Origin of the sequence: Natranaeroarchaeum aerophilus (assembly GCF_023638055.1) — an archaeon.
Taxonomy (GTDB): domain Archaea; phylum Halobacteriota; class Halobacteria; order Halobacteriales; family Natronoarchaeaceae; genus Natranaeroarchaeum; species Natranaeroarchaeum aerophilum.
In genome coordinates, this window is record NZ_JAKRVY010000005.1 from 1 (window position 1) to 57,240 (window position 57,240).

The 57,240-nt window shown below is 59.2% G+C and carries 53 protein-coding genes, 1 tRNA gene and 1 other RNA gene (1 of these 55 only partly in view); 31 read left to right on the top strand and 24 right to left on the bottom strand.

Features of this window, described 5'->3' with window-relative positions; translation table 11 throughout:
• Positions 1-71: 71 nt before the first annotated feature.
• The 3 genes from AArcSt11_RS09905 to AArcSt11_RS09915 all read left to right on the top strand — a co-directional run bounded on the left by AArcSt11_RS09905 (position 72) and on the right by AArcSt11_RS09915 (position 3,307).
• On the top strand, positions 72-992 hold the full coding sequence (locus AArcSt11_RS09905) for a hypothetical protein (RefSeq protein ID WP_250596730.1): 921 nt from the start codon (positions 72-74) through the stop codon (positions 990-992).
• 282 nt (positions 993-1,274) lie between these two features.
• Positions 1,275-2,471, top strand: a complete 1,197-nt coding sequence (locus AArcSt11_RS09910) for a DUF8743 domain-containing protein (RefSeq protein WP_250596731.1) — start codon at positions 1,275-1,277, stop codon at positions 2,469-2,471.
• A 77-nt stretch (positions 2,472-2,548) separates the two neighbouring features.
• The gene (locus AArcSt11_RS09915; protein ID WP_250596733.1) at positions 2,549-3,307 is read left to right on the top strand and encodes an endonuclease NucS domain-containing protein; all 759 of its coding nucleotides are present in this window, start codon (positions 2,549-2,551) and stop codon (positions 3,305-3,307) included.
• Between the two features lie 159 nt (positions 3,308-3,466).
• Here the strand turns inward: AArcSt11_RS09915 and AArcSt11_RS09920 are convergent, their stop codons facing one another.
• The 3 genes from AArcSt11_RS09920 to AArcSt11_RS09930 form a co-directional block, all read right to left on the bottom strand.
• Positions 3,467-4,183 carry a hypothetical protein gene (locus AArcSt11_RS09920; RefSeq protein WP_250596735.1) on the bottom strand — a complete coding sequence of 239 codons (717 nt, stop codon included), beginning with the start codon at positions 4,181-4,183 and terminating at the stop codon, positions 3,467-3,469.
• Between the two features lie 590 nt (positions 4,184-4,773).
• On the bottom strand, positions 4,774-8,652 hold the full coding sequence (locus tag AArcSt11_RS09925; RefSeq protein ID WP_250596737.1) for an Eco57I restriction-modification methylase domain-containing protein: 3,879 nt from the start codon (positions 8,650-8,652) through the stop codon (positions 4,774-4,776).
• A gap of 272 nt (positions 8,653-8,924) precedes the next feature.
• A tRNA-Arg gene (locus AArcSt11_RS09930) sits at positions 8,925-8,999 on the bottom strand.
• Positions 9,000-9,131: 132 nt separating this feature from the next.
• Here AArcSt11_RS09930 and AArcSt11_RS09935 point away from each other — a divergent pair.
• From AArcSt11_RS09935 to AArcSt11_RS09945, 3 genes are all read left to right on the top strand, one after another.
• On the top strand, positions 9,132-9,986 hold the full coding sequence (locus AArcSt11_RS09935) for a geranylgeranylglycerol-phosphate geranylgeranyltransferase (RefSeq protein WP_250596738.1): 855 nt from the start codon (positions 9,132-9,134) through the stop codon (positions 9,984-9,986).
• Between the two features lie 132 nt (positions 9,987-10,118).
• Positions 10,119-10,739: an RAD55 family ATPase gene (locus tag AArcSt11_RS09940; RefSeq protein WP_250596739.1), complete on the top strand. Its 621-nt coding sequence runs from the start codon at positions 10,119-10,121 to the stop codon at positions 10,737-10,739.
• A 40-nt stretch (positions 10,740-10,779) separates the two neighbouring features.
• On the top strand, positions 10,780-11,181 hold the full coding sequence (locus AArcSt11_RS09945; RefSeq protein ID WP_250596741.1) for a CoA-binding protein: 402 nt from the start codon (positions 10,780-10,782) through the stop codon (positions 11,179-11,181).
• A gap of 17 nt (positions 11,182-11,198) precedes the next feature.
• Here the strand turns inward: AArcSt11_RS09945 and AArcSt11_RS09950 are convergent, their stop codons facing one another.
• Positions 11,199-11,567 (bottom strand): DUF5798 family protein, encoded by a 369-nt coding sequence (locus AArcSt11_RS09950; RefSeq protein ID WP_250596745.1) that lies wholly within the window; start codon positions 11,565-11,567, stop codon positions 11,199-11,201.
• Positions 11,568-11,659: 92 nt separating this feature from the next.
• Between AArcSt11_RS09950 and AArcSt11_RS09955 the strand changes: the two genes are divergently transcribed.
• Together AArcSt11_RS09955 and ffs are read left to right on the top strand one after the other, a co-directional pair.
• Positions 11,660-12,079, top strand: a complete 420-nt coding sequence (locus AArcSt11_RS09955) for a DUF7548 family protein (protein ID WP_250596748.1) — start codon at positions 11,660-11,662, stop codon at positions 12,077-12,079.
• 89 nt (positions 12,080-12,168) lie between these two features.
• Positions 12,169-12,480, top strand: an RNA gene (gene ffs / locus AArcSt11_RS09960) — signal recognition particle sRNA.
• A 314-nt stretch (positions 12,481-12,794) separates the two neighbouring features.
• Here ffs and AArcSt11_RS09965 read toward each other — a convergent pair.
• From AArcSt11_RS09965 to AArcSt11_RS09975, 3 genes are all read right to left on the bottom strand, one after another.
• Complete coding sequence (locus AArcSt11_RS09965; RefSeq protein ID WP_254714813.1) at positions 12,795-13,667, bottom strand: mechanosensitive ion channel family protein; 873 nt, start codon at positions 13,665-13,667, stop codon at positions 12,795-12,797.
• Positions 13,667-13,912: a YhbY family RNA-binding protein gene (locus AArcSt11_RS09970; RefSeq protein WP_250596750.1), complete on the bottom strand. Its 246-nt coding sequence runs from the start codon at positions 13,910-13,912 to the stop codon at positions 13,667-13,669. Before AArcSt11_RS09970 ends, AArcSt11_RS09965 begins: the two co-directional genes overlap by 1 nt.
• A gap of 100 nt (positions 13,913-14,012) precedes the next feature.
• Positions 14,013-14,285, bottom strand: a complete 273-nt coding sequence (locus tag AArcSt11_RS09975; protein ID WP_250596752.1) for a ribonuclease P protein component 4 — start codon at positions 14,283-14,285, stop codon at positions 14,013-14,015.
• A 256-nt stretch (positions 14,286-14,541) separates the two neighbouring features.
• Between AArcSt11_RS09975 and AArcSt11_RS09980 the strand changes: the two genes are divergently transcribed.
• Entirely contained in the window at positions 14,542-14,892 is a 351-nt protein-coding gene (locus AArcSt11_RS09980; protein ID WP_250596754.1) for a DUF7344 domain-containing protein, read from the top strand.
• Between the two features lie 16 nt (positions 14,893-14,908).
• On the opposite strand, the gene AArcSt11_RS09985 is transcribed toward AArcSt11_RS09980, so the two are convergent.
• Together AArcSt11_RS09985 and AArcSt11_RS09990 are read right to left on the bottom strand one after the other, a co-directional pair.
• Entirely contained in the window at positions 14,909-15,274 is a 366-nt protein-coding gene (locus tag AArcSt11_RS09985; RefSeq protein ID WP_250596756.1) for a hypothetical protein, read from the bottom strand.
• Positions 15,275-15,326: 52 nt separating this feature from the next.
• Positions 15,327-16,088: a DUF2797 domain-containing protein gene (locus AArcSt11_RS09990; RefSeq protein WP_250596758.1), complete on the bottom strand. Its 762-nt coding sequence runs from the start codon at positions 16,086-16,088 to the stop codon at positions 15,327-15,329.
• A 97-nt stretch (positions 16,089-16,185) separates the two neighbouring features.
• Here AArcSt11_RS09990 and acs (AArcSt11_RS09995) point away from each other — a divergent pair, with 97 nt between their 5' ends.
• The 6 genes from acs (AArcSt11_RS09995) to AArcSt11_RS10020 all read left to right on the top strand — a co-directional run bounded on the left by acs (AArcSt11_RS09995) (position 16,186) and on the right by AArcSt11_RS10020 (position 25,283).
• Positions 16,186-18,123: an acetate--CoA ligase gene (gene acs / locus AArcSt11_RS09995; RefSeq protein ID WP_250596761.1), complete on the top strand. Its 1,938-nt coding sequence runs from the start codon at positions 16,186-16,188 to the stop codon at positions 18,121-18,123.
• A gap of 127 nt (positions 18,124-18,250) precedes the next feature.
• On the top strand, positions 18,251-20,377 hold the full coding sequence (locus tag AArcSt11_RS10000) for a bacterio-opsin activator domain-containing protein (protein WP_250596769.1): 2,127 nt from the start codon (positions 18,251-18,253) through the stop codon (positions 20,375-20,377).
• Positions 20,378-20,609: 232 nt separating this feature from the next.
• Positions 20,610-22,595 carry an acetate--CoA ligase gene (acs, locus tag AArcSt11_RS10005; protein ID WP_250596772.1) on the top strand — a complete coding sequence of 662 codons (1,986 nt, stop codon included), beginning with the start codon at positions 20,610-20,612 and terminating at the stop codon, positions 22,593-22,595.
• A 95-nt stretch (positions 22,596-22,690) separates the two neighbouring features.
• The gene (locus AArcSt11_RS10010; RefSeq protein WP_250596777.1) at positions 22,691-23,140 is read left to right on the top strand and encodes a DUF4212 domain-containing protein; all 450 of its coding nucleotides are present in this window, start codon (positions 22,691-22,693) and stop codon (positions 23,138-23,140) included.
• Entirely contained in the window at positions 23,137-24,822 is a 1,686-nt protein-coding gene (locus AArcSt11_RS10015) for a VC_2705 family sodium/solute symporter (RefSeq protein WP_250596779.1), read from the top strand. The genes AArcSt11_RS10010 and AArcSt11_RS10015 overlap by 4 nt, the downstream gene beginning before the upstream one ends.
• Before the next feature lie 2 nt (positions 24,823-24,824).
• Positions 24,825-25,283, top strand: coding sequence for a universal stress protein (locus AArcSt11_RS10020; RefSeq protein WP_250596780.1), 459 nt, complete (start codon positions 24,825-24,827; stop codon positions 25,281-25,283).
• 66 nt (positions 25,284-25,349) lie between these two features.
• Here AArcSt11_RS10020 and AArcSt11_RS10025 read toward each other — a convergent pair whose 3' ends face one another.
• The 4 genes from AArcSt11_RS10025 to AArcSt11_RS10040 form a co-directional block, all read right to left on the bottom strand.
• The gene (locus tag AArcSt11_RS10025; RefSeq protein WP_250596781.1) at positions 25,350-25,574 is read right to left on the bottom strand and encodes a DUF8119 family protein; all 225 of its coding nucleotides are present in this window, start codon (positions 25,572-25,574) and stop codon (positions 25,350-25,352) included.
• A gap of 121 nt (positions 25,575-25,695) precedes the next feature.
• Positions 25,696-26,475, bottom strand: a complete 780-nt coding sequence (locus AArcSt11_RS10030; protein ID WP_250596782.1) for an HAD-IIA family hydrolase — start codon at positions 26,473-26,475, stop codon at positions 25,696-25,698.
• Between the two features lie 24 nt (positions 26,476-26,499).
• A complete protein-coding gene (locus AArcSt11_RS10035; protein ID WP_250596784.1) occupies positions 26,500-27,081 on the bottom strand; it encodes a hypothetical protein in 582 nt (193 codons plus the stop codon).
• Positions 27,082-27,161: 80 nt separating this feature from the next.
• Positions 27,162-27,812 (bottom strand): hypothetical protein, encoded by a 651-nt coding sequence (locus tag AArcSt11_RS10040; protein ID WP_250596786.1) that lies wholly within the window; start codon positions 27,810-27,812, stop codon positions 27,162-27,164.
• Between the two features lie 140 nt (positions 27,813-27,952).
• Here AArcSt11_RS10040 and AArcSt11_RS10045 point away from each other — a divergent pair, with 140 nt between their 5' ends.
• Together AArcSt11_RS10045 and AArcSt11_RS10050 are read left to right on the top strand one after the other, a co-directional pair.
• Positions 27,953-30,676, top strand: a complete 2,724-nt coding sequence (locus AArcSt11_RS10045; protein ID WP_250596789.1) for an oligosaccharyl transferase, archaeosortase A system-associated — start codon at positions 27,953-27,955, stop codon at positions 30,674-30,676.
• 49 nt (positions 30,677-30,725) lie between these two features.
• Positions 30,726-31,730: a DUF368 domain-containing protein gene (locus tag AArcSt11_RS10050; RefSeq protein WP_250596791.1), complete on the top strand. Its 1,005-nt coding sequence runs from the start codon at positions 30,726-30,728 to the stop codon at positions 31,728-31,730.
• 3 nt (positions 31,731-31,733) lie between these two features.
• Here AArcSt11_RS10050 and AArcSt11_RS10055 read toward each other — a convergent pair whose 3' ends face one another.
• From AArcSt11_RS10055 to glpA, 4 genes are read right to left on the bottom strand one after another with little or no spacing between them, the layout of a single operon-like run.
• Positions 31,734-32,879 (bottom strand): Cdc6/Cdc18 family protein, encoded by a 1,146-nt coding sequence (locus AArcSt11_RS10055; protein ID WP_250596793.1) that lies wholly within the window; start codon positions 32,877-32,879, stop codon positions 31,734-31,736.
• A 28-nt stretch (positions 32,880-32,907) separates the two neighbouring features.
• Positions 32,908-34,194 (bottom strand): anaerobic glycerol-3-phosphate dehydrogenase subunit C, encoded by a 1,287-nt coding sequence (locus AArcSt11_RS10060; protein WP_250596794.1) that lies wholly within the window; start codon positions 34,192-34,194, stop codon positions 32,908-32,910.
• A gap of 36 nt (positions 34,195-34,230) precedes the next feature.
• Entirely contained in the window at positions 34,231-35,508 is a 1,278-nt protein-coding gene (glpB, locus tag AArcSt11_RS10065) for a glycerol-3-phosphate dehydrogenase subunit GlpB (RefSeq protein ID WP_250596796.1), read from the bottom strand.
• Entirely contained in the window at positions 35,498-37,237 is a 1,740-nt protein-coding gene (gene glpA / locus AArcSt11_RS10070) for an anaerobic glycerol-3-phosphate dehydrogenase subunit GlpA (protein ID WP_250596798.1), read from the bottom strand. The genes glpB and glpA overlap by 11 nt, the downstream gene beginning before the upstream one ends.
• 264 nt (positions 37,238-37,501) lie before the next feature.
• Here glpA and glpK (AArcSt11_RS10075) point away from each other — a divergent pair, with 264 nt between their 5' ends.
• On the top strand, positions 37,502-39,043 hold the full coding sequence (glpK, locus tag AArcSt11_RS10075; protein ID WP_250596800.1) for a glycerol kinase GlpK: 1,542 nt from the start codon (positions 37,502-37,504) through the stop codon (positions 39,041-39,043).
• Between the two features lie 2 nt (positions 39,044-39,045).
• Positions 39,046-40,032, top strand: a complete 987-nt coding sequence (locus tag AArcSt11_RS10080) for a DUF7973 family transport facilitator (RefSeq protein ID WP_353617746.1) — start codon at positions 39,046-39,048, stop codon at positions 40,030-40,032.
• Between the two features lie 125 nt (positions 40,033-40,157).
• Here AArcSt11_RS10080 and AArcSt11_RS10085 read toward each other — a convergent pair whose 3' ends face one another.
• Entirely contained in the window at positions 40,158-40,706 is a 549-nt protein-coding gene (locus AArcSt11_RS10085; protein ID WP_250596802.1) for a universal stress protein, read from the bottom strand.
• Positions 40,707-40,863: 157 nt separating this feature from the next.
• On the opposite strand from AArcSt11_RS10085, the gene AArcSt11_RS10090 reads away from it, so the two are divergent.
• The 5 genes from AArcSt11_RS10090 (at position 40,864) to AArcSt11_RS10110 (ending at position 46,327) form a co-directional block, all read left to right on the top strand.
• Positions 40,864-41,265 (top strand): hypothetical protein, encoded by a 402-nt coding sequence (locus tag AArcSt11_RS10090; RefSeq protein ID WP_250596803.1) that lies wholly within the window; start codon positions 40,864-40,866, stop codon positions 41,263-41,265.
• A 6-nt stretch (positions 41,266-41,271) separates the two neighbouring features.
• Positions 41,272-41,496, top strand: a complete 225-nt coding sequence (locus AArcSt11_RS10095) for a hypothetical protein (RefSeq protein WP_250596804.1) — start codon at positions 41,272-41,274, stop codon at positions 41,494-41,496.
• Positions 41,497-41,761: 265 nt separating this feature from the next.
• Positions 41,762-43,303, top strand: coding sequence for a glycerol kinase GlpK (glpK, locus tag AArcSt11_RS10100; protein WP_250596805.1), 1,542 nt, complete (start codon positions 41,762-41,764; stop codon positions 43,301-43,303).
• A gap of 282 nt (positions 43,304-43,585) precedes the next feature.
• Entirely contained in the window at positions 43,586-45,118 is a 1,533-nt protein-coding gene (glpK, locus tag AArcSt11_RS10105; protein WP_250596806.1) for a glycerol kinase GlpK, read from the top strand.
• Positions 45,119-45,277: 159 nt separating this feature from the next.
• Positions 45,278-46,327: a saccharopine dehydrogenase family protein gene (locus AArcSt11_RS10110; protein WP_250596807.1), complete on the top strand. Its 1,050-nt coding sequence runs from the start codon at positions 45,278-45,280 to the stop codon at positions 46,325-46,327.
• Positions 46,328-46,330: 3 nt separating this feature from the next.
• On the opposite strand, the gene AArcSt11_RS10115 is transcribed toward AArcSt11_RS10110, so the two are convergent.
• The 4 genes from AArcSt11_RS10115 to AArcSt11_RS10130 all read right to left on the bottom strand — a co-directional run bounded on the left by AArcSt11_RS10115 (position 46,331) and on the right by AArcSt11_RS10130 (position 49,993).
• On the bottom strand, positions 46,331-46,786 hold the full coding sequence (locus AArcSt11_RS10115; protein WP_250596808.1) for a universal stress protein: 456 nt from the start codon (positions 46,784-46,786) through the stop codon (positions 46,331-46,333).
• A 60-nt stretch (positions 46,787-46,846) separates the two neighbouring features.
• The gene (locus tag AArcSt11_RS10120; RefSeq protein ID WP_250596809.1) at positions 46,847-47,482 is read right to left on the bottom strand and encodes an IS6 family transposase; all 636 of its coding nucleotides are present in this window, start codon (positions 47,480-47,482) and stop codon (positions 46,847-46,849) included.
• Positions 47,483-47,564: 82 nt separating this feature from the next.
• Positions 47,565-49,094 (bottom strand): cryptochrome/photolyase family protein, encoded by a 1,530-nt coding sequence (locus tag AArcSt11_RS10125; protein WP_250596810.1) that lies wholly within the window; start codon positions 49,092-49,094, stop codon positions 47,565-47,567.
• Positions 49,095-49,192: 98 nt separating this feature from the next.
• The gene (locus AArcSt11_RS10130; protein ID WP_250596811.1) at positions 49,193-49,993 is read right to left on the bottom strand and encodes an aldo/keto reductase; all 801 of its coding nucleotides are present in this window, start codon (positions 49,991-49,993) and stop codon (positions 49,193-49,195) included.
• A gap of 130 nt (positions 49,994-50,123) precedes the next feature.
• On the opposite strand from AArcSt11_RS10130, the gene AArcSt11_RS10135 reads away from it, so the two are divergent.
• The gene (locus AArcSt11_RS10135; protein ID WP_250596812.1) at positions 50,124-50,303 is read left to right on the top strand and encodes a hypothetical protein; all 180 of its coding nucleotides are present in this window, start codon (positions 50,124-50,126) and stop codon (positions 50,301-50,303) included.
• 10 nt (positions 50,304-50,313) lie between these two features.
• On the opposite strand, the gene AArcSt11_RS10140 is transcribed toward AArcSt11_RS10135, so the two are convergent.
• The gene (locus AArcSt11_RS10140; RefSeq protein WP_250596814.1) at positions 50,314-50,763 is read right to left on the bottom strand and encodes a DUF7970 domain-containing protein; all 450 of its coding nucleotides are present in this window, start codon (positions 50,761-50,763) and stop codon (positions 50,314-50,316) included.
• Between the two features lie 533 nt (positions 50,764-51,296).
• Between AArcSt11_RS10140 and AArcSt11_RS10145 the strand changes: the two genes are divergently transcribed.
• Positions 51,297-52,262 (top strand): transcription initiation factor IIB, encoded by a 966-nt coding sequence (locus AArcSt11_RS10145; RefSeq protein WP_250596816.1) that lies wholly within the window; start codon positions 51,297-51,299, stop codon positions 52,260-52,262.
• On the opposite strand, the gene AArcSt11_RS10150 is transcribed toward AArcSt11_RS10145, so the two are convergent.
• The gene (locus tag AArcSt11_RS10150; protein WP_250596817.1) at positions 52,250-52,537 is read right to left on the bottom strand and encodes a HalOD1 output domain-containing protein; all 288 of its coding nucleotides are present in this window, start codon (positions 52,535-52,537) and stop codon (positions 52,250-52,252) included. The genes AArcSt11_RS10145 and AArcSt11_RS10150 overlap by 13 nt on opposite strands.
• Positions 52,538-53,048: 511 nt before the next feature.
• Between AArcSt11_RS10150 and AArcSt11_RS10155 the strand changes: the two genes are divergently transcribed.
• The 5 genes from AArcSt11_RS10155 to AArcSt11_RS10175 form a co-directional block, all read left to right on the top strand.
• Complete coding sequence (locus AArcSt11_RS10155) at positions 53,049-53,654, top strand: DUF7344 domain-containing protein (protein ID WP_250596818.1); 606 nt, start codon at positions 53,049-53,051, stop codon at positions 53,652-53,654.
• Between the two features lie 264 nt (positions 53,655-53,918).
• Entirely contained in the window at positions 53,919-55,754 is a 1,836-nt protein-coding gene (gene glmS / locus AArcSt11_RS10160; RefSeq protein WP_250596819.1) for a glutamine--fructose-6-phosphate transaminase (isomerizing), read from the top strand.
• A gap of 2 nt (positions 55,755-55,756) precedes the next feature.
• Positions 55,757-55,999, top strand: a complete 243-nt coding sequence (locus AArcSt11_RS10165; protein ID WP_250596820.1) for a hypothetical protein — start codon at positions 55,757-55,759, stop codon at positions 55,997-55,999.
• Between the two features lie 97 nt (positions 56,000-56,096).
• On the top strand, positions 56,097-56,327 hold the full coding sequence (locus AArcSt11_RS10170) for a hypothetical protein (RefSeq protein ID WP_250596821.1): 231 nt from the start codon (positions 56,097-56,099) through the stop codon (positions 56,325-56,327).
• A gap of 47 nt (positions 56,328-56,374) precedes the next feature.
• Positions 56,375-57,240: the 5' portion of a DUF354 domain-containing protein gene (locus tag AArcSt11_RS10175; RefSeq protein ID WP_434803499.1), read on the top strand. Its footprint extends 247 nt past the window's final position; 866 of the gene's 1,113 nt are visible here — the first part of the coding sequence; its start codon is at positions 56,375-56,377; its stop codon lies off the right edge, out of view.

Consider the following 57,240-nt stretch of genomic DNA (forward strand, 5'->3'; position numbering starts at 1 on the left):
CAACTTCCTAGTTCTGACGGTTCGTTCCGGTGCTGTCTAGTGATTCACCAGAGCCAAATCACCCATCGTTTATGACTACTCTTAGTACAGAGGCAGAGGAACTCCACCGGAGTCTTATTCAAGACTACGTATCTTCCATCAGAGAGAATGGAATCAATGACGCGTCCAAATACCTTGAAGAATTGAATGCGTTTCAGGAAGGCCGGATCACTGACAAAAAAGAGGTCAGAGAGTTCTTGCAAGATGCCGATTTTCCTTTAGAGATTTTTTATCGAGTGGCACCGACCATCGATCAGGACGTGATGATTGCGACGTTGAACCCAGGGATGCAGAGTACGATTGAACTTTCTACATTCACGGATGGCGAGTACCGCCGTCAGTATGAGGCAGGAGCCGATCTCTGTCATAAGGCTTCTATCGTTGCATCAAACTTGGACGGTTTCTTGACACATAATAAGAATAGTTTCGCGGAGTTAATTGAGATTCTCCGCGAGGAGCTAGATTTGATGGACGGATCCGGCCAATTGGAGGACTATTTGAACTACGGTGGAGATTCCTCGCCAGACGGTTTCTTTGATGAAGTTTGCTATACTTGGATGTACAAGTTAGCGACTCAAGATATTGGTTATATCGATGATCTCGGCGGTCCTGACTACGGGTTTGCAAGGGAACGTTTCGCGGAGGAGGTTTTCGATGTCGTTGATCCGAAAGTATTGGTCAGCGTCGGGAAGCATGGTTGGGTCACTGTTTGGGAGTATCTTGAACGTAATTACTCTGAACGTCCAGAGGACCTTATTGAAGCTTATTCGGACGAAGTTCCGGTGACGAAGAGTTTCAACTCGACGTTCAGAGAAGGTGCCTACGCAGGCCTGTTCTACGTGGAGGTCGAAGATTTGTGGGTAATTACAACATGGCACGCCAGTCACTGGATTAAGTCTGACCGGCTTCGAGAGAACGCCCGTGTGTTGAATAGCGAACTAAATCCAAGCTAATCTGTAGTCGGATACTTCATTGAATACGCAGAGCTATTAACTGGTATTCCAATGCGTTTCAGTATGAAACAGACAAATCTACCGTCCTGCAGGTGCGCTCTACATTCAGCGCAGATCTTCTATTAATTTCCAAGGTCTTCAACAGAGACAAAACATCACCTTTCTTCAATAGTGGATTACGAGACCAGTGTCATGGTAGTTGAATTACGCTATACGAAAGTAACCATTTCCAGGAAATGCAAGGTAGCTTAATAATGCTGGCCCGAAAATCCGTCTAGAAACATGGACGATGATGCGGTGAGAGAGTACACTCAGCAGACACAAGCCATAATTGATGATTCACCGCAAATGGGTGAGGCAACCACTAAGGCTGCTATTTTACGGAACTTCCTCGATCTTCTCGGATGGGAAATTCCAAAAAACACGCAGTTGGAGTACTCTGTCAAGGCCTTTGGAAGGACCTTCCGAGTGGACTATGCGCTAGTCTTGGATGGTATGCCAGTTGCGTTTCTCGAAGCAAAGGGGCTCGATACAGCACTCTCAGACGACAATAGAGAGCAGATCAAGGAGTACATGAAAAGCGAGGACGTGAATCTGGGCATTCTCACGAATGGTGAGGAGTACGAGTTCTTCCGACGCGAAGTAGTGGATTCGAGAGTGAACGTAAATAGGCTCACAAAGGCCCACGTCAAGGAGCTCCCAGAGATACTGACGATCTTGGAAGCGTTTCAGAAGGATAACATCCAGAATGAGGAGTGGGTGAATATCCTCAACAAGATACGGGAGCTGGAACGGACCCGAACAGAACTGGAGAACCGAAAAGACGAATTTGCGACTGTTCTTGCAAAGGAGTTGGCCGAGAATGTCCCCGGCGATATTACGTCTCAGGCCACGGTGCAGGCGAAAGAGATGATCGATCGACTCATCCAGGACATCAACACGGACGAGGATGATGGTGAGCAATCTCAGTCACAGGGGCCCAATAAATCGATTCAAAAGAAACCGATTGAAAAGAGCACGATAGGCTCTACGGAAAGCGCAATAACAGGAACTCTCAGCCGGAACGAGGTTGATGGTCCGAGTGATGCAGAGGTTGTTGTATTCCCAACGAAGCAGTCGGGCGTAGACTTCCTGAAGGAGAACAACGCATGGGGCTTCGTTCGAATTGGCCGAGAGCCTGACTTCGCCGCTATGTATGTCTCAGGGGATGATCAAGAAGTGAAATATATTGCGAGAGTGGCGGAAGTCGTTTCAGCACAGGATGCAGACCTCGCCCGTCCACTAGAAGCGTACTCTGAATCTGGTTCCGAAGACGCCCAGGCTGGCTTCGACCCGAACAAGAAGGTTGTGGTGTTTGAAGAGAACTCGCTGTACGAAATAGAAGACCCAATTCCATTCGAAAACAAGTGGCCGCAGTCGCTTCGATATACCACGCTGGGGGACCTTCGGAACGCGAAGAACACCGACGAACTGTTGTGAGCGTGCTCGATTGACGAAGTTTCTTATCAACGTGCAGGAGAGCTAATAGTTGCTATGGCAATACGGGGTACATCTATATGGTCGTAGACCAGATCATAGAGCCTGATTTTGAGACTCTCAAAAGTACACTTTCAGCGGCACAAGGACTGAATAAGGTACTCGTGATTTTTGCGAATTGCTCTGTCGAGTGGAGTGGAGATAGGAACGGTTCCATTGGTGTTGGACAACGAATTATCCTGTGTAAGCCTGATGGAGCTGTCTCAGTTCACCGTCCAAATTGGGCTCAAGCAATCGCCCGGCAGGGAGTAAATAGCACGCTTGAGCTGTATTCCAAGGAAGATGGTTTTCTCCTCTATGGTAGCAAATCGAAGGGTAGCAACACAATACGTATTCATCTCATGGACGTCGCACTGGCGGTGGTCTACGATGCTTCAGATGACGTTGAGCCAGTGCACAGGGAAACTGAGGATGAAATGCACAAATTCATCGAATCCAACCCGGAAGTTCTAGAAGATGGGTTACGGATACTGCATCACGAATACCCCACCGACGTGGGCAGGATAGATTTCGTGGCTGCTGACAAGGAGGGGAATCAGGTCATTATTGAGATCAAAATTCGATATGCAGAGCTCTCGGATGTTGATCAGCTACAGCGATATGTGAAACATTGTAATCGTACTAGTCAAGCATCAGTGAGGGGTATTCTGGTAGCGCCTGAGTTCGGAGAGAAAACCAAACGGGAACTCCGTGAAACTGGACTTGAAAAACGTCGAATTACAGAGTTTCAACATCAAGATCTGGGCCCTGAACAATCTTCATTGGGGAATTGGGAATGATGGTTCTGCAAAATAACTAATAGACAATGCTTTTTTGAGCCCTGTATTGCTCGCTGATGTTGGTTACCTCACTGTATTCCTCTTGAGAGGACTTATGTGTCTACTGTATAACTCTTTCCTATATGTCGGATGGGACCGAGTTAGGACCGAGGGCTTGAGTCATTCTGAAAATTCTGAGAGTATAGCCTTGTACACTTGATTTGGTGAGAACCTCGAAGAGAAATCAGCCTCAAGCCTATTTCGTTCTTCAACCCGCCAGGAATCACTGGTCTGAGTAGGGTGTTGTTTTGCTTTGATAGCTCGCTCGATGGTTGGTTTGAGCGAGATTCCATGAAGCGGCTCTGGATCAGAACATCCCACTGGCTTTCCAAACAAAACCCAGTAGACACCGTCGGTCAAAATACCCACGAGGTACTTTTGCTGGAGACCAGTTCTATATTTGGTTGAAAAATTTTCTTCCAGGTACCCGCGAATTTGCTCAACATCAGAGTTCTCCTCAAGAGTTGTCTCTTGTCCCAAGAGCGTGAGAGCCTTCGCTTCAACCAGGCAAATGAGGTCCTCATAGTCAGCCTCGACGGCGTAATCTGGTTCCTTTCGATTGGTGGTGGCAAGTTCACTCGGGCGTGCTCGAATGTTCTCATAACCGAGGGCCTCCAGACAAGGTTCAATGAGGAATTCTTCAGTGAATCGCTCTGGTCGCTGTCCAACAACATTCCCACCAAGACGTGCACTTGAGGTTAAAATTGTCTGCAATTCACTGAGCTCATTCCGGTCCTGAAACTCCTCGACAAAGCGTTGGATCTTCGGGAGTGTTCGCTGTGCAGCGAACTGATCTGCGTTCAGAACCGACCCATGGTGCCAGCTGTCTTCAGTCACTGAGTACGGCTACTCACTAGCAACTGTTAGCTTTAGTTGTTTTACTATCCGACACATTGTAGGAGTCCTGCTGGTGGTCACATCCACGTATGGTCTAAGAGCTCTTTCGAGTTCCATGCTACATTACGCAAAAATGATCACAGCTGTTTTGATTTAACCCGCTATTTGCCGGGGTTACGGAAGCCCGGAAATGCGAATATTACCAGTACAGCAGATTATCATCCGACAACAACTTTATCACTCATTTTGATAGTGATGGTGTCACCTCCATTGTGACATGTTATTTCCTAATCAAATAAGGGATATGACTCAGTCCACTTCACACAGTACAACCTGCGCGTATGGAATTCACTCAAATATCATAGCGACCCTATAGAACCAACGGTTATCAGCAATAACAATCTCTATTCGACTCCTGGCTGTACGGATTCACGAGATGTTCCACGCGGGTTGAGTTATTATCTATCACAGTGCCCTCAATACGTCGAACAACAACTGGCTATCCCTTTCGTCACAGGTCCTAAAATCAAGAGCGTAATAGTCAGAGGGTCAACTTGAACTGTTTCTCCCTTCTGGGAGCATTGTAACACTCAGAACACTTCTAAATAGTTCTCCACAACGTCACGTTCTTCTTCAGTCAGGCTAAAAAGATCATATACAGCCGCATCGATGTCGGCTTCCAGTTCGTCAATGTCTATCTTCTCAACTGATTGCTTGTCTGCTTCCAGAGCACCAAGCAATTGCTCAACCCCCTTTTGAGCTTCTGGAATCGAGATTGTGACATTTTCCCCTTTCTTATATCTGCGACCATTAACCGCTTCATAGACGTATTCTGCACGAAGTTTGTTTTCTTCAGTGCCCCCTGCGTCGATTACTGGGTGAGAGATCTCGTCAGTGTTGCCTGCGGTCACGACAAATCGCCCGTCATTGGTTTCCTCGATACTTGCGTTCACCGGATACCGATTAGTCTGCCACTCGTAGTTAATGTATTCTAATTCACCGTTGTAGTCACCAAGATACGCTTCTGGAAAGCGTCCTGTCTTATTTTCAGTATGAAGGGCCGAAAGAATGAGCTCTACGGAATCTTCCATCCGTGAGAATTCCCCGTCACCACTGATCATACAGGGGACAGGGGTAATGTATTGATTCAGGTATTCATAGAATCCACCTGCTTTGACCGCAGAAATGTGTTTGAAGTAGAAGTCCAAAGTTTTGGAGTTCAATTGAGCGGTCATCTCCTGCGCGAGGTCTGCTTTATCTTCCTCAAGCAGGACTGAATAGGGGGTCGTGAAATACCATGTCCCCTCAGTGTCGGACATATACGTAGCTTCGTCCGCAATCTTCGAAAGAATCAGCTTGGGACGTTCGAACCGCTCTAGGTTTTGGGGCCTACTGTACTCATACCACTCCTTGTTACCAAGGCTGGAACGCCCTCGAAGTTCATCTTCATGTGCTTCAAAATACTCTAAGGTGAGGGGTAGGTCAGACGATAGGGTTTCTTCATCGATCAACTCGGCACTTCCCTGTTCATCGTCGATACCCTCCATTCTGTAGGGATGAACGATATGAAGACCGCCCCAGGTCACCTGCCAACGTTCCACTTCTCTCCCATCAATAAATGGCCGGAGAGTATCTGTCTCGATTTTGAATTGTTGATCACTTCCAGTGGGAGAAATAGTCACAGTTTCTCCAGAATCATCTGCTGTCACTATATCCGCATCAAGTACATCCACAATATACACTCCTTTCTTTCCAGTCATTATTCCCTGGAACACTGCGTCCGTAACTTCCCCGATGGTTTGGTCGGCTTCTGACTCAATCTTTTTGAACACTTCCCACTCGTGTTCCGGCATAATCGGCCACCGAGATTCTGAAAATCTTGACTGGGAGAAATCGAAGATGTCTACGTAGTCATCACTATACCCTGGGTTCGCATATTCTTCTCTGAGTGTCTCTACTATCTCTTCATCGAGTTCTTGCTCTCGATCATCATTGATATTTGACTTTACTCGACCACACCGAACAACATTGTTGCTACGCTCAGTCCCGTTCTCCTCCAATTCAAGAATAGTAATAACAGGATAATTTGTGGCATCCTTAAAAACTCCAGAATCTCTGAAGTCCTGTATTTGTTCTACAACTGCACTTTCCTGAATCAGTTTACGTACTCCTTTGCCGTAGTTGGCAACCAGAAATTGATCCGGAGTAATGAACCCAAGTTTGTTCCCTTTACTCAACCAGTCCAATCCTCGTTCGAAAAATGGGCAGTATAGGTCATATTGGTCAGTAGTTGAATCTGGATACAATTCAGCTAGCATCTCTTTTTGTTTGTTGGGAATGTTTTGACTACTAACGTACGGTGGATTTCCGACGACGTAGTCATACCCCATGTAATTCTTCACCACGAGTGCCAGCACGGTGTCCTCAAACATCTTGAAGAGTCTCCCGTCATCGTGGTTCTCTTCCAATTGACGAGAGACCTCCAGCATGTCGTCCACGTATGGTGAGAAGAATTCCTCTACACCGTCATATTCCTGTGAGGTGTACCGTTCAATACCGGCCTCAAGTCCACCCTGATACTCCCAGTATCCTTCGCTCATATGCCACTTCACGACGTCCAGCACGCCTTGTAAGGCAGCAAAATACTCTCCGAAATTACCCACCCCGGTTTCCAACTGAATTGTGTCAAACAACGGCATCCTGATTCGCTTCACAAGGAAACCGTCATCCGTCTCTACACCCGGTGTGTCCGCGTTATCGTCAACTTCGATAGGGAGTGGTACAGGCACGCGAACGTCCTGGTTATCTTCGGTCATCGCATCCCAGGTCAACTGCCGTTCCTCTGCCTCTCCTATGTCAGCACCGGTCAGTTCACGTTCATTCCGGAGCGTGTCTGCGCGGAAAATCGGCAGTCTACGGATGGTGAATTCATGATTTTGTTGCTTCGCCTCCCGATACTCCGGCAAGATAGCAACCATAAACCGGATCTGCGCCATCAATACCGCGAACGGGTGAATGTCTACTCCCACAACGTGCGGGTGGGTACACAACTCAGTGAGTTCCTCTGTCCAGTCCGGGTTTTCGTCGTACCGTCGAACGTCTTGGATATACCGGTCAATTGCTTCAACGAGGAAAGTACCAGACCCGCATGCCGGGTCAATAACTCGCTGAGAGGAGACACCAACATCATAATCAACACCGTCCATTATATAGTCCACAACCGGCTCAGGCGTGTAGAACTCTCCGAGTGCCTTCCGAGTTTCCGGGTCAAAATATCGCTGATAGAGGTTCCCGAGGGGATCACCGGAAATCTTGGCAAAATCGAACTTCAACACCGCAAACAGTGTATGCGAAATAGCTCGACTAAACCGCTCTCTCGTTGCCTCACTCAATTCTGTGTCCGTCCCTTCTTCCGCGACTTCTTTGAACCGAGACGCACCGCTCCCGTGACCGCTCGCTAGTGCTCCCCGATAACTCTCTTTCCACCACGTGAAGATGTCGTCCTCGAACAGACTCTCGACGAGCTGTTCTTGCATGTCTTCAATGAGGCTGGCAGCAGCGACGGGGTAGGACTCTAGATCAATTTCTGAAGAGAACCCAGAGAGGCCGGTAAAGTAGTCATCCATCCCCTCGTATTGGGTTTGCTTGAAGAAGTCGTAGTCCTGCGCAGCTTTCGATAGCAGCAGACGTCCAAGGAGCGCGTGCCCACTTTCCAGACAGAACATGAAGTCCTTCAGGTCGGACTTTCGGTTGCTCGGGAGCATCGACTCCCATGAGTCCGGTGTATCTTCAGGGATGTTGGCGTAGCTGGCTTCCCAGAAGTCGTACGCCCCTTCAACGAACTTTGCTTCTTTGTCGTCGCGCAGTTCGTGCAGTAAGTCCATCATCGCAGTAACAAGATCCGCAAAAACACTCCCCTCCTCTAAACGGAATGTGTCGAAGAAGTGTTCGCGTCCAAGTTCACCATTGAGTGTAACCGGTTCAAGCCGATTCAGGTAATCGTTCACGCTCTTAGTGTCAGTAATATCCCATTCCGGTTTCTGTAGAGCTTTGAACGCGTCACGTGCCTGTTGGCCTGTTGCATCGGAGAGTACAATGGTGGAGAGATGTGATTCGTTGCGGCGGTACAGGCGAAGTTCCTCACCGTTCGTTAGCACCCCGTAGTCGGCCTTCAATTCGTTCACGTAGTGGAACAGTTGGTCGGTGTGGTTGTTGAGGTCACGACCGCTTGATTTGAATTCATAAACCGTGATGACTGATTCGTTGTCGTCGAGGGTGAGGTAGTCCGGACGCTTGTTGTCCGGAAGCGTCATCTCGCTTCGCAGGTCGTGGCCCGCGCCCTCGTAGCCCAGAAGAGTGTAGAAATTCTCGTTAAGGAAAGCGTTTTCAACATCCTTCTCGCTCATATCCTCGTTGATGCGGCTTCCAATATTGTGGAGGGCGTTAAGGAAATCAGACTGATTTGACATGTGAATTGATTCTTCTGCGTATACACAAAAAGCTTTCAGAGATCTTGTGGTTGAATCACATGGTTCCACATGCGTTCTGGGTCCTGAAAATAGACAAAACTCTCAGTAATGCAGTGAACGATTATGTGGCTCCGGACCGTGTTTGGCTTTAACGAATCGCATGAGGGGAGCATTGGAGTCACGATTCGTGACGAACTCTGGACGGGGTGCCAGCAGTAGATTTATATACACCATGCTGCTGGCTTGTGAATTCGGAACGTGACGAAGTGTGATGGGCGCTGCAGGATTTGAACCCGCGGCATCTTGGTCCGAAGCCAAGTGCTCTGTCCAAGCTGAGCTAAGCGCCCGCACGCATAGATCCGGGAAGGGTAAAGTTAAACCCACTGATTTCACGAGCGGTGGTATCCGTGCGAACAAGACTCACTCCGGGGTATTCCGTTTCGCGTCTTTTATTTCGGGTGCCTTGGAGAGTAGTGTGTATGGACGTCCAGGCGCGGGTGCGTGGCTACGTTGAGTTGACGCGACCGATGAACTCGGTCGCGGCCGGAGTGTTGACGTTCATCGGTGCGTTCGTCGCCGGGGCATCCACCGAATACGCCCCGCTGGTCGCAGCGGCGGTAGCAGCGACGTCGCTGGCGACCGGAGCTGGCAACGCGATCAACGACTATTTCGACAGAGAGATCGACCGGATCAATCAGCCGGACCGGCCGATCCCGCGTGGTGCGGTAAGCGAGCGCGGGGCGCTGTGGTTCAGCATCGTGCTGTTCGCACTCGCCACGGTGCTTGCTCTGACGCTCCCGCCGCTTGCGATCGGTATTGCGGCGTTCAACCTCATTGCACTGATCGCGTACACCGAGTTCTTCAAGGGATTGCCGGGACTTGGAAACGCGCTGGTTGCGTATCTCGGCGGCAGTACGTTCCTGTTCGGGGGGGCCGCCGTCGGTGACGTGAGGGCTGCAGGAGTCCTGTTCGTGCTGGCGGCGCTCTCGACGTTGACCAGAGAGATCATCAAGGATGTCGAGGATATCGACGGTGACCGTGAGGAAGGGCTGAACACGCTCCCGATCGCAATCGGGGAGCGCAAAGCGTTGCATGTCGGCACTGTCCTGTTGCTCGTTGCTGTTCTCGTCAGCCCGGTTCCGTATCTACAGGGGTCGTTCGGGATCGGGTACGTCCTCGTCGTCGCTCCCGCGGTCGCAGTAATGGTATTTGCCGCGATACGAAGTTACGATCTCCCGCGAGCTGGCCAGCAGTATCTCAAATACGGCATGTTTTTGGCAGCACTCGCGTTTATTATCGGGCGGCTGGGCGTCGTCTTTCCGTGGCCAGTGTGATCGGTGATGGCCGTTACCCATTCTTGTCCGATAACACTGGCGATCAAAAGTACTATATGTGGTTCTCGGTATATTTACACTACGACTCTCACCGGCAACAGCGCAAAGCTGTCCAGCATATGAGGGCATATCATGTATGATCTGGCAGACGTCCTACCGGACGCCGAACTCGAGTCTGGCACGAACCTCCTGATCACGGGGCCCCCACTCTCGGGGAAACGTCGTCTGGCGCTCGATATCCTCGCCGACGGCACCCGACAGGACGAGGGGGCGATCGTAGTTACGACCAAGGACAGCGGCGACAAAATCCTCAGCGAGTACAAAAAGCGTATCGACGATATCGAAAACAGACCGCTCGGAGTTGTCGACTGTGTCACGAAACAGCGGGGGGTAGGCAATGCCGAAGACGGGCCACAGCTAAAATACGCATCTTCCCCAGTCGATATGACCGGGATCGGTATCAAGCTTTCCGAGTTCTTGCAGGATTTCTACGAACGCAGGGGTCTCCAGCAGAACCGTGTACTCATGCATTCGGTCTCCACGCTACTGATGTATTCCGATCTCCAGACTGTGTTCCGGTTCCTCCACGTCTTTACCGGCCGTGTTCAGAGCGCAAATGGGCTCGGGTTGTACGTGATCGACTCCACGGCCCACGATGATCAGACGATGAATACGCTCACCCAGTTGTTCGATGGTGTCGTCGAACTATCGGAAAACGACGCGGAACCGCCGCGTCTGCGAACGGCCCAGTAGGGTTCGAGCGCTTTTGTACGCTCGTCGTATATACGCGGGTATGGATATCGACCAGCTGATCACTGCTGCACTGGATAGCGAGACGATCGCCGTCGTCGGCTGTTCGTCGACGCCGGGCAAAGACGCCCACGACGTGCCGAGCTACCTCGATTCGAACGGGTACGACGTGATTCCGGTCAATCCGTACGCGGACGAGATTCTGGGGCGCAAGGCGTATGATTCGCTCACCGACGTCCCACATGAAGTCGATCTCGTCGACGTTTTCCGTCCGTCAGAGGAAGTGTCCGGCATCGTTGATAGCGTCCTCGAACGAGATGATGTAGAGTTTCTCTGGTTGCAGCTCGGCATCAGCGACGATGACGCAGTCACCCGAGCACGTGAGGCCGGGATCGATGTCGTCCAGGATCGCTGTCTCAAAGTAGAACACGTGCGACGGCAGTGAGAAGTCGAGGAACTGTGTCAGTTTTCGATGGTGTCTTCGACGGGGTCTTCCTCGTCGCTTTCGTTCGTCGACTCGGTCGTTTCGGCCCCTCTCTCGTCCGCTGATGGTTCGTCTTCCTCCGATACTTCGTCCTCGCCTTCTGCCTCCTCTATCGCCGCTTCTGCGAGCACCTCGTCGGCGTCGATTCCCTGCTCGCGAGCGATAGCTTTCAGCAGGACGAGCTGTTTCTCCGAGTCGTTTTCCAGTTCATTGACTCGCCCGTTGGTCTCCTCGATCCCCTCTTCGAGTTCGATGACCCGCTCGCGGACGTCTTTGAGCTGTGCGATCAGATGTTCGGCCCGGTCGGCGAGCGTCTGGATCTTCTTTGCGGTGTCTCCGAAACCCATATCGTCCGGTTCGTGCCGGTGACTTGTGGGTTTTCCGATCCATCCCCCAGCAGAACGTCGTATTTATACTGTCGGATGTGTGAGTGACATTTGTGACACAGCCCCGGACTCCGCCGACGCTCGGTATCGCCGCCTGTGTGTTGATCCTTGTGCTCGTAGCGCTGCCGTACCTGTTGCTGTCGGAGGCAGGTGCCGGGGGCATCGCGGCCTACTACGATCACGGTGGTGTCGGTCTATGGGTCGTCACTATACTGACGACCGTCGCCCTCGTTGCCTTCGCTGCGGGCCGACAGGGACGTTCCGATCCAGTGATGATGGCGGGGGCAACGCTCGTTTTTGGACTCTTTATACTTGGCTCCACACTGGTCTGGGCGCTGTCCGTTCCGGCGGCGTTCGTCCAGCAACTCGGGACCGAAACGTGGCTGGGCTATCATCGGTGGGCACTCGTTGGGCTGTCGGCGCTTGTTCCCATCGCTGGCGTCTGGTATGCAGTGACACTCGACGTCCTCTAGACGCGGCTATTCCGCGCGGGGGATCGCAGGAAGAGACGCCAGTTCTCTCCGAAAGTCGAAAGGCCCTTAAGAGGCCGAAAGGTAGTAAGAGGTGGACTAGGTCGGGCAGTTAGGCCCTGCTCACAACCCGCACTATGGTCTTTAGCGGGGACCGAACCCCGGATGCGTCCGGACAGACCCGTTCGGGCCCCGGAAGCCGACGTGGAAACCTCGTCCCTCGGGGGCCACGGTTCGCGGCGTCCGCCCGCAGGGGCGTCACGTCGCGATTCGCCGGCGGCAGTTCGTCAGGCGCGGAAGCGAGCAGCGAACCGCTGGACGATGGTCGCTCGAGGGGTCGCGGGGCGGAGGAGGCAACCGGGCTTCCCCGGCCGGGAACGCCGGGCAACTCCGGGCGTCCGTTCATTCATATCGTATTCGAGTGCAAAGCGGTAGCTGTGTTCTCATCGTAGCAGTTGCGGTGGTACGGGCGCTTGTGCCGCACCAGCATTGCGTGAGGCCCCTGTGAGGAGACCGAACAGAGCCTCGAAAGAGGGGCAATCCGACAGTTCCAGAGCGCTGCTCTGCCGATCTGCAACCTTGTAAATAATGTTACAATGTTACATTGTATACGTATGCGTACTTGTCGGCTGATTCGGACAGGTGAACACCACCTCTGTGACCCGCTCTATAACACGATTTCGTCGTTTCAAAAAAGACTGCTTGAACGGAGTCGCCGTTAGTCGTCCGCGCCGAGCGCCGCACGGTTGGTGAGCTCGAAATCGCCCTCCAGTTCGCGCTGTGGGTACGGGATATCGATCCCTGCCTCGTCGAAGCGGGCTTTGACGTTCGTGATGAACTCGCCACGCGTCTTGACGAAGTCCGCTCGGCTCGGGTCGGCGATCCAGACACGGGACTGCAGGCCGACGTCCGAGTCGTTCAGCTCCGTCAGACGGACCGACGGCGCGGGATCGTCCATGATCCCGTCCAGTTTTTCGGCCTCCTCGACGATGATCTCGGTGGCTTTCTGGATGTCGTCGTCGTAGCCGATGCCGAAGACGAACTTCAGGCGCAGCTTCTCCTTTGCGACAGGGTTCTTGACGACGTTCGCAGTCAGATCGGAGTTGGGCACTGTCAGAATCTCGTTGTCGAACGTCCGGACGCGCGTGACACGGAGGCTGATGTCCTCGACCACACCGGAGTTGCCGTCCCACTCGATCCAGTCGCCGATGCGGAACGGCTTGTCGGCGTAGATGAACACGCCGGAGACGAAGTTACTGATGATGTTTTGCGTCGCCAGACCGATTGCCAGTGCGAGCGCAGCGGCGATCGTCGCGAGCGACGACAGGAAGTTCCCGAAGCCGGCGAAGCCAAAGGCGACGGCGATTGCGACGAAGATGACGCCAAAGGAGACGAGTTTCACCAGCGGCTTTCGTGCGTGATCGTCCAGATCTCGCCGCTCAAGCGCTCTGTCAGTGACCGGAAGCACGGTCCGTTTCCCGATTACGTAGATGGCGATAAAGGCAATCACGAACAGTGCAACTGACTCGATCGTCCCGGCGATTCCCACACCCAGACCCAGATCGACCAGCAGTTCCTGAATCGCACCCATCAGTGCATCACCGCCGTGTGGCCGCGGCTCTGCACGACGTCAGCGTTTACTTTTTCGGCCAGGTCCTCTGCCAGTTCCTCGGCAGTGGCGTGCCCCCGCGCCGCTCGAAGGAACTTTATTTTCACCAGCTTCCGGTCGTCGAGCTGATCCGCGAGCTCGTCTGTCACTGTCTCGATCCCACTTTTCCCAACCCACACTGTTACGTCCAGGTCGTGAATCTCTCGCTGTAACGCCTCTGAAGTCATACACCATCCCTTTTTAGCGCACGGGTTTTACTCTTTTGGGCGCTCTCCCGCCGAAAACCGGCAAAAGCGTCGCTCCAGGGTCGATAGCTCCGATCTGGAGTCAGTACGGATAGCGCGAGTGATGTCCACAGTCACACGTGATCACGATGTGGCCGTCCTGTGCTCGCACGCGAGCGTTATTCCCAGGCTGGAGGTACGCATCACAGTCATCACAGGTGAATCGCTTGAACGATTTCGGGAGCGATCTTCGCTTCCGCTCGGCGACACGCCGCGCCAGTCGGACGTATTCACGCGCCAGCTCCGGCTCATCGTCCTCGACAGCATCGGCAGCCAGCTCCTGTAGACGCTCGATGCGCTCGTCGGCGATAGTCATTGGAAAGTGGGGGGAGTGGGGGATTCCGGGGCAGTACGGACAAGGAGAGAGGACGTCCAGTAATGCCCCAGCAATACATCTGCAAGAGAAGGACAAGTATTTTTTGTTTTCCCCTATCGGGTATCCGAACGCTCCCCGAAACACGTGACTGCGCACGCGCTCGTACTCGTGAAGCTATTGTTCACCAAACGATGAACCACAATACGTATCACTGCGAACCTGAAATTTACGGATGATGACCGAGGACAGCTCTCGTGTGGATTCCGAATCAACGGCAGACGAGTACGAGCCAGCCCTTCCCACGAGCCGGTCGTTCGAGCTGCTTTCTACCCGCCGCCGTCGGGAGGCGCTCGATCTCCTCCGCGAACATGGTCACGTCACACTCCCGGATATCGCCGAAGAGGTGACGGTCCGCCAGCACGGAACGGATATCACGGAGATCGATCCAGAGGAGGTTACGGATACGTACATGATGCTGTATCACTCGGATATCCCGAAACTCGAAGACGAGGGCGTCGTCGTCTACGACCAGGAGCAGGATCTCGTTGTGACTGGCGAGAACTTCGATGCGATAGCACAGCTCCTCGCTCGAACGACCGAAAACTGATTGTCGCCGAGACGTCTTACTCGTCTTCGAGCGCGTCAGCGATCCGCTGAAGCTGCCGGGTCACGTCGCGAACCTCGTCGCGGAGCTGTCTGACTTCTCGTGTCAGTTCTTCGTTGCCTCCCTCGGATGCACCACCGGGACCGCCAGGTCCGCCGGGACCGGCGCCGCCCGGGCCGCCGCCCATCATACCGCCCATCATCTGAGCGAACGGGTTGCCGCCACCCATGCCGCCGGGGCCGCCGCCCATCATCTCTTCCATGCCACCTTCGGGTGGTGCCTCTCGATCTTCGCCCTCCTCGGCGCGTTTCTCGCGGATCTCCTCGACGCGCTCGCGGAACGATTTCTCCTCGTCACCGTCGTCTTGCTGGTCGTCGTCTGCCATGTGCGTTCGTTCAGTCGCTGTGCCGAAAAGGGTTTTCGTCGAGCGTGTCGCCTCACTCGAAGGCGGCGAAACTCGATTGGAGGTATCGGTCGGTTTCCGCTCTGTCGATCTCGTAGCCAACGAGATCCCGCAGATCAACCGCGTACGGCGTGGTGCCGTTTTCGAGGACCGCGATCCGGCCTTTGACTCCGACGATGGTTCCCGATGCGATCGTCTCCCGGACCGGCTGGCACTCCACATCGAACCCGTGATCGAGATCCATCGTCGAGATCGGATCGTACTGGTCGAGCAGACGGCCCCAGGCCGCTTCGTCGACGTCCTGGTGGAGTCCATCGACCTTCGTAGGGACCCGGACCCGGTCGGTGAGTTCCTCGGCGATTTCGGCTTCGAGTTCTCGGGCGATCCGGCCGTTCGAAACTGTATGGAGATGCGCTGCCCGATCGGCTCCCTGCTCGTAGAGTCGGGTTTCGAGTCGCCACGAGCGGGTTACGCCCACTTTGAACGTCGCCGGGGCGAACCCGGCGAGGTAGACCGCATGCTCTTCGTAACAGTCCATCTCGTCTTTTAAACAGGTGCCCGTACAGCGCGCACAGATCCACGTCCGATCGTGGACGTCACAGTACGGTGCTGTCGGCGCGGTACACACTCTGTGCTCGTCGCCGTCGATCACTCCGGCACAGTGTCGGTCCCCGAGCCGAAAGTCGAGTGTCGAACCCGGGTCTAACTCCAGGCACTCGATCTCGCCGTCGGTTGCGAGGAGAAGCGCGCCGCTCGCTCCGGGTTTCGACGCCGTTTCGTAGCCGACGACCTGCATCGGCTTCCGATAGGAGACCGGCGATTAAATGTACACTGCTGTCGGCCCGGCCGAACGCTTATCTCCCTCACGGGTGAAGGACTTCGCAACTAGTGGTATGTCCGATCGTGACACACCCCTCGACGGAGGGGATACTGTCGATCCGCCACGGGGCTTCGTCGATCAGGCGAACGTCACGAACGAGCGGATCCACGAGGAGTTCGACGAAGGATGGCCCGAGTGCTGGGAGCGAGCAGCCGACCTGCTTGACTGGTCCGAGCCGTGGACAAAGGTGCTGAACGACGATGACGCGCCGTTCTACGAGTGGTTCGTCGATGGGACGCTCAACGCGGCGTACAACTGCGTTGACCGCCACGTCGAGTCCGGCCGTAAGAGCCACGCGGCGATCAAGTGGGAGGGGAAACTCGGCGAAACGCGCACCTACACGTATCAGGATCTCTACCGTGAGGTGAACGAGTTCGCTGCTGCACTTCGGGGGCTCGGTGTCGAGGAGGACGACGTTGTCACTCTCTATATGCCGGTGATCCCGGAGCTACCGATCGCGATGCTCGCCTGCGCGCGGATCGGTGCGCCACACTCGGTGGTCTTCGCGGGCCTGTCCGGCAAAGCGCTTGGGACGCGCATCGAGCGTGCCGACTCGGAATACCTGGTCACTTGCGACGGCTACTACCGTCGCGGAAACGCGTTCAACCTGAAAAACAAGGCCGACGACGCACTGTTGAAAGTCGACCACGATGTCAGAAGTGTGGTCGTCGATCGACTGGGAGAGACACTACCGCATACGATCGACGACGCCGATCGGGACTATCACGAGCTACTTGATGAACACGCGGGCGCAACCGTCGATCCGGTCCCCCGAAGCGCAGAGGACATGCTCTTTCTCATGTACACCTCGGGGACGACCGGAGAACCGAAAGGCGTCGAGCACACGACGGGCGGCTACCTCTCACAGGTCGCGTGGACCAGCCATGCCGTCCTCGACCTCGAACCGGCGGACATGTACTGGTGTTCGGCGGATATCGGCTGGATCACTGGCCACTCCTACATCGTCTATGGTCCCCTGACGCTCGGGACGACGACGATGCTGTACGAGGGGTCGCCGGATTACCCCGAACGCGACCGCGTGTGGGACATCGTCGAGCGAAACGCCGTCGACGTGTTCTATACTGCACCCACGGCGATCCGCTCGTTCATGAAGTGGGGCGAGGAGTATCCCGAATCTCACGACCTGTCCAGTCTCCGCTTGCTCGGGACTGTCGGTGAGCCGATCGGGCCGCGTGCCTGGAACTGGTATTACGAACACGTCGGGAACGGTGAGTGCCCGATCGTCGACACCTGGTGGCAGACCGAGACCGGCGCGATGATGGTTACGACGCTCCCCGGCGTCGATCCAATGAAACCCGGAGCAGCGGGGCCAGCACTCCCCGGAACTGACCTCGATATCGTCGGTTCTGACGGTAGCTCCGTGGCGGAAGGGGAGTCCGGATACTTATCGATCACCCGTCCGTGGCCAGCGATGGTTCGGTCCCTGTATGACGACGAGGACCGGTTCATCGAGGAGTACTGGACCGAGACCGATGACGGGTGGCGGTACGAAACCGGCGATCGAGCACGCATTGACGCGGACGGCTACGTTTCCGTGCTCGGTCGGGTGGACGACGTGTTGACCGTTGGCGGGGTCCGGATCGAAATAACGAGGGTCGAATCGACGATTGCGGGCGTCGACGGCGTCGTCGAGGCGGCCGTCGTCGCAGGGGCGAACAATATGCTGTACGCCTACGTGAGCACTGAGAGCGGCCGGATGGGCGACGACGCCCTGCGGGACCTGATCAACGAAACCGTCGAACGGAGCATCGGCACGGTTGCGACTCCGCTCCGGATCGTCTTTACGACTGAGCTCCCCAAGACCCGCTCGGGAAAGATCATGCGCCGCCTACTCGAAAGTGTGACGAACGGCGAACCGCTCGGTGACACCAGTGCCCTACGGAACCCGGAGAGTGTCGGCGAACTGCAGGCGGCAATCCGGGATCGGTAACTTCGGTTTCGGTACTTTTAATTTGCCGAAACTGTTTTGCCAAGTATCTAACTGGTAGTTCAACTATGTGTCGCATGACGGTCTGAACGCCGAAAAACTAACTTCGATTCCTTCGTTAGAGAGAAATATGTATGCCTCAGAACGCGGCGACGCGCTGTCGAGGATCGAGTATGAACGTCTCCTCGATGCCGCGACCACGTATCGACAGGCGCTGGTCGTCCGACTCGTCGCGGAGGCCGGACTGCGGACATCCGAGATCGTTCGAATCTCTCCTGACGCGCTCCGCTCGGTCGGTACGGGCGCGATTCTCGACGTTTCTGAGGGGGACTCGACGCGTGTGACCTATCTCAACTCGGACCTGGCGCGCGCTTTCGAGCGGTACGTCCGTAGTAACGATCTCGATCCCGAAGTGCCGATCGTCGACGTCACGCCGCGACGACTCAGTATGCTCATCGACGAGGTCACCGACGAAGCAGCCGACCAAACCGGAAACGATCGGTTTCGATCGGTCTCGACCGCGGATCTCCGGCAGTTCTTTGCCGAAACTCTGCTCGTGGAGGAGGATGTAGATCCACGTATTGTCCGTACAGTGGGGGGCTGGCAGAGCCTCGACACGCTCGTTCAGTACCTCGATCCGATCGATGAGGACGCGATCGTCGAGGCACTCTCGTCTGCATCCGTTCAGGCTCGGAGTGGTGAACCGTCTGGGTCGAGTGACAGCTTCGACGAACTCTCCCGCGTCCTCTGTGATGCCAGTGCCGTACGGGCGATCGTTCGCCTCGATGCCGACGGGTACGTCGAACGCTGGCACGATGCGCGTGCGGCCGACGTACGGGAACGCGGTGACCTATCGGGCCGCCATCTTTCGTCGTTCTACGACCAGGGTACTGCCGACGACAGGGAACGGGACGTCTATCTCTCCGCGGCCCGTGAGACCGGGACACACGAGACGGATGGCTGGTGGTTCGGTGCTGATGGCGAACGGTTTCACGGTCGGACGGTCGTTTCCGCCCGACGACACGATGACGGGACGGCCGGCTTTACGATGCTGGTCTTTGACTCGCCCGGGAGCGAGCTCACGCCAGCCAGCGGCCCCTCGAAGGTGTGGATCGACGTGACTGAACGGGTCCGAACCGTCGGTGATTCCCTGTTGTCGCTTTCAGACCGAGCCGAGATCGAACACGCCGTCTGTGAGGGTCTTACAGAGGGATCAGCGTACAGCTTCGCGTGGATCGGGGCGACAGACCTGTCGGAACAACGCTTTACGCCGTCGGTCTCGGCCGAGATCGACGACGCGTCGCTCGAAGCGATGATCGATCGCATCGACGAGGCCGACTCCGAGACGCCGTGGCAGGAAGCGGTCCGAACGGAGTCAGTCTGTACCGGGTCGCGACTCGATACTGAACAGAGCGTCGAGTCGATTATCGCCGTTCCCCTGCAGCACCGACAAACGACGTACGGGGTTCTCGTTCTCGCAACGGAGCGCCACCCTGAACGCTGGGAGCGTGACGCACTCTCGTCGTTTGGCCGACGCGTTGGACACACGATCACCGCGGCTCAGCGACGAAAACTGCTGCTGTCCGATTCGATCGTCGAACTGGAGTTCTGGTGTGCCGATGGCCGATCATTCTTCGTCACTGCTTCGGACGAACTCGACTGTCGGTTCGCCCTGGAGTCGATCGTCCCGGTCTCCGAATCCGCACTCCTCTTTTTCGTTACCCTCTCGGGTGGAGATCCTGCCCCGGTGTTCGACCGCGCGGCCGAGCATCGCGGTGTCGATGAGTTCCGGCTCGTCGAGAGTCATGAGGATGGGGCGTTACTCGAGTTCGTCGTCAGCGGCGATTCCCCGCTGTTGACGCTTACAGCGTACGGCGGGACGATCACCGATGCGACGTTCGAATCCGGTGAGGGAACGCTACTTGCTGAAATTGCACGGGACGCCGATCCCCGAACGTTTGTCGAGGGACTCGAAACTGCGTTTCCGCGGATCGAACTCGTGGGCAAGACCGAAATCGAGCGGCCGGTCCGCACCGTTCGGGAGTTCCGGGAAGGGGTCGACGACCGACTGACGGATCGTCAGGAGTCGTGTCTGCAGGCTGCGTACTACGGCGGGTATTTCGACTGGCCACGAGGAAGCACTGCCGAGGAGGTTGCCGACTCGATGGGGGTCTCGTCGCCGACCCTGCACAACCATCTCCGGAAAGGCCAGCACGTGCTTATGCAGGCGTTCTTCGAGGGGTCTGAGCCCGAATAAGATGGTCGAACGATTAAGCATCTAGGGTGCAGTCCGCAGGCTGCTCCGGGCCCCTACATCTGCTCGGTCGCGTGGTAGTATTCAGCACGAATCCCATGATTTGAACTATATACTCCGTACCGACCCTGGCGTTCCACGCCGAAATCTGTCGTAGTTCATGATGATTCGTTATCTATTTTGCACATCTAGAGACGGGGTTTACTACAGTCCTTGTACACTGGTGGTTCATACCATGGGTGAGGAGGAAGACCTTGATGTACAACTGGAAGCACAGCTCGCCGAGCAAGAAGAGTTCGAACCACCCGAGGAGTTCGTCGAGCAGGCGAACGTTTCGGACCCGGGGATCTACGAGGAGTTCGAGGAGGAGTGGCCCCAGTCCTGGGAGCGGGCGGCCGACCTGCTCGACTGGGACCAGGAGTGGGACGCGGTACTCGATGACTCCGACGCGCCGTTCTACGAGTGGTTCGTCGACGGGGAACTCAACGCGGCGTACAACTGCGTCGACCGCCACGTCGAGTCGGGGCGGAAGAACCACGCTGCGATCAAGTGGGAAGGTGAAGCCGGAGAAACGCGCACGTACACGTATCAGGATCTCTATCGCGAGGTAAACGAGTTCGCCGCCGCGCTCCGGGAACTCGGTGTCGAGGAGGACGACGTCGTGACGCTTCACCTCCCGATGATCCCCGAACTGCCGATCGCGATGCTTGCCTGCGCCCGGATCGGCGCGCCACACTCGGTGGTCTTTGCCGGATTCTCGGCCGACGCGCTCGCCACGCGCATGAACGCCGCCGACTCGGAGTACCTGATCACGTGTGACGGCTACTACCGCCGTGGCGACGCGCTCGATCACATCGAGAAGGCCAACAACGGGCTGGCCGGCGTCGAGCACGACGTCGAGGACGTGGTCGTTGTCGACCGACTCGGCGACGAACTGCCCCACCAGCTTGCCGAGAACCAGCACGACTACGCCGAGCTTGTCGCTGCACAGGAGGGCGAACGCGTCGAGCCGGTCTCGCGGGATGCCGAGGACATGCTCTTTCTCATGTACACCTCGGGAACGACCGGCAAGCCGAAAGGCGCGAAACACACGACCGGCGGCTATCTGTCCTACGCGGCGTGGACGACCCAGTCGGTCCTCGACGTCAAACCCGAGGATACGTACTGGTGTGCGGCCGACATCGGCTGGATCACGGGCCACTCCTACATCGTCTACGGGCCGCTCGCGCTCGGCTCGACGACGATGATGTACGAGGGGACGCCGGACTACCCCGACAAGGACCGTCTCTGGGAGATCGTCGAAAAAAACGCCGTCGACATCTTCTACACCGCGCCCACTGCGATCCGTGCGTTCATGAAATGGGGCGAGGAGTATCCCGCAACCCGTGATCTCTCGAGTCTGCGCCTGCTCGGCACCGTCGGTGAACCGATCAATCCGCGAGCGTGGAAGTGGTACTACAAACATATCGGCAACGAGTCCTGCCCGATCGTCGACACCTGGTGGCAGACCGAGACTGGCGGCATGATGATCACCACGCTGCCGGGGATCAACAACATGAAGCCCGGATCGGCGGGGCCGGCCCTGCCAGGGATCGACGCGAAGGTCATCGCCCCCGACAAGTCGGAAGTCGAACCGGGCCGTGCCGGTCACCTGACGATCCAGCGACCGTGGCCCGGAATGCTTCGGACGGTGTACAAAAACGACGAGCGGTTCATCCAGGAGTACTGGGAGGCCTACTCCAATCCCGAGGAGGACGAGTGGGTGTACTTCCCCGAGGACGGCGCGAAGATCGACGATGACGGCTACATCACCGTCCTCGGTCGGATCGACGACGTCATCAACGTCTCCGGACACCGCCTCGGCACCATGGAGATCGAGAGTGCGGTCGTCGGTGTCGAGGGTGTCGCGGAAGCGGCTGTCGTCGGTGGCTCACACGAGGTCAAAGGCGAGGCGGTGTACGTCTACGCGATCACCGAAGACGAGAGCGGCGGCGACGAGGATCTACACGACCGAGTGATCGACGGTGTCGAGGAGGCGATCGGGCCCTTTGCTCGCCCAGAGGAGATCGTCTTCACGCCGGAACTCCCCAAAACACGTTCGGGCAAGATCATGCGCCGACTGCTCGAAGACATCGCAAACGGGAACGAGCTGGGGAACACGTCCACGCTCAGAAATCCGGACGTCGTCGAGGACATCCAACAGCAGGTTCGGAGCGACTAGGGGTCGAGTTCACGTCTCGTCTTTTCGAGACGAGTTTGAACTGAACAGCACAGAAACGAACTGGCGATCGGCTACAGTGCAAGAAATTATCACGCATGACAGAACAACACACTGACGATACGGATACCGAGCCCCAGTCGATCGAGGCGGATGGCGGCGTAGCGACGGGGGCGGCCGAGAAGCATCGGGAAACTGAATACCTGGAGAGCGAAGTGAACCTGCTGAAGCCGAGCACGCCGTTCATGCGCGATCACCTCCGGGTGGTCTGGACCGGCTTCGTGGCGTGGTTCCTGATCGTATTTGGACCGGTAACGCTAACGTATCTCGCGCCGGAGGCGATGACGACCGCGATGCCCGTGATCGGGTTCCCGCTCCACTACTTCCTTGTCGCTATCGGTGCACCCGGTGGCGCGGTCCTTTTGTCCGTCTGGTACGCCCGCAGACGTGACCGACTCGACGAGAAGTACGGGATCGATCACTCGGGACCGATCGACACCGACAGCGAGACGGCTACAGCAGTGGCTGATGGAGGGGACGACGAATGACTGACCTGTCGACGACGATCATGGCGACGGGCGAACTGCTCCCGGAGGGGTTGAACGTCTCGTTCAAGACCGTCCCTTCGATCATTGTCGTCTCGATGCTACTTCTGTTCCTCGCGATCGGCTTCGTCTTCCGCGTCGCCGATACCGAGGACATGTGGGTTGCGGGCCGATCGATCGGGAACCTCGAGAACGGGATGGCGATCGGCGCGAACTGGATGTCGGCGGCCTCGTATCTCGGCATGGCAGCGCTCATCGCGCTGTCGGGCTTTTACGGCCTCGCCTTCGTCGTCGGCTGGACGACGGGCTACTTCATCCTGCTCATCTTCATGGCCTCCCAGATGCGACGATTCGGCAAGTACACCGCACCGGACTTCGTCGGCGACCGGTTCAACTCCGACGCGGCGCGGGCGATTGCCGCCGTAACCACGTTCCTGATCGGCTTCGTGTACGCCATCGGGCAGGCCCGTGGAATGGGGCTGGTCGGCCTGTACATCTTCGGCGACCTCGGCGTTCTTGGGCTATCAGGCTATCAGGCAATGGTCGTTATCATGATGACGATCACAGTCGGTTACCTGACGCTCTCGGGAATGTTAGGCGCGACAAAGAACATGGCCGTCCAGTACACGATTCTCATCGTCGCCTTTCTCGCCGGACTGTATGCAGTCGGGTACTCGCAGGGCTTTTCGACGATCGCACCACAGATCGAGTACGGCCTGCTCCTCGATGACCTCGCTGCGGAGTTCAGCGAGCCGTTCGTCAACGAGAGCTACTACCTGTGGATCGCGACCGCGTTCTCGCTCATCGTCGGCACCTGCGGTCTCCCTCACGTGCTGGTGCGCTTTTACACGGTCGAAAGCGAGAAGACGGCCCGCTGGTCCTGCGTCTGGGGCCTGTTTTTCATCTGCGTGCTGTACCTGAGCGCGCCGGCCTTCGCCGCGTTCGGCACCTCGCTGTACGGGGACAACGTCGGTGCTGTGTACGGCGACCCCGGGATGACTGAGGCGGCAGGTGACGTCATCGTCGTCCTGGCGACACAGCTCGCCGGGATGCCACAGTGGCTCGTCGGGCTCGTCGCCGCGGGCGGTATCGCCGCGGCAATTGCAACGACTGCCGGTCTGTTCATCGCCGGCTCCTCGGCGATCTCCCACGACATTTACACCAACATCATCAACCCCGAGGCGACCCAGCGCGAGCAGGTGCTCGTCGGGCGACTTTCGATCGTCCTGCTGGGCGTCCTGACGACCCTCGCTGCACTCGATCCCGCCGCACCGATCGCTGCGCTCGTCTCCTACGCCTTCGCGCTCGCCGGTGCCGTGTTGTTCCCGATGTTCTTCCTCGGACTCTGGTGGGAGAACACGAACCGGCAGGGCGCGCTCGCCGGGATGACCACCGGACTTGTTATCTGGACGATCCCGATGATCAACGAGGTGGTCCCGGTGTACCTCGCGAGTGTCGACGGTGCGTTCTTCCCGCTGCTGCAGCAGTGGGTTCCCGCGATCGGTTCGGCGCTGATCGCGGTCCCGATCGTCTTTGCGGTCACCATCGGCGTCTCGATGGCGACCGACGAACCGCCGATGGAGACCAAACAGGTCGTCCGGCAGTGTCACAGCCCCGAGCCGATGGGCCAACAACAGACCGCGGAGGACGTCGTCGCCACTGACGGCGGCCACACGGAGGAATAACAATGTACGACACCATCCTCGTTCCGACGGACGGTAGCGACACCGCAGAGATCGCAGTCGATCACGCGCTCGACCTCGCGGAGACGTACGGCGCAACGATACACGCGCTGTACGTCGTCGACGTGGGACACCTGAGTATCACGCTGGGCCCGGAGCAGGTCGACCGGATCCAGTCGGGGCAGTGGCGCGAGATGGACGAACTGCGCGAACGGGCCGAGTCAGCGATCGACGCGGTCACCGACCGCGCGGAAGCACGGGGCATCGATGCAGTCGAGCACGTCGCCGCGGGGAAACCCCATTCGATGATCGCGAAGTACGCCACAAACAACGATATCGATCTCGTGGTGATGGGATCGCAGGGGCGCTCCGGCGTCAAACGCGCGCTACTGGGAAGCGTCACCGAACGGACGCTCCGGGAGACCCGTATCCCCGTACTCGTCGTTGACGCGCGAGCGGAGTAGTCCCGTCGCGATTTCGCACTCGCTCAACGATCGCTTTTTTGCCGCTCGAACCTCAGCCGCGACAGGTCACTTTTCCTGCTGGAGCCGCTGTGCGAGTTCGAAGTTCCAGAGCAGTCCGAAATACACTGCGATCCCGGTGAGCATGAACAGGTAATACGCCCAGGTCGGGCCATCGACGAACTGAAAGAACACGTCGACTGCCGTCACCCAGAGGATCGCAAAGAGGAGGTCGACAAGAATACCCCACCGCTCGCTCCGCGCCCGTTCGATCCACTCGCGAACGCCCGTCACAGCCGTATCCCCCAGGTTCGTCGTGGTCCGATATATCGCATGCGTTCTCGTTTGCAGGTACGACTCAAAAGTCCCGTGGCTCGATTCTTATCGACCTGCGCGTCATCGATCCGACGATCGATCAGAGCAACTCGTCGACATCAGCCAGCGAGTCGAGCACGTGGTCGGGAGCGTACTCCGCGGCGTCGAGATCGCTCCGATCAGTGATCCCCGACAGGACGACGGCTGTCGTCATTCCGGCCCGGCGGCCGAGTTCGATGTCGGTGTCGAGACGGTCGCCGATCACCAGTACGTCTTCGGCGGGCACGTCAAGCCGATCCAGTGCTGCCTCCGCAGCGGTACGCGAGGGCTTGCCGAGGATCCGGTCCGGCTCCCGTCCGGTGACCCCGCCGAGTGCGTGCAGGATTGCACCCGTCCCCGGTTCGGCCCGCTCCGCAGTCGGAATCGTCATGTCGGGATCGGTCCCGAGAAAGGTCGTCCCGTCGTCGAGCGCCCACATCGCCCGAGTCATCGTCTCGTAATCGAACGATCGGTCCATCGATCCCACGACGACGTCCGCGTCGGCCGGCGTCGCGTCGACGGTCAGTCCCCGGTCGCGTAGCCCATCCAGCAGTCCCGGCGACCCGATCACGAACAGGTCGTCGTTGGGATGCTCGGCCGCGAGGTACTCGCCGGTCACTGAGGCTGCGGTGAGTGTCCGGTCCGGATCGACGTCAATTCCGTGTGGTGTCAGTCGTTCGACGTACTGCGCCCGGCGTCTGGTCGGGTTGTTCGAGAGAAAGAGGAGGTCGAGACCGGCATCTCGGAGCCGCTGTACCCCGTCTGGCGCACCCGGGATCGGATCGTCACCGAGGACGACTGTTCCGTCGACGTCGACGATAACCGCGCGAAAATCGCTCATAGTCGCAGTACGGGGCCACTACTGTTAACTCCCGCGCTCACTCGCTGCCGCCCAGCGGTACCAGTAGTAGCCGAGTGCGGCGACCGTCATCGCGAGCGCTGGCTGGACGAGTGTGATCGTCGTAAACTCCGCCGTCGTCGTCGTGACGAACCGCCAGAGCGCGACCATGCTGATCACGGTAACGCTCGACGTGAATAACAGTCCGTCCTCGACGCCCTCGAACCGGGACGGACGGACCGTTCCGGTTGTTCGGTAGCCAGTTACGTAGAGCGCGACGGTCGCAGCGATCGCCCCACAGGAAAGCGCCAGCGTCGCGTCGACGCCGAGCGCCCAGTGGCCCCGTGTCGCAAGGCCAGCAAGAATCGGCGAGACGGCGATCGCATACGTCGTCACGACGCCGCCGTTGAACAGGGCGTAGGCAACCGCGATCGCGAACGTCGAGAGGACGGCGACGACGATAGTCAGCCAGCGAATGAACTCGACTGCTTCCGTGAGCCACCAGTACGAAATCCCACTCCCAAGCAGTCGGACGAACAGTTCACCAATAGCGACGATCGAAAGGAACGCGACGACGATCGAGAGGCCGACAAGCGTTCGGCGAACCAAGGCACCGAATACCGCGTGGTTGAGCCCTCGGTACAGTCGTCTCGGAACTCCCCGGGTGGTTCCGGATGTGCCTGTCCCCGTCACGGTGAGATCACCGTCACCCGCCCGTCGTGGTCCGGATCCTGGTCATTACCGAACTCAAGCTCTGCCGACGCGACGGACCATCCTCTGACGCCGTAGAGCTGTTCGATGAGTGTTCGAGTGCTTTCGTAGGACTCGATTGTGTGTCTCGGGAATCCTGGAGAGTCCTCGTGGGCCTGCATCGACACGATGTTTCCGAACTGCCAGCACCGGACGTGATGTCTCCCGACGTTGCCAAACAGGGTTTCGGCGGCGGTCGCGTGCTGAACCTCGTATCTGTCCTCGTAGTAGTTCCAGGCGTATCTGGTATACTCCTCGGGCGAGCGGTACCAGCCAACCTCGTCGAGTACCGACATGACATCCTCTATGTCCGAATCAGTTCCATCCAGCGTAAAGACGACGTTGATCGGAGCCGTCGCCCGGAACCCCGAGCGCTCGTGTTTGTAGTGCCAGACGGCGAACGGTGTCGTTTCTTCTTCGATCGGCGTTTCTCCGTCGCTGGCGACGTCCGGGAGCGTTTCTGGGTGTGGGAAATCGTTGTCGGGCGCTTGCACACGCGGTGTTCGAGAGGGCAGTGCTGCAAGGCCGACGACGGTTCCGGTACCGTACAGACCTGCTTTTTTCAGGAGGCGGCGGCGGTTGGTGGGCATGCTATCAGTTGACCGTTCGGTTCTTGCTAATGTTTCTAAACAAACAGTATGTAGATAAAACTAACGGTGAGGGGGTGTCGAGTTTCCACTCGCCGGCCAGATAACAAGGTTTATTCTTCGGTTCGGACTGGTCGTTGACAATGAGTCTCGACACCGATCGGTTCAACCTCGGCGATTCGGAGTCAGCCGAGGAGCTTCTCCAGCAGTGGTATCACGTCCCGGCGTTGGGGGTGTTGTTGCTGTTCATGTTCCTGGTCCGGATACAGCCGTACGGGAACTTCGTCCGCGACGATCAGGTCTATTTCAGCGGTAACGACGCGTACTATCACTTCCGTGAGACGATGTACGTCGTCGAAAACTATCCGATGACGATGCCGTTTGACCCGTGGACGCGGTTCCCGTTCGGGACGAGCGCGGATCAGTTCGGGACGCTGTTTGACCAGTTGATCGCAACCGCGATCCTGATCGTCGGTCTCGGCAGTCCGACCGAGCGTCAGGCGGGCATCGTCTTCGTGCTTGCACCGGCTGTCTTCGGCGTCCTCTGTGCGCTGCCGACGTATTTCATCGCGAAGCGTCTTTCGGGACGTCTCGGCGGGGTGTTTGCCGTCCTCATTCTGGCGCTACTGCCCGGCATGTTCCTCACACGCAGCACCGTGGGCTTTACCGATCATCACGTCGCGGAAGTGCTGTTTCAGGCGACGACCATCCTCGCGATGATGATCGCGTTGACTGTCGCCGAGCGAGAGAAACCGGTCTACGAGCAGTTCCTGGATCGGGACTGGGACGGACTCGATACCACACTCAAATGGAGCGGTCTGGCCGGGTTCTCTCTGGCGGTGTATCTCTGGACCTGGCCCCCTGCGGTTATCCTGATCGGCATCCTCGGCGCGTTTTTCGCGGTCGCCCTGTGTATCGAGTACGTGCAGGGTCGTAGCCCCGAACACATCGCTATCGTCGGCGCGGTGAGTCTCACTGTTGGGGCTGTTCTCTCCCTTCCGGCCGTCGACGAGTTCGCGATCACGAGCCCGTCGACGATGTCGTTGCTGCAGCCGGTCGTTGCGCTGTCGGTTGCCGCTGGCTGTGTCTTCATGGCGTGGCTCGCCCGGCAGTGGGATACACGCGAGATCAATACGACAGGCTACCCCATCGCGGTGGGTGGGCTGGTCGTTCTCGCGGTCGCAGTGGTCGCCGTTGCGTTACCGAGCCTGTTCGACACCGTCTGGAGCCAGGTCCAGAGCCAGCTCCTGCTCGGGCAGTCCGATACCGCGTTGACGATCAGCGAGGCCCAGCCGACCGCGGAACAGCCTGGCGGCGCAAGCGGGTATCTGATCGACAATTACGCATTCACCTATATTTTCGCCATCATCGCGCTCGTCTGGATGGTCTGGCAACTGCTGGATGCCAGCCGGTTTCGCGCGGAGGTCCTCCTTGTCGTGGTCTGGACGATCTTCCTGACACTGATGGCGCTGACGCAGATCCGGTATCACTACTACCTCGCCGTCGCCGTCGCCGTCCTGAACGGCTGGATTCTGGTTCAGGCGTTCACGCTCCTTGAAATTCCGTCTACTGATCAGCTCTCCGATGTCGAAACGTATCAGGTGATTGCAATCGTCACTATCGTACTCGTGATCGTCTTTCCGCTTGCCACGGGCGCACTCGGCCTCTCGGCAGTGGGGCAGGCGAATCAACAACATCCCGGCGCGGTCGAATACTGGGACGATACGTTCGACTGGATGGAGGGCGATACGCCCGAGCCGGGGACCTTCGGTGACGCCGACGAGGAGATGGAGTACTACGGAACCTACGATCGGACCGACGACTTCGAGTATCCGGACGGTGCGTACGGCGTGATGTCGTGGTGGGACTACGGTCACTGGATCACTGTCGAGGGCGAGCGAATACCGACTGCGAACCCGTTCCAGCAGGGCACTGATACCGCCAGCGGGTTCTTCCAGGCACAGTCCGAGGAGCGCGCGGACCTGTTGGTAGAGGCGCTGCCCGCTTCCGAGCGTCACGACGGGACGATTGCCGAGATGGACGACGACGAGCTCCGCGAGATCCGGGACGACCGGACCGACCAGGAAACTGGCGAGGACGTCCGGTACGTTACGATCGACGATCAGATGGCGGGCAGCAAGTTCGGCGCGATTACGCAGTGGGCAGCAGCCCCCGACGTGGACGGCGGCAGCGTGCAGGTCGCCAGCGATGAGTACTACGACTCGATGCTCGGCTCGCTGTACTACGACGACGCTCAGGGGATGGAGGGCTACCGACTCGTCCACGAGAGCGAGTCGTTCTCGGCCGTCGGTGTGGTTCCCAGTGGTGATGACGAGGCCGTGTGGGCCGAAATTCCTGCGTGGGCACCTAGCTGGGAGCAAGTACCCCAAATAGAACAACAGCTGGCACAGCTTGGCTACGAGGTCGGAGAGGATACTCAAATCGTCTCCTCGGTCAAAACATACGAGCGCGTCGAAGGGGCGACGATCACTGGTGACGCGGAACCGGGTGAGACCGTTGTCGTGGCAGTACCGCTTGAGGCAAACAGCGATCGGCCGTTCACTTACACCCAGTCCGTCGAGGCTGACGAGGACGGCTCGTTCGAGGTGACGGTCCCTTACGCGACGGACAACCAGCTCGACACGGAGGATGGTTACACCGATAGCGCGGTGACGGCGACCGACGAGTACACCGTGATTGCGGGAGAGGACGTCTCCGCCGAGGCGGTTGCCGAGGCTCCGATCGACGGCGGACAGATCGATCTGTCGGCGTTTGATGAGGACGTTCGCGTGACCGGCAGCACTGACGTGCCAGAACCCGCAATCTACGACGGCGACGAGCGCCCGGTCGAGTTCGAGCAGGGCTGAGCAGCCCGACGCCAACCGTTTTTACGCCACTCCCTCTTGTTAGGAGTAGATGCGCGAGTGGCTACCGATCTACTTCAAGGGGTTCGCGATGGGTGTTGCGGATATGGTCCCGGGTGTCTCGGGCGGGACAATCGCGCTAATAACCGGAATTTACGAACGGCTCGTCACCGCGATTACGACGCTCGATCCACGGCTGGTTACCTATGCGGTCCGCCCCCACGACCCCGCGGCACGCACATCGTTCGTCGATGGGGTCGACCGGGTGGATCTCGGCTTTCTGCTGGCGCTCGGGGCGGGAATCGGAACCGCCGTCCTCGCCGTCTCGCGCGTCGTGGGGACAGTCGCCGAGACGTATCCCGCGGCGACAGCCGCGTTTTTCTTCGGCCTGATCGGCGCGTCAGCGGTCGTTCTCGCCGACCAGATCCGACTCCCTCGCCGTCGATCCATCCCGATCATGACCGCAGGTGTCCTGATCGCTGGGGGCGTGACGCTCGTCACTGCAGGCTCGGTCTCTCACGCGCTTCCGGTCGTCTTCGTCGCCGGAGCCATCGCCGTCAGTGCGATGGTGTTGCCCGGCGTGTCCGGGGCCTTTTTTCTGCTCGTGCTCGGACAGTACTACTTCATGCTCGACGCGCTCAACGGGTTCGTCGACGCGCTGGTTGGCGTGCTTTCGGGGGGCAGTATCACGGAGGTGCTCGCGACAGGGACGGTCGTCGTCACCTTCCTGACCGGCGCAGTCGTCGGACTGCTTACGGTTGCACACCTCGTCAAGCGTGCGCTCGAACGCCATCGAGCCGAAACGCTTGCCTTCCTCGTTGCGCTCATGATCGGGGGACTGTTGCTTCCGGCCCAGCAGGTCACAGCAAACGTTTCAGTAACTGTCACGACGGAGTCAGTCACAACAAACATCGTAGAACCGCTCGTGCCGATACTTTTCGCTGTGATCCTCGGGGCGGCAGCAGTGCTCGCGCTGGATCGGTTCACTGACGACCTGGAGTACGCCGAGTCAGAGACACCTGATGGTACCCGCGAACCGACTGCCGAAAGAGGGTAATCGCTACCGCCTGGCTTCGAGACGCTGGAACACGAGCGTCGGGAACCGTGGGACGACAGTGGTTGGACGCCGTCCGTCGGAACTGCTCCTGTTGATGACGGTCCGTTCGAGAATTCCCGTCTCCGCCAGTTCGTAGACGAACCGCTGGACGGTGTTCGGCGAGAGATCGATCCGGCGGCCGATCTCAGCCGCGACTTCGCTGATCGTCGCCGCTTCCGGCCCGACCGAGAGCAGTTCGAGCAGTACGTTCCGACGGTTATCCGGCAGGGCGAGCACGCGTCCGATCTGGATGCAGTCCTCCGGTACCGCCTCCATACCGGCGGTGACGTCGTCGGACGTGATGTGGTCGTGTTCGCTCTCCTGAGCGTGAATCGCAGCACCAAACAGCGCGGCGAGAGCGTCGTGTGCGTCCCCGTCCGCCCAGCTTGCAACCTCGCGGGCGACTTCGTGAGAGACGGTCCCACTCGCCAGTCCGTAGGAAGCCCGTTCGGCGAGCAGATCGACCAGCGCGTGCGTCTGGTAGCGTGGGACGTCGACGACCTCTCCTGACCAGTCGCTGATCCCATCGTTGTGGATCACAAGGAGACACACTGACGCCTCGACCGGTTCGAGAAGCTCGGTCGCTTCGTCGACCGATAGCCCTCCCTCCTCGATGTGGTCGACTGCGATGACGACCGGCCGAGTGCCCTGTATCGTCGCTTCGAGACGCTCCGCGAGTTCGTCGGTTCCGATTCCGCGGCGGGGGACTGGTTCCGACGAAACCGTATCAAGGATCGCGTGATAGAACTGGAACGCACTGTCGATCTGTCTGGTGTTGACATACGCGAACTGCGCGGCTGGGGCAGCAGAGCCCGACCGGGTCGTCGTTCCGATCGATCCGCTCGTTTCGGTGAAGCTCTCGTTCAGATGTGAAAACAGTGAGGTGACAATTGCCGATTTACCCGCACCACCTGGACCACAGACTGCGACGTTTTCAGGGATCGACCCCTCGAAGACAGGACCGAGCGCATCGAGCAGTCGCTCCAGTATCGCCCCACGACCAATCGGCTCCGGGAGGTGTACGGCTGGATTCAGCGCACTCTCCTGGGTGATAACCGACTGCGCCGCGGTCGTCTGCTGGCGACGGGCGATCCGTTCGCTCAGATCCATTGACTGTCACCTAACTGTGGGGTACTCATTATTCTTCCGAGACCAGTGCGGCTTCGAGTACCTCCAGTGGATGTTTGATCTCGTAGCCCGTCCCGTGTTCCATCTGCATCGCGCAGGTTGGACATTCGGTCATGCCGACGTCACCTTCGGCATGTTCCATGTGCTCGAACATCTCTTCACCGATCTCCATCGACACCTCGTAGTGTTCCGTTTTCCAGCCGTAGGTGCCGGAGATACCCGAACAGGAGTCACCAACGTCTTCGGCCATGACGCCGTCGATGTTCTCGATCAACTCGAGCGCTTGCCCGTCGAGACCCTGATTCCGCGAGTGACACGGTGCGTGATATGCCAGATCGGGGAAGTCGACTTTCGCGCCCTCGAGTTCGGCTTCGAGATCCTCGTAGATTCGCAGGTACTCCAGCGCGTCGTAGGTGTGATTCGAGACGTCCTCGATCCCGTCGATGTCGAACAGTTCCGGGTACTCCTGGCGGAGCGCCAGCGAACAGGAGGTACAGGAGGCGATAATGTCTGCTCCGTCCTCGATCGCTGCCGTCAGACTCTCGACGTTCGTCTCCGCGTGCCGTCGTGCGTCGCTCAACATCCCGTTAGCGAACATCGGCGTCCCCGAACACTTCTGTTCGGGAACCATGATCTCGTAGCCCAGCTCCTCGTAGACGTGTACGAGCGCTTTTGCGACTTCTGGGGTGTTGTAGTTCGAGTAACAGCCATGGAAGTACGCGACGCGCTTGTCGGGGTTCTGGACCTGTGCACCGCCGCGTTGTTTCCACCACTGACGGAAGGTCGTCGTCGCGAATTCGGGGAAATCGCGTTCGCTCGGGATTCCAAGCCCCTTTTCCATGACCCACCGGACCGGACCGAAGTTCATCACGAAGGTCGCCGTCCGGGGGAACAGACTCGCAAGATAGGCGGAGGTCCGGTAGTTCGACAGGATACGGTTCCGGATATACTCCACCGAGAGCTTGCTCATCTGGTTGTCGACGTACTGGCTCCGTGCCGTGTTGTGCATCTGACTCAACGGGACCTCGGATGGACAGGAGGTATCACACCGGAGACAGTTCGAACAGTCCGTGATCGAGTCGTCGATATCGTAATCGTCCTTTCGTTTGAGCCGCCACTGTTCGGGACCCTGGAACTTGGGGCCGGGGAAATCGTCGTCGACTTCCGCGACCGGACAGTTCGTATCGCAGGTCGAGCACTTGTAACAGTCGTCGGAGCCGGGACGGAGATCCATCCCGTCCGTTTCCGCGAACACATCTACCGGTTCGAAATCACTGGGTTGCTGGGAATCACTCATTGGAACTCACCTCGTCGTCAGGGTCGCACACGTCATTCATACTCGATCACCTGCCAGTTCACCTGCCGCGTATCCTGTCGCCAGGGAGACGCCGGAGCCGGATTTCTCGCTCGGGAAGTCATAGCCCCCGAGGACACTGCCCGCTGCCCGGAGGTTCTCGTATTCGGGGGCGTCGTCTGCATCGATCGGTCGGAGTTCGGTATCGACCGGGACGCCAAAGCGGGCGAACTCGTGATCGTCGAACGCACCGTCCTCGAACCAGTCGTATCGATCGGCTGGATGGGGGACGTGACAGTTGAAGACGGGTTCGTACACACCCTCCCGATCCGAGTCGATGCCTTTCCCGACCAGGCCACCCGTCGCGAGGATATACTGCTGGGCCTTGTACGGCACTTCCCGACCGGTATGGTCGCCAACGACACGATCGATCTCGCCGTTGACCTGTTCGACGTCGACGATCGGGTTGCCAGTCGACACGCGAACGCCGATCTCGTGAAGGTACTCGTACAGCCGGTCTTCGAGTCGGAGTCCGGGAAGGCTTGGTGGCCCCATCGGCACCTCGAAGACTGAGGCACCGAGTCGGTCTGCCAGTTCGGCACGAACCTCGGTCGCGTGATCGTCGCCAAGTACCGCGGGGAAGCCGATCCGCTCGTGGCCGTCGGCGTGTTCTTTCACACGCTCTGCGAGGGCGGTCCGAACTGGCATCGTCGTGCCGTCGACAGCGACCTCGTCGTCGCGATCGAGTAGATGGGCAAAGCGAGTCACCTTGGCGTCGTCACGAAGGTTGCCAGGGAACTCGATGGTGACGCCATCGGTCTCGTACGGGACGCCCGTCGCCGCAAGATGGTCCGCGGCGACCGGGGCGTCGAACTCGATCATCGAGTCGAATCCGACAAACAGCGTATCACCGTTCGCGCTTGCGATCCCGGGCGCTGCACTATCCGGATACCGTGCAGTCGGTTTGATCGCTCCGCCATGGGTCGGGACGAGCGCGTTCTTGTCGGTATGACTGCCAGCGTACATCTCCCCAGTGGCGTCGTCGAACATGTCTATTCCTGCTCTGACGGCGTCGAGTCCGGCCCGTTCGTAGGGGTGCCCTTCGGGCAACTCTGCGATCGCCTCGAACGGATCGACGACGGGTCCATCCCCATCCGGTGTGTAGCCGAGCAGGTCGATCAGTCCGCTGGCCTGTCGCATCGTGGACTGCTTGTGGGAGACGAGCCGGACCCGGGCACCCTGTTCGTGTGCACCGACCGCGGCGGCGATGCCGGCGAGGCCGCCGCCGATCACCAGCACGTCGTCTTCAATCGCCATCGTGTCCTCCGTCAGTCGCAACGGCGTCAGCTCCGGTTCCTGTACGCTCGGCGCTGGCGGACTCACCGCCATCGAACGCCGCGAAATCGACATCCTGCCCGAGTCGCGCTGGATCGGAATCGGCGTTGAGCGTCGTCGCGTGCAGCGCGTAGTTCAGCATCGCCTGCGAGAGCTGTTCACCCCAGAGTGCGTGTCGCTCGCCTTTCCAGCGCTCCTGGAACAGTTCGTCGTATGCCTCTCTGGCGATCGCTTCCTCGTACTCGGGGTGTAACAGGTCAGCCATTGCACGGGAACAGAAGCCGCCCTGACAGTTCCCCATCGATGCTCGTGTTCGGAGCCGAACCGCGTTGAGATCCGTGCCGGACTGATCGATCGCATCCACAAGTTCCGCACGAGTAACTCCCTCACACTGGCAGACGACGGGGTTTGGCCCATCCACATCGAGTACCTCCTCGGTACGACTGCCAAGCCGCTGCTTGCTCCGGCGCGCGATCGGGGACCGGAGGCCGAACTGGTCCATCGCATCGTCGAGTACCCCCGTATTCTCGCTGCCGGGCAGCGGAACCTCAGCGGTTCGGCACTCGGCATCGATGCCGAGGCGCTCACAGACGTGGTCCGAGAGCTGCTCTGCCATCATCCGATAGGTGGTAAACTTCCCGCCAACGATCGTCGTCATTCCCGGGAGGTCGTCCCGGTCGTCGTGGTCGAGCAGGAAGAACTGTCGCGTGATATCGGTTGCGTCTTCGGTCCCCGTGTCCGGCGGCTCGTACAGCGGACGGACGCCCCAGAACGAACGGAGCGTTCGCGACTCGTCTAAAATCGGCACGAGTTCTTTGAGCTCTTCGATCATCAGGTCGACTTCCCACTGTTCTTCGGCGTAGTCCTCGGGATCCTCCACCTCTTCATCCGTCGTGCCGAGGATAGCGGCCGTCTCGTGTGGAACGATAATATCCGCGTCACCTTTCGGCTTACAGCGGTTGATGACCGTATCGACCTGCCGTGCGTTCATCACGGTCATCACCCCCTTGGAGGGGCGGACCTCGATATCGACGCCCGCCATATCGCCGATCCGACCAGTCCACGCTCCGGCGGCGTTGACGACGTGGTCCGCGTAGATCTTCTCTGTCTGTCCTTCGTTTCCGTGCACGCGCTTGCCCGGACCACTCTCGTGAGTCACCTCGACCCCGACGACTTCCCCATCTTCGAGGAGTACATCGGTGACCGGTGCGTGTGTCTCGATGCGTCCCCCGTGATTTTCGGTACTGACGGCGTTGGCGACACACAGGCGGAACGGATCGATCGCCCCGTCGGGCACCTTGATTGCGCGCTCGATATCTGTGGCCAGATACGGCTCGACCTCTCTGGCCTCTTCGGGGGAAAGTACTTCTGCAGGGATATCACACTCCCGACAGCCTTCCAGCTTCTTCTGGAAATACTCGTCCGAGTCCTGTGGACGCTGGACGAATAGACCGCCCGTCATTTCGACGCAGTGGCTTGCGATATCCCGAAGGATCCTGTTCTCGATGATGCACTCCTTGGCGCTTTCCTGATCCGAGACGGCGTACCGTCCGCCGCTGTGGAGCAGGCCGTGCATCCGGCCCGTCGTTCCGTGCGTAAGGTTCCCCTTCTCGACGAGTGTGACGTCGACACCTCGCATCGCGAGGTCGCGCGCGATGCCGGTGCCGGTCGACCCACCGCCGATGACGAGGACCCCGGTACTGGATTCCATCTGTCCTCTGAATCGTGGTACTGTTGTTACTTTACTTTACCGCTGTTTTCGAACCAACGATAAAGAACATGTGAATACCTATTTCTTCGTAGATATGACGGGTTTTATTGGCGGAAACGCCCCAATTCACGGCAATTGGTGGCGTCGAGTGGAAACATTTATAATGAATGTACTTGTTGTTTACTGATATCACGGCGCTACGAGTAAAGTGCCGTGGGAACGGACACCGCAAACAACCGAATTCGGACGAAACCAACCGAAACCATGACACAAGACACCTACGTCGGCGCAGTCGACCAGGGAACGACAGGAACGCGCTTCATGGTGTTCGACCACAGCGGGCAGGTAGTGGCGAACGCCTACGAGAAACACGAACAGATCTACCCGGAGCCGGGCTGGGTCGAGCACGACCCCCGCGAGATCTGGGAGAACACGAAACAGGTCATTCAGGACGCACTCAACGATGCTGGCCTGACCCCGGACCAGCTGGAAGCGATCGGCGTGACGAACCAGCGCGAGACGACGCTGCTGTGGGACGCCGATACGGGTCGGCCGCTCCACAACGCACTGGTCTGGCAGGACCGCCGGACGACCGACCGAATCGAGACGCTGCAAGAGGAAGGTAAAGCGGACGACGTACAGGCCAAAACCGGTCTCGAACCCGATGCGTATTTCTCCGCGACGAAAGCCGAATGGTTGCTGGACAACGCTGACCCGATCAAGACCCAGCGCGCCCGCCCCGCCGACGTTCGCGAACGCGCCGCAGAGGGCGACGTGCTCTTTGGCACGATCGACACGTGGGTCATCTACAACCTGACTGGCAACCACATCACCGATGTCTCGAACGCATCGCGGACGATGCTGTTTGACATCCACGAGATGGAGTGGGACGACGAACTCTGTGAGGAGTTCCGCGTGCCCAAGGAGATGCTGCCGGAGGTCCGTCCCTCCAGCGACGAGAAGACGTACGGCTCGACCGACTCCGATGGCTTCCTGAACGCGGAAGTCCCTGTCGCCGGTGCGCTCGGGGACCAGCAGGCGGCCCTGTTCGGCCAGACGTGTTTCGAGGCTGGCGATGCAAAGAACACCTACGGAACAGGGAGCTTCTTCCTGATGAACACGGGCAACGAGGCCGTCACCAGTGAAAACGGCCTGTTGACGACTGTTGGCTTCCAGCGCTCGGGTGAGGAGGTCCAGTACGCGCTCGAAGGATCGATCTTCATCACCGGCGCGGCGATCGAGTGGCTCAACGATATGGATCTCATCGAGGACGCCGCCGAGACCGAGGAGCTCGCGCGCAGCGTCGACTCGACGGACGGCGTCTACTTCGTTCCCGCGTTTACTGGACTCGGTGCGCCACACTGGGACCAGCGTGCACGCGGGACGATCGTCGGCATGACGCGTGGGACCCGACGCGAGCACATCGTGCGGGCAACCCTCGAATCCATCGCGTATCAGACCCGCGACGTCGCCGAAGCGATGGAGGCCGACAGCGGGATCGACATGCAGACGCTGCGTGTCGACGGCGGTGCAGTCAAGAACAACTACCTCTGTCAGCTCCAGTCCGACATCATCGACACGGATATCGCACGTCCGGAGGTCGACGAGACGACGGCGCTTGGCTCGGCCTACGCGGCCGGTCTCGCGGTCGGCTACTGGTCTGACCTCGACGAACTCACCGCGAACTGGCAGATCGACCGAGAGTTCGAGCCCGAGATGTCGAACGAGGAGGCGGACAAACTGTACAGCCGCTGGTCCGACGCCATCGACCGCTCCCGTGACTGGGCCCGTGACGGTGGTGACTGAACGTGGTACTCGAAGCAACGCTACTGGGGGATCCGGTCTTCTGGATGGCGGCGTTCGCAGGCGGTGCCTTCGCAGCCTCGATCGGTGCCCTTCCGGCATTCGTCTTCACCGGCTTCATGGTCATTGCCGGGGAAGCGGCCGCTGCCGCAGGTGCAGAGGGTGTAATCACCGGCTCAATCGGGTTCGGTCCAGTCTTTGGTCCGCACATCGGCTTCGCGGCCGGTGCCGCAGCAGCTGCGTACGCTGCAAAGCAAGGGTACCTTGACGATGGGAAAAACATCGTCGACGGGTTAGGAACGCACAATGTCGATGTACTCCTTGTTGGTGGTCTGTTTGGCGTAATCGGCTTTGCTGGTGAGCAGATGCTGAACTACGTCGGCTCGCCGACTGATAACATCGCCCTGATGGTGTTCCTCTCCGCGCTGATTCACCGGGTCGTCTTCGGCTACAGCATCATCGGGGAGATCACCGGCGACGGCATCTTCGACATGAGCCCCGCCGAACGAGACGAAGAGGAAGCACCGGGACTCTGGCTACCGCACATGTACAAATGGGGCGGGGTCACGATGATCGGTCTCATCGCGGGTCTCGTCGGTGGGTTCGTTTACCTCGAAACGGGTAGCGTCGTGCTCGTCTTCGGTATCAGCGCGGCCAGTCTGGTATTCCTCAACTGTGGGGTTCCGGACTTCCCGGTTACCCACCACATGACACTTCCCGGGGCAGCCGGGGCGTTCGGTGTAGCTGCTGGTGGACTGGCCGGTCCGGAAGTCGCCATGCTCGCGGCAGCCGGACTCGGCATCTTCGGGGCGCTCTCGGGTGAGGTCTGTGCCCGTGTGTTCTACGTCCACGGTTCGACTCACGTTGACCCGCCAGCGTTCGGTATCGCTGCGTCCGGGTTCCTCCTGACGATCCTGGCGCTCATCTTTGGGGACTTCGCCGCGTTCTGGGCGTTCCCCGAGTCGATCATTGGACTGGACCTGGGAGCATAAGGTCCACACCAGTTTTTTCAGTGTGACCGCATCGTAGCAGCTCATTCATCTCTTTTGAGTGTGGTCACTGTCACTATGCTCTGTTCGAGTGGGGCTACCGTGCCGATGTCTTGAAAAAAAGGCGATCAGTCGTCTTCGTCGTGGTTGCGTCGAACGGTGACGACTGGAACATCGGACGTACGGAGCACTTTCTCGGTCACGCTACCGAGCAGATATCGGTCGATCCCCGATCGCCCGTGAGTCCCCATGACGACGAGGTCGATATCGTTGTTGTCCGCGTAGCCGACGATCACTTGGTGGGGTTTCCCAACACGAACTGCCGACTCGACTGCAAGTCCCTCAAATTGTTCGGCTGCCTCGGAAACGACTTCCTCGCACCGCTCCCGGTGGGCATCCTGAAGCTCCGTTGGATCCCTTCCAGCCATCGCTGCCCGCCCCCGTTCGTGTCGATCCGGATCGGTCTTCTCGCCGGCCATTCCCGACGTTACGTCGGGTTCGGGGCTGCCGATCATTCCGGTCGGGCCGTTCTCGCTCTCGTAGCCGAGATACGACGAGTCGGCGACGTGCAGGACGTGCACCGTTGCATCGTACGTTTCAGCCAGATTGCGGACGTGACTGGTGGCGGCATCTGCGCCTTCACTCCCGTCAGTCGGGTACAGAATTGCGTTGTACATAATCTCTCCCGATTAGCCACTCGGGCATATATAACGTTCATTCCAAACAAACATATCTTTATGGGCTCATTCAGGGTTTCGCGCAGATAGCAAAACACGGTGAATCGGCCGTGGAGACTCAGATATAATTATATACGTTCGTGAGCAATACCAGTCCATGTCGGAATACAAGTTCTCAAACCGGGTCAAAATCGCCGATAAGTGGAGCTGGGTGGTCTCGACGCTGGTTACGGTGGTGTTCTTTACGGCGAGTCTTCTGCTGACGATGCACGCGGAATTTAGTGCGATCGTCGCCGCTGGTGTCGGTATCAGTATCCAGTTTCTGCTCCCGTACTACGTCAGTATGGCCGTTCCCGCCGACGAGCGCCAATCGCTCGCCGACCACCCGACTGCGGACGACTTTCACCATGGCGCGGTTGGGGGGGCGTTGCTTCTCGGATCGCTCGGCGGGTTCGTAACGATGCTCGTTACCACCGATCTGAATATCAGCCTCCTCACTGGCTGTTTCCTTGCCGTTATCGGGTTCATGCCGCTTCGTGGAATGCTCCCTCGGCGGTGACCGTCGATGACAAACCAATTGATTGACGGATCCGACCACCTCGGACTCGAGCGACGCGACTATCGGAATCTGGCTCTCACTGTCGCAGTAATGTCGATGTTATTCTTTGCGTTCATCGATGGGTCTGTCACGACCAGACTGCTGACCGCCCTTGTCGGTGGGTTGATCGCAGGTGTCGTTTTTGTCGTCGTCACGGTCATCATCAACGCGTACAAGCCTGATCACTGGTGACTCCAGCCCGGTCGACGTGGAATACGGTGGATTCAGCACGGAACAGCGCACAAGTCCACGGCTTCAGTCGTTGGTGGCTGATCCATACCAAACGCCAGCGCTTCAGCCCGCCGGGAAGTGCAGTGACGAGTCCTGACTGCCGTATTCTGGACGAGTCCATCTGTGTGGTACGTTTATTATGAATACTGGCGTCATCTATTATTAGGACCTCGCCGGGAGTACTTACCGATGCGTGTCATACACCGGCGGGACCAGTTATTCACCTATGACAGACAATACTTATGTGGGCGCTGTCGACCAGGGAACCACAGGAACACGGTTCATCGTGTTCGACCACAGCGGACAGATCGTGGCCAACGCCTACGAGAAACACGAACAGATCTATCCGGAACCGGGCTGGGTCGAGCACGACCCCCGAGAGATCTGGGAGAACACCAGAGACGTCACCAATCAGGCGCTTTCGGATGCGGGCATCACCGCGGACCAGCTCGAAGCCATTGGCGTGACGAACCAGCGCGAGACGACGCTGCTGTGGGACGCCGATACGGGTCGACCGCTCCACAACGCACTGGTCTGGCAGGACCGCCGAACGACCGACCGCATCGAGACGCTGCAAGAAGAGGACAAGGCCGACGACGTGCAGGCCAAAACGGGACTGGAGCCGGACGCGTACTTTTCGGCGACGAAGGCCGAGTGGTTGCTGGACAACGCCGACCCGATCAAGACCCAGCGGGCCCGCCCCGCCGATGTCCGGGAGCGCGCCGCAGAGGGCGACGTGCTTTTTGGCACGATCGACACCTGGGTCATCTACAACCTGACTGGCAACCACATCACGGACGTGACGAACGCATCGCGGACGATGCTGTTCAACATCCACGAGATGGACTGGGATGACGAACTCTGTGAGGAGTTTCGCGTCCCCAGAGAGATGCTACCGGAGGTCCGTCCCTCTAGCGACGAGGAGACCTACGGCAGTACCGACGCCGACGGGTTCCTCGGTACCGAGGTACCGGTCGCAGGTGCCCTTGGTGATCAGCAAGCGGCGCTGTTCGGGCAGACCTGCTTCGAGGCTGGCGATGCCAAAAACACCTATGGGACGGGGAGTTTCTTCCTGATGAACACGGGTGACGAGGCCGTCACGAGCGAACATGGCCTGCTGACGACGGTCGGCTTCCAGCGCTCGGGCGACCCCGTCCAGTACGCACTGGAAGGGTCGATCTTCATCACTGGCGCGGCGATCGAGTGGCTCGAAGACATGCAGCTCATCGAGGACGCTGCTGAAACCGAAGAGCTCGCACGCAGCGTGGACTCGACGGACGGCGTCTACTTCGTTCCCGCGTTCACTGGACTCGGTGCACCCCACTGGGATCAGCGTGCACGCGGGACGATCGTCGGCATGACCCGCGGGACCCGACGCGAGCATATCGTGCGGGCGACGCTGGAATCGATCGCGTACCAGACCCGCGACGTGGCAGAGGCAATGGAGGCCGACAGCGGCATCGACATGCAGACACTGCGTGTCGATGGTGGTGCGGTCAAGAACAACTACCTCTGTCAGCTCCAGTCCGATATTATCGACACGGACATCGCGCGTCCGGAGGTCGACGAGACGACCGCACTCGGTTCGGCGTACGCCGCTGGCCTCGCCGTCGGCTACTGGTCGGATCTGGACGAACTCACCGCGAACTGGCAGATCGACCGCGAGTTCGAGCCCGAAATGTCGAACGAGGAGGCGAACAAACTGTACAGTCGCTGGTCCGATGCCGTTGATCGCTCCCGTGACTGGGCCCGCGACTCTGACGAGTAATTCTCCGTAGCTTATTTTTGTCGCAAGTATACAGGAACGAGAGCCTCCGACAGTATGAACTTAGTGAGGGCCGATAACGTCGTTTCATCTGTCGAGAGTCTCTCTACCCTGCTCCGGTGATGCCGTCCGTTCGTAGCCTCTGGAGTCCCTTTACTGGCAACGTATCTGGGACTCGGGGGAACATTTATCACTGATACTGGAAATTTTCTAGCAAGGAATCGCTGGCGGCTGACCGTATTTGACCTCGCTATCCGAACTGGGGGGATCCCGGAACACGAAACCATGACAGACAACACCTATGTTGGCGCAGTCGACCAGGGAACGACAGGAACACGCTTTATGGTGTTCGACCACAGCGGGCAGGTCGTGGCGAACGCCTACGAGAAACACGAACAGCACTATCCGGAGCCGGGGTGGGTCGAGCACGACCCCAACGAGATCTGGGAGAACACGAAAGCGGTTACGGAACGGGCCCTTGGCGCTGCAAACCTCTCTGCGGACCAGCTCGAAGCGATCGGCGTAACCAACCAGCGCGAGACGACACTGCTGTGGGACGCCGACACCGGGCGGCCGCTGCACAACGCACTGGTCTGGCAGGACCGCCGGACGACCAGCCGGATCGAGACGCTGCAAGAGGAAGGCAAAGCCGGCGACATACTGGATAAAACCGGTCTCGAACCCGACGCATACTTTTCGGCGACGAAGGCCGAATGGCTGCTCAACAACGCCGATCCGATCAAAACCCAGCGCGCACGCCCCGCCGACGTTCGCGAGCGCGCGAGCGAGGGCGAGGTTCTGTTCGGGACGATCGATTCCTGGCTGATCTACAACCTGACGGGTAACCACATCACGGATGTGACCAACGCCTCGCGGACGATGCTGTTCAACATCCACGAGATGGAGTGGGATGACGAACTCTGCGAGGAGTTCCGCGTTCCAGAGGAGATGCTACCGGAAGTCCGCCCGTCCAGCGACGAGAACTACTACGGCTACACCGATCCGGACGGCTTCCTCGGCGAGGAGATTCCGGTCGCGGGCGCACTTGGCGACCAGCAGGCCGCGCTGTTCGGGCAGACCTGCTTCGATGCGGGTGATGCGAAAAACACCTACGGGACGGGTAGTTTCTTCCTGATGAACACGGGCAACGAGGCCGTCACCAGCGACAACGGTCTGCTGACGACAGTTGGCTTCCAGCGCTCGGGCGAACCCGTCCAGTACGCGCTGGAAGGGTCGATCTTCATCACCGGTGCGGCGATCGAGTGGCTCGAAGATATGACGATTATCGACGCCCCGGCCGAGACTGAAAAGCTCGCACGGAGCGTCGACTCGACGGACGGCGTCTACTTTGTTCCTGCGTTCACTGGACTCGGCGCGCCCCACTGGGACCAGCGTGCACGTGGAACCCTGGTCGGACTAACCAGGGGAACGCGACGTGAACACATTGTGCGGGCAACGCTGGAAGCCATCGCGTACCAGACACGCGACGTGGCCGAAGCCATGGAGGCCGACAGCGGCATCGACATGGGTGCTCTCCGTGTCGACGGCGGCGCGGTGAAAAATAACTTTCTCTGTCAACTGCAGTCCGATATCATCGGCTCGGGAATCGTCCGACCACAGGTCGACGAGACGACTGCTCTGGGGTCAGCCTACGCGGCCGGTCTCGCCGTGGGCTACTGGTCGGATCTGGACGAACTCACCACGAACTGGCAGGTGGACCGACAGTTCGAGCCCGAGATGGAAGCCGAACGTGTGGACCGCCGGTACGAGCAGTGGTCGGATGCGGTCGAGCGGTCGCTCGACTGGTCGGGAGAGTGAACCGCTTCGGGGCCAACCCCCGATGTATTCTCCATCACCGCCTGATTATCGCACCGATCGCTATCGTCGGTGGCTTCGAAATCAGCGTCTGGGTCCCGCTGTCGGTCTACCCCCCGATTCGACACCCCGTTTTTTGTCCGTCTGTCGCCACGTACGAGTATGAGCGCCAACCTCCTCGTCTACGGCTCGTACGGCTACACCGGCTCGCTGGTCGTCGACCACGCTCTCTCCAGGGGACTCGATCCGATCCTCGCCGGACGTCGGGCCGAACCGGTCGAACGACAGGCCGACGAACTGGGCTGCAGCCATCGCGTGTTCAGCCTCGAACACCCAACCGTCATCGCCGACCAGCTGGCCGATATCGATGTCCTGTTGAACTGTGCCGGGCCGTTCTCCGCGACGGCAGATCCACTCGTCTCGGCGTGTCTCGCGACCGAAACACACTACCTCGATGTCACTGGTGAATATCGGGTCATCGAACGCATCGCCGAGCGTGACCGGGACGCCGAGCAGGCGGACATCACGCTGCTTCCGGCGGTTGGCTTCGACGTCGTTCCGACTGACTGTCTGGCCGCGACTCTGGCGTCCGACCTGCCCGACGCGACACGGCTCGAACTCGCCATCGACGGCGGGACGACCATCTCACAGGGTACTGCAAAATCGCTCGTCGAGGGACTCGGCTCGCCCGGTGCGGTCCGGCGCGATGGACGACTCGAAGACGTCCCTGCGGCGTGGAACTCCCGCGAGATCGACTTCGGTGACGGTCCCGAATCGGCGATAACGATCCCGTGGGGCGATGTCGTCACCGCGTTCCACTCGACCGGGATCGGCGATATCGAGGTGTACACCGCGGTGCCGGAGCCAGCGATCACCGCGATGCAACGGACGCGCCCGCTCGGTGCCCTGCTGCGGACCGAGCCGGTCCAGCGACTTCTCAAGGGGGTGGTCGAACTGGCGATCTCCGGGCCGTCCCCGCAACAGCGCGCCGAGAACGTCTGTCGTGTCTGGGGGCGAGTCACGAATGATGCGGGCGAGAGCGCTACTGGACGGCTCCGGACGCCCGATCCGTACGAGACGACGAAGCTGACGACAGTCGAGGCGGCGAGACGTCTCCTCGAAGACGACATTTCGAGCGGGTTTCAGACCCCGGCGACGGCGTTTGGAGCCGACTTTGCGACCGAGTTCGAGGGCATCGAGCGCGTGGAGTGAGAACTACTCCGGCTCCTCCGCTGGCGTCTTGACGATCGAGACCGGTCTACTCGCCCGCCGTGCCACCCGCTCGGTGACGCTCCCGAGCAACTGTCGGTACTCGCCCGGTCGTTCTTCCGTGCCCAGGATGATCACGTCGGCGTCGACCTCGTCGCCAGCGAGGAGGATTTCGCGGTGGGGAACGCCACGTTCGAGCAGGGTCACGACCTCAACGCCCTCCTCGGCACCCAGTCGCCCCACCTCGTCGAGCACGTCGGTCCCGCGCCGTTCGAGGCCCGATTCCAGGCCCTCGCGGTCGTGGACGTACTCGTCGCCGCCGTAGGCCTGATAGACGTCCTCGTCGATCACGAACAGAGCATACAGCGTCGCGTCGTGTGCGGCCGCGAGGCCGATCGCGTGGCGGGTCGCCCGGTCCGCACCGTGGGTTCCGTCCGTCGGCAGCAGGATGTGGTCGTACATGGTCCGTTCGAAGTTGTCCGTAAGAGAACAAAATACCTGGCCCTGGTTTTCGGGTCGTGTTCAGATAAGCTGATTCCATGCGAAGGCGAATGATCTGAGCCAGTCGTCGGCAGTTTCTGCTTCGGCGTGGCTAAAGCTATTACTAAACGAAGAAGTTCGACGTTTGACTTCTCGAAAGACACGTTCGACGCTATTCCGATTTCCACGTTTTTCGTATCTGAAATCGAGGCCGTGTCGTGAGCACGCCGTTTGCAGTGAGGTTGCGCCATCGACGAGAAACACTGCATCGTCAACGTCGTGTTTCTCCCGTAGCGTGGTAAGAAACGATTGGGCGAGAACAGTGGTAGTGGTGGGTTCAAGCTGTGTATGGAGTAATTCGTTCGTTTCTGGATCGACAGCAGCGTACAGCCAGTACTGCTGTCCATTGAGTCGGATCACGGTCTCGTCAACCGCAATGTGATCCGGGCTTTGTCCATCTTCGGGCTGTAGATCAGCCTTGTGAACCCAGTTGTGAACGGTTGATCGAGCCCGTTTGACACCGAATAATTCAAGAATAGAAACGGTATTCGAAAGTGATAGTCCAGCAAGATGGAGCTGAATACCGAGCTTCATTAGCAGCTCCGGTGTCGCCTCTCGTTCAACAAACTCTAAGTCGATCTGGTCGATACTATCGTTGAGGCGGGCGTTTTCGGGCATGAATCACTTTGAAAACGCACCGCCTCACTTTTCAATCCTTATCTGAACACCGCCGGTTTTCGCTGGATGATCCCGCGGCCACTCACAGCTCTCCCGACCGCGCTAGCTCCCGTATCTCCGTCGCGCGCTCCCGTATTGCCGTCAGCTCGTCGTCGTCTTTGTTGTCCAGATGACTGTACACCAGCCCCATCCGGTGGTTGCTCCGCAAGTCGTCTTCGTTTCGATCGAGAAAGTCCCAGTACAGCGCGTTGAACGGGCAGGCCCCCTCGCCGGTCGTTTTGGTGTGGTAGTACGGACAGTTCCCGCAGTAGTCGCTCATCTTGTTGATGTAGTTCGCCGAGGATGCGTACGGCTTCGTGGCGAAGACGCCGCTCCCGAACAGCCCCATCTCGACGACGTTCGGGGTCGTTACCCAGTGAAAAGCGTCGACGAAGCCCGCGTGGAACCAGCGGTTCAGCTGAGCGGGCTCGACGCCGTAGAGCAGGCCGAAGTTCGAGAGGACCATCAGTCGCTGGATGTGATGGGCGTAGCCCCGCTCCCGGACGCTGCCGACGCTCTCGTCGAGACAGTGCATGTCAGTCTCGCCGGTCCAGTACGCGGGCGGCAGGTCCTCGTCGGCATCCAGCTGGTTTGCCCCTGCGAGTTCGGGCATCTCGCGTCGGTAGACGTGACGGACGAACTCGCGCCAGCCGATCACCTGCCGAACAAAGCCCTCGACGCTGTTCAGCGGCACGTCCTCACGCTCGCCTGCCTCGATGACACGCTCGACGACCTCCGCAGGATGGAGCAAGCCGACGTTGATCGCGGGCGAGAGCAGGGCGTGATACATTCCCCACTCGTCGTCGACCATCGCGTCCTGATAGGGGCCGAAGGCTGGAAGTCGATTCTCGCAGAAGGACTCCAGCGCGTCACGGGCGTCCTCGCGGGTCACGGGCCAGCGGAAGGGTTCGGGATTGGCCCAGTCGCCGCCGTAGGGTGGCTGGTCGTAGCTCCCCTCGAACGTCTCGGTGACCCATTCGATGACGCGGGCGGTCGTCTCGTCGGGCTGGTAGCCCGGGGGCTCCGGCGGATCGACGTCCTCCCCCGGGCTCTCGCGGTTCTGGTCGTCGTAGTTCCACTCGCCGCCAACCGGCTCGTCGCCGTCCATCAGGTAGCCCGTCTTCCGGCGCATGAACCGGTAAAAATCCTCGTGGCGGTAGCCCGCGCGGTCGCCAGCCCACTCGTCGAACTCGTCGGGCGAGCAAAGAAACGTCTCGTTTTCGACGAACTCGATCGATCCGCCGTGTGTAGTGACGATGTCATCGAGGCGCTGGGCCCCGTTCGCGCTCGCCGGACGCATCGCCACCAGTTCGTCATCGGGATGCTCCGCAAAGTGACGTGCCAGCCCCTCGTCGAAGCTCTCGGCCTGCTGGTAGTGTACCGTACGGCCCTGCGCTCGCAGGTCGTCGCGGAAGTGCCGCATCGCACTGAACACGAGTACGAGCTTGTGTGGGTGATAGGGGAGTTTGCGGGCGAACGATTCCGCTTCGATGAGCAGGACTGACTCGTCAGGTCGCCGGGCCTCCGGTCCCCGGTCACGGAGTAGCCCATCGCCGAGTACGAGTACGGTCATCGTCGGTTCGCCGTTCCGCTGCCGTCTGTCGTGATCATTCGATTCTGGTTACGGCGGTATCGACAAAACCCTTCGGCCTACGGCGGAGCGCCAGGTCCCTACCACGGGGTCCAGTCACCGTCGACCACCCGATGCTCGCGGTCGATCTCGTCGATCGTGCGGATGTCCTCGGCATCGAGCGAGATGTCGAGTGCGCCGTAGTTCTCGCGGATGTGTGCGGGCGTCGCCGACTTCGGGATCGCGGCAACGGTCTCTTTTTCCAGCAGCCACGCGAGGCTGACCTGTGCCGGAGTCGCGTCGTGTTTTTCGGCGATCTCGACGATCTCGGGCACGTCGAACACCTCTCCGCGGGCGATCGGCGAGTACGCGACCAGCCAGTGGTCGTCCTTGCGGGCGTACGAGCGCAGTTCCTCCTGTGGGAGCAGCGCGTGACACTCGACCTGGTGGGCGAACAGATCGACCCCCCGGTCGTCCAGTCCCTCGATGGCCTCCTCAAGCAGTTCCGGCGTGAAGTTCGAGAGTCCGACGTGTTCGACGAGTCCCTCCTCGACGATGGCGGCGAGCCCGTCCAGCGTTGCTTCCGAATCGTAGGTATCGAGCGGCCAGTGGACGTACTGCAGATCGATCGTATCGACGCCGAGACGCTCCGCGCTCTCGCGGGTCGTCTCGACCACGTCGTCGTACGCGAGGTTGCCGGGATCGAGTTTCGTCGCGACGAAGACGTCCTCGCGGTCGACGTCCGAGTCGGCCAGCGCCTCGCCGACGTACGCCTCGTTGTCGTAGCCCTGTGCGGTGTCGAGGTGACGGTAGCCGGTGTCGAGGGCGGTCGTCACGGCGTCGATACACTCCGATCGATCGGTCATCTGGTAGGTTCCAAAGCCGAGTCGGTGGAAGCTCATGTATCAACATTTTATGCCTGACCGTTTAATATTCTGGAAAACGGCAGCGTGCGATCTCTTTCACCTCGACCCGTGATCCATCGAAGGGACGACCACGAACTTATTATTGCGAGAACCCTAACCATTATCTGTGAATATCCATCGGCTGAAATGCAGGCTCGGGTTACACGACTGGGAGTACTCCCGTCGCCGGTTCGACGACGTCGTTCTCGTCGAAAAGCAATGTCTGTGGTGTTCGGCGGAAACGGCTGCTGCGAGCTATCCGGCGGAGGACCGTGGTCAGACGGAGAGCTCCGTGCGGGTCCACTGACCCTCTTTCACTACTCTCCGTCTGCCCGTGCCGAGAGGACGGCCGCAAGCAACTCCTCTTCGTGATTTGTCGCAACGCGAACGACCGCGTCGTAGAACTCGCTTCCAGTCAGGTTGCGGACGTCGTGGTCGGTTCGCAGCCGGGCGTCCACGAGGGCTTCGAGGTCTTCTAGCTCGCGCAGGCTAGACGGCCGGACGTAGATCGTTTGCTGGGCCGTCTCCTCGAACTCGAACGCAGGGGTGTCGATGTTCTCTCCCGTTCTATCCCCTATATCGTCGATCACGTCTTCTACGGTCTCCGCAATGGTAGAGACTGACGCCTCGACGGCCTCCGGGTCGACCGCCTCTCTGGCCTCCGTGACGACCTCCTCGAACGATTCGCTGCTGATCATCTCGTTCTCGGACTCATCGGCTGCCCGCTCTCCGGAATTTCCGGGAGCATCAGGGGTCCGGTCGGTCATCCGCTCCACCCCGCGTTCGATTGCGCCCTGTTGGTCCGCCCGATACTCCGCTTCTTCGGTATGCCAGCGGTTGCGTCCGTTCCCTTCATAATCACAATGTGTGGACCTTGTTATCCGTTTTTGGGTCCTTGTTACGTTCTTCTGCACCGTGTGGCATCATATATGTTACGCCTAACTGTCTCCCAGTCATCCTATCTGTGGCGTTTTCGTTGACGGCAAGGAGTTGTCGACCGGCACAAATTCTACAATGTTTAGAATGTTTGAGCCATAATAACTCGATAACTCGAAGCACGTGGGATGGCGCGTGGGCGTCACCTGCGCCCGACGCCTGTACGCCCGGTGTACTACCCTGTACTCGGTCGTTAGGTCGGCGTGTGAGGCCGTAAGGCCCCGGATGTTCTCCACTAGACACTCTATAACTAAGCCCGAAACACTCCGTTTTCGAGACGAACGACAGTGACGATTAAATACCAGCGGTTGGCGGCATCCAACATAAACCTAGCCGTCGGCAGTCCACCAGAACCATGTCCAACATGAACACATACAGCAGTACACGACACCGGAGCGAAGAGACGGAAGAAGATTCCAGAGAGGGCTCCACCTGTGGGGAGTGCGAGAGCGGGACGCTCGTGCACAACTCGGATCGCCACGAACTCGTCTGTAACGAGTGTGGACTCGTCGTCGAGGAAGAGTCGATCGACTACGGCCCCGAGTGGCGCGCATTCAACCACTCCGAACGGCAGGAGCGCTCGCGCGTGGGTGCACCCACGACGGAGCTAATGCACGATCGGGGGCTCACCACGAAGATCGACTGGCGGGACAAAGACGCAAATGGACGGACGATCCAGCCCGAGCAGCGAAGCCGGATGCAACGGCTCCGCAAGTGGCAACAGCGAATCCGAACGGGTGATGCCGGTGAGCGAAACCTCAAGCAGGCGCTCTCGGAGATCTCGCGGATGTCCAGCGCGCTCGGCGTTCCCCATTCGGTTCGAGAAGTGGCGAGCGTGATCTACCAGAAAGCGCTCGATGCGGACCTGATCCGCGGGCGATCCATCGAGGGCGTCGCGACGGCGTCGCTGTACGCTGCCTGCCGCCAGGAGAACATCCCGCGAAGTCTCGACGAACTGGCCGAGGTCTCTCGGGTCGACCGCAAAGAAATCGGGCGGACCTATCGGCATATTTCCCAGGAGCTCGATCTGGTGATGAAGCCGGTCGACCCGACACAGTATCTCCCACGCTTCTGTTCCCAGCTCGACGTCGATGGCGAGATCAGACAGCTGGCGAAGGAGATCCTCGAGACGACCGTCGCGAGCGGCGTCCACTCGGGGAAATCCCCGACCGGGTGTGCGGCGGCCGCCATCTATCTCGCCGCACAGCGCTGTAACAGGGAGATTACACAACGAGATGTCGCAGATGTCGCACAGGTCACTGTCGTCACGATCAGAAACCGGTACCAGGAGCAGGTCGAAGTCGTCGACGAGGATCTTCAGTCTGCGTGAACGAGAATGATGCCGTCGCTCCGGACGACGACGTAGTGATCTCCGAAGAGGAACGAGACGGTGGCATCCAGTTTCCCCTGAGAGCCAGTGGATAGCGCATCGAGCGCGTCGGGGTTTACGTACGTTCCGAGCGGCTCCAGATCGAGCGGATCACAGCCGGCGGTCTCGGCGACGGCTTCGATCACCGCGGTGCTTGTTTCCGTGTCGGCGTCCAGTTCGTACCGAACTGCTGACTCGTGGTCGAACTCGTTTTGTGGGGAGTGTGTGTCTGTCATCGTTGCGGGGGTCTATCATCGAATTCGTGGGGCGGTCGCCAGGTTTTGCTAGCAAGGGCCAGTTACTATACTACAGTTGGTCCCTTGAGGATATAAATATTTTCCCGAGATATGAATGTGCATTGATTGGAAGTGGTGTATCGCTACTGCGATCCGCCTTCAGGCGCGGCGAGTAACTGGCCGGGGACTCATTCAGATGGCGTATAAAAACATAATACGCAGCTATCCCTGAGTCGAGCCGATCCGCGACTGCGCGATACCGATAATATCCAACTTACCGATTGGCGTGCCCGCACAACCGATTTATATTCACAGTAAGCTGTGCCAAGCAATCACGAAGGAAAAGCATCATTTTTGTTTGATTAACTTTACAATGCAAGCCGTTGACTACTCAGATAGACAGAACAAAAGTCGGTGCGCCAGAGGCTGTACTGCAACAACGAATGAATGGGGGAGATTATGCACGAACGATACACCTGGACGAACGACGGACAACGGATTGGGGGAAAGTATGACAAGCAGTAATATGAGTGCGACGGCAACGGAGGAACCGAATCTGTCATCGGAACCACCGGCCGAGGGGGAGACAGAACCCGGGGACGGGGAGGTAGAAGACGAACCATCCCAGCTACCACTCGATATCGTTTTCGAGATACTGAAAAACAGACGGCGGCGACGTGTTTTGCACCACCTCAAAGAACAGGAGGACAACTCGATCGATCTCGGCAGCCTCGCCGAGCACGTCGCGGCACTGGAAAACGACAAATCCGTTGCGGCACTGACATCGGGGGAACGAAAACGCGTCTACGTCGGTCTGTATCAGTGTCATCTCCCGAAGATGAACGACGCTGATGTTGTCGATTTCGACCGCAATCGCGGGACGATCGAACTCGGCGAGACCGCCGATCAGCTAGACGAGTATCTCGGGGTCGATACCGAAGCGGAGCGGCCGTGGCCACAGTACTATCTCGGGATTACACTGGTCGGTGCTGGACTGTTCCTGATCGGCCAGGCAGGGTTTTATCCGGCCGACTGGCTCAGCTCCGCTGTCGTCCTCGTGATGGTCGCCGCGCTCGCGGGGTGTGCGGTGGCTCACGCCAGGACACAGCGGGACTGAGCGCTCCGTTCGCCGGTTCGAGAGCCATCGTATACGCTTCTTATCCGTACTAAGCAGTGGCTGCCGAGAGAGCACCTGATCTATAACAAAGGTGGGTGATGCGGTCGGTGGCTGTATCCGCTTCCCGGCGTTGCCGGAGGGATCTACAATGATCGTACAGCACACGTCCACAGCCCTGTCGAATCGTTCCGATGACCACCCGTACGGTACTGCCGTCGCCGGATTATGGCTCGAACGGCTATCGCTTTCGCGGAGGGGTCGATAATGTGTGGCATCACCGCGCGCGTCGGCCGCGGGGACGCGCTCGAGGAACTCCTGACCGGCCTCACGAACCTCGAATACCGCGGCTACGACTCGGCCGGGATCGCCCTCAAGAACGGTAGCGGTCTCGACGTTCACAAGCACGAGGGGAAGATCGCCCGGCTCGAATCACAGGTTCGAGAGGTTCGTCCCGCTGGCGAGATCGGGATCGGCCACACTCGCTGGAGCACCCACGGGCCGCCGACCGACGCGAACGCACACCCCCATACCGACTGCACCGACTCCATCGCGGTCGTCCACAACGGCATCATCGAGAACTACGACGAGCTCAAAGCCGATCTGATCGACCGCGGCCACGAGTTCGAAAGCGAGACGGATACCGAGGTGATCCCGCATTTGCTCGAAGAGGAGATTGCGGCAGGCCACTCGATGCAGGACGCCTTCCGGCGTGTCACGGCCCAGCTCGACGGTAGCTACGCGATCGCGGCCGTCTCGGCGGAAACGGATGTCGTCTACGCGACCCGGCGCGGCTCGCCGCTGATCCTCGGCCTCGGCGAGACGACGCAGTACCTCGCGAGTGACGTCCCGGCGTTCCTGGAGTTCACGGATCAGGTTATCTACCTCGAAGACGGGGACGTCGTTACCCTTACTCGGGACGGCTACGAGATCACCGACACCGACGGCTATCCGGTCTCCAGAGAGGTCCGAACCATCGACTGGGTGCCCGAAGACGCCGAGAAGGGTCGCTATGATCACTTCATGCGCAAGGAGATCAGCGAACAGCCCACCTCGCTGGGCCAGACACTCGAAGGGCGCATCGTCGAGGATCCGGACGGGGACGGCTCGACCCGACGCGTCAATCTGGAGGAGTTTCCGCCCGGGGCGTTCGCGGACGTTTCCGGGATTCAGTTCGTCGCCTGTGGAACGAGCTACCACGCCGCGCTGTACGGGCAGGCGATGCTCGCGCGGCGTGGTATCCGCTCGCAGACGTTCCGCGCGGGCGAGTACGCGATGCTCCCTGCTCCGGTCGATGAGGACACCCTCGTGATCGGCGTCACGCAGAGTGGGGAGACGGCAGACACGCTGGAATCGCTCCGCCGTGCATCCGAGGGCGGTGCCCGCACGCTTGCGCTGACGAACGTTGTCGGGTCGACGGCTGCCCGCGAGTGTGACGATGCGATGTTTATCCGGGCTGGCCCCGAGATCGGTGTCGCCGCGACCAAGACGTTCTCCTCGCAGGTCGCGTCGCTGGCGCTGCTGGCCGAGCGCCTCTGTGAGGACCGAACCGGACAGCCCTCGGCGTACGCCGACGAACTCCTGGACGGTCTCTCCGCGTTGCCCGGACTGGTCGAGCGCGTCCTCGACGACACGCGGGCGAAAGACGTGACCGACCGGTACCGTGGGATGGACTCGTACTTTTTCATCGGCCGGGGGATCGCTCACCCGGTGGCGATGGAGGGGGCGCTCAAGTTCAAGGAGATCACCTACGAGCACGCCGAAGGGTTCGCGGCCGGGGAGCTCAAACACGGCCCGCTCGCGCTCGTCACGCCGCGGACGCCTGTCTTTGCCGTCTTCACCGGGCGATACACCGACAAGATGCTCAGCAACGTCGAAGAAGTGCAGGCCCGCGGCGCGCCGGTGATCGGCATCGTGAGCGAGGAGAACAGCCGGGTGATCGAGACGGTCGATGATGCCATCACGATCCCGAAGTGTCACCCCGACATAGCGGGACTGCTGGCGAACGTCCAGCTCCAGCTGGTGGCGTATCACGTTGCCGACTATCTGGGTCGCCCGATCGACAAACCGCGCAACCTCGCCAAGAGCGTCACGGTGGAGTAGCCATGTCACGGATCGATCCCGATACCGTCCACGTCGACTGGTACCGGAACGGCGAGGACGAGCAGGTGCTGATCGGGCTCGACGGCAGCGACGTCAAGGTCGCGGTCGCGTTCCCACCTGACACCTCGAAACGCGAGCTTCGGGAGGTCTTTGCCGCCCGTGACAGGGAGTTGAGCCATTACTTCGAGTCACTGGCGCGATGCCGGTCATCGGGTGGCCCACAGCGACAACGATCCCGAGAGTAGTACGGCCAGTTCTGGGGATAACAGTCGCTTACCCCACCGTTTTGCCCGATAGGCGTCTGGTTACTTTACCCGGATAGGTCGACCGTTCAGATACGATATGCCCAGCGACTTCACCTTCGAGATCTACGCCGACCTCCTCGATGCGGGTCTGGAGGCTGGATACGAGTTCATCACAATCAGGGAGTATCTATCGAGCGATCCGCTCCCCGAACAGTTCCTGATCCTCCGTCCCGACGTCGAGTGCGAGTTCGACGAGGCCCCGGACCCTGTTCGAGCAAACGACCACGCGACTACCGCTACCGCACGAGGGCGCATTGCGGTCACGTAACGATGTCGGGATCAAAAATCGATGGCCCGCTGGCGCAGCTACCGCCGATGAACAGCGACGCCCTTGCCCCGGAGTCGGATGGCGGCCCCCTCGATGTCGTGATCACGATCCAGCATCCGGCCCACGTCCACTTCTTCCGGAACGCCATCGATATTCTCGAAGACCGGGGCCACGATATCCATGTCTTCGCCCGGGAGAAGGACATCGCTCTGGACCTGCTCGATATCTACGGGATCGAACACGAGGTGCTCGCCGGTGCGGCGAGTCATCTGCTGGGGAAAGCGACAGTCCAGTTGGCCTACGAGTGGCGGCTGTTCCGTCGGGCTCGCACTATCGACCCGGACGTCATGGTGGCGATCGGTGAGCCGGGTGTCGTCCACGTCGCGGCGCTACTGGGGTGTCGGAGCGTCGTCTTCACCGACACCGAACACGTCACCTACCTGAAACGGTTCGTCTATCCGATGGCCGATCAGGTCTGTAGCCCGGAATGCTACCGTGATCACATCGGGGACAATCACATCAAATACCCCGGCTACCACGAACTCGCCTACCTCCATCCGGATCGGTTCACGCCCGATCCCGAACCGGTACGGGAAATGGGGATCGATCCCGGGGACAGGCTGGTCGTTCTCCGGCTCGTTTCGTGGGAAGCCACGCACGATATCGGCGACTCGGGGATCGACGACGTCACTGACGTGGTCGACCGCCTCGAGGCCGCCGGCGCTACAGTTGTGATCACCGCCGAAGGAGAGCTCCCTGCCGAACTCGCACCGTACGAGATCACGGCCCCGCCCGAGCGGATCCACGACCTGTTGTACTACGCCGATCTCTTCGTCGGCGAAAGCGCGACGATGGCGACCGAAAGCGCCGTCCTCGGCACGCCTGCGGTTCTCGTCACGACGATCCAGGGGAT

Bases quoted from the DNA above. Each gene is read 5' to 3' on its own strand.
- AArcSt11_RS09905 (WP_250596730.1), top strand. From the start codon at position 72: ATGACTACTCTTAGTACAGAGGCAGAGGAACTCCACCGGAGTCTTATT.
- AArcSt11_RS09910 (WP_250596731.1), top strand. From the start codon at position 1,275: ATGGACGATGATGCGGTGAGAGAGTACACTCAGCAGACACAAGCCATA.
- AArcSt11_RS09915 (WP_250596733.1), top strand. From the start codon at position 2,549: ATGGTCGTAGACCAGATCATAGAGCCTGATTTTGAGACTCTCAAAAGT.
- AArcSt11_RS09925 (WP_250596737.1), bottom strand. From the start codon at position 8,652: ATGTCAAATCAGTCTGATTTCCTTAACGCCCTCCACAATATTGGAAGC.
- AArcSt11_RS09935 (WP_250596738.1), top strand. From the start codon at position 9,132: ATGGACGTCCAGGCGCGGGTGCGTGGCTACGTTGAGTTGACGCGACCG.
- AArcSt11_RS09940 (WP_250596739.1), top strand. From the start codon at position 10,119: ATGTATGATCTGGCAGACGTCCTACCGGACGCCGAACTCGAGTCTGGC.
- AArcSt11_RS09945 (WP_250596741.1), top strand. From the start codon at position 10,780: ATGGATATCGACCAGCTGATCACTGCTGCACTGGATAGCGAGACGATC.
- AArcSt11_RS09950 (WP_250596745.1), bottom strand. From the start codon at position 11,567: ATGGGTTTCGGAGACACCGCAAAGAAGATCCAGACGCTCGCCGACCGG.
- AArcSt11_RS09965 (WP_254714813.1), bottom strand. From the start codon at position 13,667: ATGGGTGCGATTCAGGAACTGCTGGTCGATCTGGGTCTGGGTGTGGGA.
- AArcSt11_RS09970 (WP_250596750.1), bottom strand. From the start codon at position 13,912: ATGACTTCAGAGGCGTTACAGCGAGAGATTCACGACCTGGACGTAACA.
- AArcSt11_RS09975 (WP_250596752.1), bottom strand. From the start codon at position 14,285: ATGACTATCGCCGACGAGCGCATCGAGCGTCTACAGGAGCTGGCTGCC.
- AArcSt11_RS09985 (WP_250596756.1), bottom strand. From the start codon at position 15,274: ATGGCAGACGACGACCAGCAAGACGACGGTGACGAGGAGAAATCGTTC.
- AArcSt11_RS09990 (WP_250596758.1), bottom strand. From the start codon at position 16,088: ATGCAGGTCGTCGGCTACGAAACGGCGTCGAAACCCGGAGCGAGCGGC.
- acs (WP_250596761.1), top strand. From the start codon at position 16,186: ATGTCCGATCGTGACACACCCCTCGACGGAGGGGATACTGTCGATCCG.
- AArcSt11_RS10000 (WP_250596769.1), top strand. From the start codon at position 18,251: ATGTATGCCTCAGAACGCGGCGACGCGCTGTCGAGGATCGAGTATGAA.
- acs (WP_250596772.1), top strand. From the start codon at position 20,610: ATGGGTGAGGAGGAAGACCTTGATGTACAACTGGAAGCACAGCTCGCC.
- AArcSt11_RS10010 (WP_250596777.1), top strand. From the start codon at position 22,691: ATGACAGAACAACACACTGACGATACGGATACCGAGCCCCAGTCGATC.
- AArcSt11_RS10015 (WP_250596779.1), top strand. From the start codon at position 23,137: ATGACTGACCTGTCGACGACGATCATGGCGACGGGCGAACTGCTCCCG.
- AArcSt11_RS10020 (WP_250596780.1), top strand. From the start codon at position 24,825: ATGTACGACACCATCCTCGTTCCGACGGACGGTAGCGACACCGCAGAG.
- AArcSt11_RS10030 (WP_250596782.1), bottom strand. From the start codon at position 26,475: ATGAGCGATTTTCGCGCGGTTATCGTCGACGTCGACGGAACAGTCGTC.
- AArcSt11_RS10040 (WP_250596786.1), bottom strand. From the start codon at position 27,812: ATGCCCACCAACCGCCGCCGCCTCCTGAAAAAAGCAGGTCTGTACGGT.
- AArcSt11_RS10045 (WP_250596789.1), top strand. From the start codon at position 27,953: ATGAGTCTCGACACCGATCGGTTCAACCTCGGCGATTCGGAGTCAGCC.
- AArcSt11_RS10050 (WP_250596791.1), top strand. From the start codon at position 30,726: ATGCGCGAGTGGCTACCGATCTACTTCAAGGGGTTCGCGATGGGTGTT.
- AArcSt11_RS10055 (WP_250596793.1), bottom strand. From the start codon at position 32,879: ATGGATCTGAGCGAACGGATCGCCCGTCGCCAGCAGACGACCGCGGCG.
- AArcSt11_RS10060 (WP_250596794.1), bottom strand. From the start codon at position 34,194: ATGAGTGATTCCCAGCAACCCAGTGATTTCGAACCGGTAGATGTGTTC.
- glpB (WP_250596796.1), bottom strand. From the start codon at position 35,508: ATGGCGATTGAAGACGACGTGCTGGTGATCGGCGGCGGCCTCGCCGGC.
- glpA (WP_250596798.1), bottom strand. From the start codon at position 37,237: ATGGAATCCAGTACCGGGGTCCTCGTCATCGGCGGTGGGTCGACCGGC.
- glpK (WP_250596800.1), top strand. From the start codon at position 37,502: ATGACACAAGACACCTACGTCGGCGCAGTCGACCAGGGAACGACAGGA.
- AArcSt11_RS10085 (WP_250596802.1), bottom strand. From the start codon at position 40,706: ATGTACAACGCAATTCTGTACCCGACTGACGGGAGTGAAGGCGCAGAT.
- AArcSt11_RS10090 (WP_250596803.1), top strand. From the start codon at position 40,864: ATGTCGGAATACAAGTTCTCAAACCGGGTCAAAATCGCCGATAAGTGG.
- AArcSt11_RS10095 (WP_250596804.1), top strand. From the start codon at position 41,272: ATGACAAACCAATTGATTGACGGATCCGACCACCTCGGACTCGAGCGA.
- glpK (WP_250596805.1), top strand. From the start codon at position 41,762: ATGACAGACAATACTTATGTGGGCGCTGTCGACCAGGGAACCACAGGA.
- glpK (WP_250596806.1), top strand. From the start codon at position 43,586: ATGACAGACAACACCTATGTTGGCGCAGTCGACCAGGGAACGACAGGA.
- AArcSt11_RS10110 (WP_250596807.1), top strand. From the start codon at position 45,278: ATGAGCGCCAACCTCCTCGTCTACGGCTCGTACGGCTACACCGGCTCG.
- AArcSt11_RS10115 (WP_250596808.1), bottom strand. From the start codon at position 46,786: ATGTACGACCACATCCTGCTGCCGACGGACGGAACCCACGGTGCGGAC.
- AArcSt11_RS10120 (WP_250596809.1), bottom strand. From the start codon at position 47,482: ATGCCCGAAAACGCCCGCCTCAACGATAGTATCGACCAGATCGACTTA.
- AArcSt11_RS10125 (WP_250596810.1), bottom strand. From the start codon at position 49,094: ATGACCGTACTCGTACTCGGCGATGGGCTACTCCGTGACCGGGGACCG.
- AArcSt11_RS10130 (WP_250596811.1), bottom strand. From the start codon at position 49,993: ATGAGCTTCCACCGACTCGGCTTTGGAACCTACCAGATGACCGATCGA.
- AArcSt11_RS10140 (WP_250596814.1), bottom strand. From the start codon at position 50,763: ATGACCGACCGGACCCCTGATGCTCCCGGAAATTCCGGAGAGCGGGCA.
- AArcSt11_RS10145 (WP_250596816.1), top strand. From the start codon at position 51,297: ATGAACACATACAGCAGTACACGACACCGGAGCGAAGAGACGGAAGAA.
- AArcSt11_RS10150 (WP_250596817.1), bottom strand. From the start codon at position 52,537: ATGACAGACACACACTCCCCACAAAACGAGTTCGACCACGAGTCAGCA.
- AArcSt11_RS10155 (WP_250596818.1), top strand. From the start codon at position 53,049: ATGACAAGCAGTAATATGAGTGCGACGGCAACGGAGGAACCGAATCTG.
- glmS (WP_250596819.1), top strand. From the start codon at position 53,919: ATGTGTGGCATCACCGCGCGCGTCGGCCGCGGGGACGCGCTCGAGGAA.
- AArcSt11_RS10165 (WP_250596820.1), top strand. From the start codon at position 55,757: ATGTCACGGATCGATCCCGATACCGTCCACGTCGACTGGTACCGGAAC.
- AArcSt11_RS10170 (WP_250596821.1), top strand. From the start codon at position 56,097: ATGCCCAGCGACTTCACCTTCGAGATCTACGCCGACCTCCTCGATGCG.